The organism is Hymenobacter elongatus, assembly GCF_004745955.1.
GTDB lineage: Bacteria > Bacteroidota > Bacteroidia > Cytophagales > Hymenobacteraceae > Hymenobacter > Hymenobacter elongatus.
In genome coordinates this window covers 57,672-113,013 of record NZ_SRLD01000011.1, presented here as the reverse complement: position 1 = coordinate 113,013, position 55,342 = coordinate 57,672, and the positions used below count along the sequence as shown (strand labels likewise).

The 55,342-nt window shown below is 61.5% G+C and carries 54 protein-coding genes, 1 tRNA gene and 1 pseudogene (1 of these 56 running past the window's edge); 35 read left to right on the top strand and 21 right to left on the bottom strand.

The window, feature by feature from the left end; all coding sequences use genetic code 11:
* Positions 1-134 precede the first annotated feature (134 nt).
* The 4 genes from E5J99_RS07600 to E5J99_RS07585 form a co-directional block, all read right to left on the bottom strand.
* Entirely contained in the window at positions 135-641 is a 507-nt protein-coding gene (locus tag E5J99_RS07600; protein ID WP_135497116.1) for a hypothetical protein, read from the bottom strand.
* 181 nt (positions 642-822) lie between these two features.
* Positions 823-1,458 carry a hypothetical protein gene (locus E5J99_RS07595; protein ID WP_135497115.1) on the bottom strand — a complete coding sequence of 212 codons (636 nt, stop codon included), beginning with the start codon at positions 1,456-1,458 and terminating at the stop codon, positions 823-825.
* A 34-nt stretch (positions 1,459-1,492) separates the two neighbouring features.
* Positions 1,493-2,707, bottom strand: coding sequence for a site-2 protease family protein (locus E5J99_RS07590; protein WP_245318778.1), 1,215 nt, complete (start codon positions 2,705-2,707; stop codon positions 1,493-1,495).
* Complete coding sequence (locus E5J99_RS07585; protein WP_135497114.1) at positions 2,685-3,338, bottom strand: HAD family hydrolase; 654 nt, start codon at positions 3,336-3,338, stop codon at positions 2,685-2,687. The genes E5J99_RS07590 and E5J99_RS07585 overlap by 23 nt, the downstream gene beginning before the upstream one ends.
* Before the next feature lie 132 nt (positions 3,339-3,470).
* Between E5J99_RS07585 and E5J99_RS07580 the strand changes: the two genes are divergently transcribed.
* A tRNA-Ile gene (locus tag E5J99_RS07580) sits at positions 3,471-3,547 on the top strand.
* Here the strand turns inward: E5J99_RS07580 and E5J99_RS07575 are convergent.
* The 3 genes from E5J99_RS07575 to E5J99_RS07565 form a co-directional block, all read right to left on the bottom strand.
* Entirely contained in the window at positions 3,510-3,947 is a 438-nt protein-coding gene (locus E5J99_RS07575) for a hypothetical protein (RefSeq protein WP_167852037.1), read from the bottom strand. The two genes, E5J99_RS07580 and E5J99_RS07575, sit on opposite strands and share 38 nt — an antisense overlap.
* 273 nt (positions 3,948-4,220) lie before the next feature.
* On the bottom strand, positions 4,221-5,300 hold the full coding sequence (locus tag E5J99_RS07570; protein ID WP_135497112.1) for a DNA polymerase beta superfamily protein: 1,080 nt from the start codon (positions 5,298-5,300) through the stop codon (positions 4,221-4,223).
* A 502-nt stretch (positions 5,301-5,802) separates the two neighbouring features.
* Positions 5,803-6,573: a nucleotidyltransferase domain-containing protein gene (locus E5J99_RS07565; RefSeq protein ID WP_135497111.1), complete on the bottom strand. Its 771-nt coding sequence runs from the start codon at positions 6,571-6,573 to the stop codon at positions 5,803-5,805.
* A 45-nt stretch (positions 6,574-6,618) separates the two neighbouring features.
* On the opposite strand from E5J99_RS07565, the gene E5J99_RS07560 reads away from it, so the two are divergent.
* The 3 genes from E5J99_RS07560 (at position 6,619) to E5J99_RS07550 (ending at position 9,182) form a co-directional block, all read left to right on the top strand.
* Complete coding sequence (locus E5J99_RS07560; protein WP_135497110.1) at positions 6,619-6,960, top strand: type II toxin-antitoxin system RelE/ParE family toxin; 342 nt, start codon at positions 6,619-6,621, stop codon at positions 6,958-6,960.
* Between the two features lie 2 nt (positions 6,961-6,962).
* Positions 6,963-7,292: a helix-turn-helix transcriptional regulator gene (locus E5J99_RS07555; RefSeq protein ID WP_135497109.1), complete on the top strand. Its 330-nt coding sequence runs from the start codon at positions 6,963-6,965 to the stop codon at positions 7,290-7,292.
* Positions 7,293-7,460: 168 nt separating this feature from the next.
* Positions 7,461-9,182: an ATP-dependent nuclease gene (locus E5J99_RS07550; RefSeq protein ID WP_135497108.1), complete on the top strand. Its 1,722-nt coding sequence runs from the start codon at positions 7,461-7,463 to the stop codon at positions 9,180-9,182.
* A 7-nt stretch (positions 9,183-9,189) separates the two neighbouring features.
* Here E5J99_RS07550 and E5J99_RS07545 read toward each other — a convergent pair whose 3' ends face one another.
* Entirely contained in the window at positions 9,190-11,808 is a 2,619-nt protein-coding gene (locus E5J99_RS07545) for a polynucleotide kinase-phosphatase (RefSeq protein WP_135497107.1), read from the bottom strand.
* Positions 11,809-11,887: 79 nt separating this feature from the next.
* Between E5J99_RS07545 and E5J99_RS07540 the strand changes: the two genes are divergently transcribed.
* Entirely contained in the window at positions 11,888-12,832 is a 945-nt protein-coding gene (locus E5J99_RS07540; protein WP_135497106.1) for a competence protein CoiA family protein, read from the top strand.
* On the opposite strand, the gene E5J99_RS07535 is transcribed toward E5J99_RS07540, so the two are convergent.
* Positions 12,829-14,292 (bottom strand): 3' terminal RNA ribose 2'-O-methyltransferase Hen1, encoded by a 1,464-nt coding sequence (locus E5J99_RS07535; protein WP_135497105.1) that lies wholly within the window; start codon positions 14,290-14,292, stop codon positions 12,829-12,831. The genes E5J99_RS07540 and E5J99_RS07535 overlap by 4 nt on opposite strands.
* A gap of 433 nt (positions 14,293-14,725) precedes the next feature.
* Here E5J99_RS07535 and E5J99_RS07530 point away from each other — a divergent pair, with 433 nt between their 5' ends.
* Both E5J99_RS07530 and E5J99_RS07525 read left to right on the top strand, forming a co-directional pair.
* Entirely contained in the window at positions 14,726-16,036 is a 1,311-nt protein-coding gene (locus E5J99_RS07530) for a DUF3375 family protein (RefSeq protein WP_167852036.1), read from the top strand.
* A gap of 170 nt (positions 16,037-16,206) precedes the next feature.
* On the top strand, positions 16,207-16,818 hold the full coding sequence (locus E5J99_RS07525; RefSeq protein WP_135497103.1) for a transposase: 612 nt from the start codon (positions 16,207-16,209) through the stop codon (positions 16,816-16,818).
* Between the two features lie 99 nt (positions 16,819-16,917).
* Here the strand turns inward: E5J99_RS07525 and E5J99_RS07520 are convergent, their stop codons facing one another.
* Positions 16,918-17,313 (bottom strand): hypothetical protein, encoded by a 396-nt coding sequence (locus E5J99_RS07520; protein WP_135497102.1) that lies wholly within the window; start codon positions 17,311-17,313, stop codon positions 16,918-16,920.
* Between the two features lie 232 nt (positions 17,314-17,545).
* Between E5J99_RS07520 and E5J99_RS07515 the strand changes: the two genes are divergently transcribed.
* From E5J99_RS07515 to E5J99_RS07460, 11 genes are all read left to right on the top strand, one after another.
* Positions 17,546-19,003, top strand: coding sequence for a L,D-transpeptidase scaffold domain-containing protein (locus E5J99_RS07515; protein WP_135497101.1), 1,458 nt, complete (start codon positions 17,546-17,548; stop codon positions 19,001-19,003).
* 92 nt (positions 19,004-19,095) lie between these two features.
* Positions 19,096-20,226, top strand: coding sequence for a PAS domain-containing sensor histidine kinase (locus E5J99_RS07510; protein ID WP_135497100.1), 1,131 nt, complete (start codon positions 19,096-19,098; stop codon positions 20,224-20,226).
* A gap of 354 nt (positions 20,227-20,580) precedes the next feature.
* Positions 20,581-20,775: a four-helix bundle copper-binding protein gene (locus E5J99_RS07505; protein ID WP_317128819.1), complete on the top strand. Its 195-nt coding sequence runs from the start codon at positions 20,581-20,583 to the stop codon at positions 20,773-20,775.
* Between the two features lie 168 nt (positions 20,776-20,943).
* Positions 20,944-22,446, top strand: a complete 1,503-nt coding sequence (locus E5J99_RS21810; protein ID WP_245318783.1) for a BON domain-containing protein — start codon at positions 20,944-20,946, stop codon at positions 22,444-22,446.
* Positions 22,430-22,579 (top strand): hypothetical protein, encoded by a 150-nt coding sequence (locus E5J99_RS21220; protein WP_167852035.1) that lies wholly within the window; start codon positions 22,430-22,432, stop codon positions 22,577-22,579. The genes E5J99_RS21810 and E5J99_RS21220 overlap by 17 nt, the downstream gene beginning before the upstream one ends.
* 107 nt (positions 22,580-22,686) lie before the next feature.
* Positions 22,687-23,514 (top strand): universal stress protein, encoded by an 828-nt coding sequence (locus E5J99_RS07485; RefSeq protein ID WP_135497099.1) that lies wholly within the window; start codon positions 22,687-22,689, stop codon positions 23,512-23,514.
* 58 nt (positions 23,515-23,572) lie between these two features.
* Positions 23,573-24,457: a universal stress protein gene (locus tag E5J99_RS07480; protein WP_135497098.1), complete on the top strand. Its 885-nt coding sequence runs from the start codon at positions 23,573-23,575 to the stop codon at positions 24,455-24,457.
* A gap of 44 nt (positions 24,458-24,501) precedes the next feature.
* Complete coding sequence (locus tag E5J99_RS07475; protein ID WP_135497097.1) at positions 24,502-24,765, top strand: hypothetical protein; 264 nt, start codon at positions 24,502-24,504, stop codon at positions 24,763-24,765.
* Positions 24,766-24,779: 14 nt separating this feature from the next.
* Positions 24,780-25,382 carry a universal stress protein gene (locus E5J99_RS07470; protein ID WP_167852034.1) on the top strand — a complete coding sequence of 201 codons (603 nt, stop codon included), beginning with the start codon at positions 24,780-24,782 and terminating at the stop codon, positions 25,380-25,382.
* Between the two features lie 40 nt (positions 25,383-25,422).
* Positions 25,423-26,190 carry an LOG family protein gene (locus tag E5J99_RS07465; RefSeq protein ID WP_245318776.1) on the top strand — a complete coding sequence of 256 codons (768 nt, stop codon included), beginning with the start codon at positions 25,423-25,425 and terminating at the stop codon, positions 26,188-26,190.
* A 216-nt stretch (positions 26,191-26,406) separates the two neighbouring features.
* Entirely contained in the window at positions 26,407-27,294 is an 888-nt protein-coding gene (locus E5J99_RS07460) for an NmrA family NAD(P)-binding protein (protein ID WP_135497095.1), read from the top strand.
* A gap of 45 nt (positions 27,295-27,339) precedes the next feature.
* On the opposite strand, the gene E5J99_RS21215 is transcribed toward E5J99_RS07460, so the two are convergent.
* Both E5J99_RS21215 and E5J99_RS22220 read right to left on the bottom strand, forming a co-directional pair.
* The gene (locus E5J99_RS21215) at positions 27,340-27,492 is read right to left on the bottom strand and encodes a hypothetical protein (protein ID WP_167852030.1); all 153 of its coding nucleotides are present in this window, start codon (positions 27,490-27,492) and stop codon (positions 27,340-27,342) included.
* A 94-nt stretch (positions 27,493-27,586) separates the two neighbouring features.
* Positions 27,587-27,769 (bottom strand): annotated as a pseudogene (locus E5J99_RS22220) (BLUF domain-containing protein); the annotation flags it as partial.
* Here E5J99_RS22220 and E5J99_RS22145 point away from each other — a divergent pair.
* The 3 genes from E5J99_RS22145 (at position 27,750) to E5J99_RS07435 (ending at position 29,772) form a co-directional block, all read left to right on the top strand.
* Positions 27,750-28,046, top strand: coding sequence for a helix-turn-helix domain-containing protein (locus tag E5J99_RS22145; protein ID WP_135497093.1), 297 nt, complete (start codon positions 27,750-27,752; stop codon positions 28,044-28,046). The pseudogene E5J99_RS22220 and the gene E5J99_RS22145 overlap by 20 nt on opposite strands.
* A gap of 1,027 nt (positions 28,047-29,073) precedes the next feature.
* Positions 29,074-29,412: a hypothetical protein gene (locus E5J99_RS07440; protein ID WP_135497091.1), complete on the top strand. Its 339-nt coding sequence runs from the start codon at positions 29,074-29,076 to the stop codon at positions 29,410-29,412.
* A gap of 42 nt (positions 29,413-29,454) precedes the next feature.
* Positions 29,455-29,772 carry a cupin domain-containing protein gene (locus E5J99_RS07435; protein ID WP_135497090.1) on the top strand — a complete coding sequence of 106 codons (318 nt, stop codon included), beginning with the start codon at positions 29,455-29,457 and terminating at the stop codon, positions 29,770-29,772.
* 189 nt (positions 29,773-29,961) lie between these two features.
* Here E5J99_RS07435 and E5J99_RS07430 read toward each other — a convergent pair whose 3' ends face one another.
* Positions 29,962-30,924: an NAD(P)-dependent alcohol dehydrogenase gene (locus tag E5J99_RS07430; RefSeq protein ID WP_135497089.1), complete on the bottom strand. Its 963-nt coding sequence runs from the start codon at positions 30,922-30,924 to the stop codon at positions 29,962-29,964.
* A gap of 79 nt (positions 30,925-31,003) precedes the next feature.
* Positions 31,004-31,393 carry a group III truncated hemoglobin gene (locus E5J99_RS07425; protein WP_135497088.1) on the bottom strand — a complete coding sequence of 130 codons (390 nt, stop codon included), beginning with the start codon at positions 31,391-31,393 and terminating at the stop codon, positions 31,004-31,006.
* A gap of 160 nt (positions 31,394-31,553) precedes the next feature.
* On the opposite strand from E5J99_RS07425, the gene E5J99_RS07420 reads away from it, so the two are divergent.
* Positions 31,554-33,977 carry a heavy metal translocating P-type ATPase gene (locus tag E5J99_RS07420; protein ID WP_135497087.1) on the top strand — a complete coding sequence of 808 codons (2,424 nt, stop codon included), beginning with the start codon at positions 31,554-31,556 and terminating at the stop codon, positions 33,975-33,977.
* 144 nt (positions 33,978-34,121) lie between these two features.
* Entirely contained in the window at positions 34,122-34,280 is a 159-nt protein-coding gene (gene ccoS / locus E5J99_RS07415) for a cbb3-type cytochrome oxidase assembly protein CcoS (protein ID WP_135497086.1), read from the top strand.
* A 48-nt stretch (positions 34,281-34,328) separates the two neighbouring features.
* Here the strand turns inward: ccoS and omp85 are convergent, their stop codons facing one another.
* Positions 34,329-35,729 carry an Omp85 family outer membrane protein gene (gene omp85 / locus E5J99_RS07410; RefSeq protein ID WP_245318774.1) on the bottom strand — a complete coding sequence of 467 codons (1,401 nt, stop codon included), beginning with the start codon at positions 35,727-35,729 and terminating at the stop codon, positions 34,329-34,331.
* Positions 35,730-36,218: 489 nt separating this feature from the next.
* Between omp85 and ccoN the strand changes: the two genes are divergently transcribed.
* The 8 genes from ccoN to E5J99_RS07370 all read left to right on the top strand — a co-directional run bounded on the left by ccoN (position 36,219) and on the right by E5J99_RS07370 (position 44,403).
* Positions 36,219-38,444, top strand: coding sequence for a cytochrome-c oxidase, cbb3-type subunit I (ccoN, locus tag E5J99_RS07405; protein ID WP_135497085.1), 2,226 nt, complete (start codon positions 36,219-36,221; stop codon positions 38,442-38,444).
* A 155-nt stretch (positions 38,445-38,599) separates the two neighbouring features.
* Positions 38,600-38,842, top strand: a complete 243-nt coding sequence (locus E5J99_RS07400) for a hypothetical protein (RefSeq protein WP_245318772.1) — start codon at positions 38,600-38,602, stop codon at positions 38,840-38,842.
* Entirely contained in the window at positions 38,836-39,738 is a 903-nt protein-coding gene (locus E5J99_RS07395) for a cbb3-type cytochrome c oxidase N-terminal domain-containing protein (protein WP_135497083.1), read from the top strand. Before E5J99_RS07400 ends, E5J99_RS07395 begins: the two co-directional genes overlap by 7 nt.
* 161 nt (positions 39,739-39,899) lie before the next feature.
* Complete coding sequence (gene ccoG / locus E5J99_RS07390) at positions 39,900-41,309, top strand: cytochrome c oxidase accessory protein CcoG (protein WP_135497082.1); 1,410 nt, start codon at positions 39,900-39,902, stop codon at positions 41,307-41,309.
* A 156-nt stretch (positions 41,310-41,465) separates the two neighbouring features.
* Positions 41,466-41,942, top strand: a complete 477-nt coding sequence (locus E5J99_RS07385) for a FixH family protein (protein ID WP_135497081.1) — start codon at positions 41,466-41,468, stop codon at positions 41,940-41,942.
* A 3-nt stretch (positions 41,943-41,945) separates the two neighbouring features.
* Positions 41,946-42,677 (top strand): sulfite exporter TauE/SafE family protein, encoded by a 732-nt coding sequence (locus E5J99_RS07380; RefSeq protein ID WP_135497080.1) that lies wholly within the window; start codon positions 41,946-41,948, stop codon positions 42,675-42,677.
* Between the two features lie 50 nt (positions 42,678-42,727).
* Positions 42,728-43,648: a universal stress protein gene (locus E5J99_RS07375; protein ID WP_135497079.1), complete on the top strand. Its 921-nt coding sequence runs from the start codon at positions 42,728-42,730 to the stop codon at positions 43,646-43,648.
* A gap of 47 nt (positions 43,649-43,695) precedes the next feature.
* Positions 43,696-44,403, top strand: a complete 708-nt coding sequence (locus E5J99_RS07370) for a hypothetical protein (RefSeq protein ID WP_135497078.1) — start codon at positions 43,696-43,698, stop codon at positions 44,401-44,403.
* An 82-nt stretch (positions 44,404-44,485) separates the two neighbouring features.
* On the opposite strand, the gene E5J99_RS07365 is transcribed toward E5J99_RS07370, so the two are convergent.
* On the bottom strand, positions 44,486-45,346 hold the full coding sequence (locus tag E5J99_RS07365) for a universal stress protein (RefSeq protein WP_135497077.1): 861 nt from the start codon (positions 45,344-45,346) through the stop codon (positions 44,486-44,488).
* Between the two features lie 177 nt (positions 45,347-45,523).
* Positions 45,524-46,921 (bottom strand): glutamyl-tRNA reductase, encoded by a 1,398-nt coding sequence (gene hemA / locus E5J99_RS07360; RefSeq protein ID WP_317128818.1) that lies wholly within the window; start codon positions 46,919-46,921, stop codon positions 45,524-45,526.
* A gap of 134 nt (positions 46,922-47,055) precedes the next feature.
* Here hemA and E5J99_RS07355 point away from each other — a divergent pair, with 134 nt between their 5' ends.
* A complete protein-coding gene (locus tag E5J99_RS07355; RefSeq protein WP_135497076.1) occupies positions 47,056-47,451 on the top strand; it encodes a hypothetical protein in 396 nt (131 codons plus the stop codon).
* Positions 47,452-47,502: 51 nt separating this feature from the next.
* Positions 47,503-48,414 carry a bestrophin family protein gene (locus tag E5J99_RS07350; protein ID WP_135497075.1) on the top strand — a complete coding sequence of 304 codons (912 nt, stop codon included), beginning with the start codon at positions 47,503-47,505 and terminating at the stop codon, positions 48,412-48,414.
* Positions 48,415-49,000: 586 nt separating this feature from the next.
* On the opposite strand, the gene E5J99_RS07345 is transcribed toward E5J99_RS07350, so the two are convergent.
* Positions 49,001-50,371 (bottom strand): DUF389 domain-containing protein, encoded by a 1,371-nt coding sequence (locus E5J99_RS07345; RefSeq protein WP_135497074.1) that lies wholly within the window; start codon positions 50,369-50,371, stop codon positions 49,001-49,003.
* A 245-nt stretch (positions 50,372-50,616) separates the two neighbouring features.
* Here E5J99_RS07345 and E5J99_RS07340 point away from each other — a divergent pair, with 245 nt between their 5' ends.
* Complete coding sequence (locus tag E5J99_RS07340) at positions 50,617-51,885, top strand: cation:proton antiporter (RefSeq protein WP_135497073.1); 1,269 nt, start codon at positions 50,617-50,619, stop codon at positions 51,883-51,885.
* 60 nt (positions 51,886-51,945) lie between these two features.
* Positions 51,946-53,271 (top strand): DUF2254 domain-containing protein, encoded by a 1,326-nt coding sequence (locus tag E5J99_RS07335; RefSeq protein WP_135497072.1) that lies wholly within the window; start codon positions 51,946-51,948, stop codon positions 53,269-53,271.
* Positions 53,272-53,372: 101 nt separating this feature from the next.
* On the opposite strand, the gene E5J99_RS07330 is transcribed toward E5J99_RS07335, so the two are convergent.
* The 3 genes from E5J99_RS07330 to E5J99_RS07320 all read right to left on the bottom strand — a co-directional run.
* Positions 53,373-53,780, bottom strand: a complete 408-nt coding sequence (locus tag E5J99_RS07330) for a hypothetical protein (RefSeq protein WP_135497071.1) — start codon at positions 53,778-53,780, stop codon at positions 53,373-53,375.
* A gap of 135 nt (positions 53,781-53,915) precedes the next feature.
* Entirely contained in the window at positions 53,916-55,193 is a 1,278-nt protein-coding gene (locus tag E5J99_RS07325) for a cation:proton antiporter (RefSeq protein WP_135497070.1), read from the bottom strand.
* Positions 55,194-55,253: 60 nt separating this feature from the next.
* Positions 55,254-55,342, bottom strand: the end of a protein-coding gene (locus tag E5J99_RS07320) for a hypothetical protein (protein WP_135497069.1). The gene runs 259 nt beyond the window's last position; 89 of the gene's 348 nt are visible here — the last part of the coding sequence; its start codon lies beyond the right edge, outside the window — the gene reads right to left on this strand; the stop codon is at positions 55,254-55,256.

Sequence of the window (55,342 nt, the reverse complement as noted above, 5' to 3'; positions counted from 1 at the left end):
TGTCGAAGCATCTTTACCGGCGCAGGTAATCAGATTTACTGCTGCGGTAGAGATGCTTCGACTTCGCTCAGCATGACGTGCTGATTACGGTTGGCGACTTTCTAAACAGCTTCTTTGGCAGAAGCTGGGGTACTTTAGTTGACGGAAGGAGCCAACCCGAATTCATTGCCCGGCACGTTCTCGGAACCGTAAAATTTGCCCAGGAGTCGGGTTTTTAGTTTCTCCAGCTGCGTCTTATTAAGTACGCCCACCTGGTGCAGCCACTCCAGGCGCGCCAGTTGCGGCGCAGCTGGCTGCGTAGGATCGACTCCAGCGTACTGGGCCCGCAAATAGAGGATGGTATGGTCGCGCAGCACATCGGCAAACTCATACAGCCCCTTGCGGTTCCGGCGACTATCAAACAAGGCGATGTTGCAGCGCCCAGTGGTCAGAATAAAGTCGTGGCGCCAGAGGCGTAAGGCGTAAGCCACGATAGTAAGCAACAGGCCGCTGAGAATAAGCAGTAGCCAGAGTGCCGAGTCGCGCTGGCCCGCCAGGGTGACGACCATATAGCTGGCTTTAAGGCACCCAAAGCCCACAAATAGGCCCGCCAATGTCAGCCGAAACGGAAAGTTGTGCTGCCGGGCGACGCCGATGGGCATCAGATCCTCATAGGGTACCACGCATTCGGTTCGGTTGATAAAACGCTTTTCCTCCAGCTGAAGGCCTGTTTCCTAGAGCGTGAGGTGGGTGTAGCCGATGGGCGGATAGGGCTGCCGGATGCTGGGCGGCGGGGAAAATAAGGAGGGTGCGGTAGCAGAAAACAAGGCCGACATAGATGTGCTAGTTCACGTAAGGCGTTTCCAGAATCTGGCCCATGCTGACGAGCGGCGCGGTGGGCACCTGGCCCGTGAGGCGGGTAGCCAGGGCCCGGGCCTCCGACTCGGATACGACATTCAGGTGGCGCAGCCAGTGCAGCCGCTGCAACTGGGGCTCGATGATGCCCAGCGGGTTGATGGCCGCGTAATGCTCGCGCAGGTAGGATTTGCAGCGTTGGTCGAGGGCTTCGACGAAGGTATTTAGCTCAGTGCGCTCCTGGGTGCGGTCGGCCAAGTGAATGCTGGCGCGGGCGGTGCCTAGGGTAAAGTGCCGCCACCAGTTGTTTTGCCCATACAGATAGCCTCCGATGAGCACCAGCCCAACGCCAAAAGCAACCAGCCATTCGGTGGTCGATAATCCGTCGGCCAGGCGGGCCGAGCGCTGGAGATAGGACGATACAACCCAGAACAGGGCGAAGGGCAGCCACCGCAGCTGGGGCGTGGAGGTGGTGCGCTCCACGCGTATGGGCAGCACTTCCTCGTAGGGCATCTCAAATTCGACGATAGTTTTGCCCTGGCGGGTACGCTCGCACACATACAAGCCGTGGGGGCGCAGAGCCAGCTGCGTAACGCGCGTAAGCTGACGTTGTTCGAAAAACATAGGGATATACTCCGGCCGGGGCCGGGCTAAAAACTTACCCGAAGGGCGAAGGAGAAAAGCAGAGCACAAAAATAGCGAGCATCACCCAGCCCAGCACTTTGCGGCCCAAACTTAATGGCCGCTCGTCGGGAGCCGGAGGATGAAAAATTCCCATGAAGCGGCCCAGCAGCAGCCCAAATACCAGCCACCCCGGATTGCCCTCGATGCCCGGCACGGCCAGCGTAAGCGCCAGCTGCGCCGCCAGCACACCCAGCAGCAGCAGCACCGTGCGGCGGGGCGTGGGCAGCACCCGCCGAAACACGATAAATAGGTACAGCACGTACGGCACCCCGCCATACAGCCAGGTTTCCCAGGAGCTTTGCACCGAAAACAAGCCCAGCCCGGCGTAGAAAATAAAGCCCACGAAAAACACGACCGACAGCCGGTTGAAGCGCTGAAACCCGAGCAGACCGTAGAGAATGTGGCCGCCATCGAGCTGGCCGATGGGCAGCAGGTTGAGCGCCGTAAAAAACAGGGCCAGCGAACCGGCCAGCAACACGGGGTAATGCGCCAGCTCATTGGGGTGGGGCAGGCGGGTGGGGTCGGCAAACCAGTGCTCCAGCAGCGAGTAGAGCAGCGGATGGTTCAGGGTCATGCCTTCCGCGTTCTGGTAGACATAGCGGGCATACTCAGCTCCGTAAACGCGGTATTCCGGGTGAATCTGGAACACATACTCCAGGGGCGGCAAGTGGGTGAAGCCGTAAATCAGGACCGGCACCGCCACCACAAAGCCCGCCAGCGGCCCGGCCAGCCCGATATCAAAAAACTCTTTGCGGGAGAATATCCGGTCCTTGATGCGGATAACCGCCCCAAACGTGCCGATGGTATGAAAGTAGCCGGTGAAAAACGGAATGTAGTAGGGCAGCGTAGCCCGCACCCGGTAGTAGCGCGCCGTGAAGTAGTGCCCGAACTCGTGCACCGTCAGCACGCCCAGGAAGGGCAGCGAAAACCACAGGCCCTGCACTATTTCTGCCTGGCTGAACCAGCCGGTGAGCCGGAACACCTCCTGGCCAAAGGCATTGGTCCTGACGAAGAAATCCCGCCCGGTTATCCACTCCGCGCCTGCCAGGGTAGTGGTGCTCAGCGTGATAAGGAACAGTAGCAGATGCAGCGCATACACCCGCCAGCGGGGCGGCTCGGGCCGCTCGTAGCGGTCAAACGCAAGGTCGGAAACAGCTTCGGGCGCGTCAGGTAGAGGCAGAGAAGGCACGGATGGCAGCGGGAAGGGCGTCGGTGAGGGTGAGAGGCGGGGCCAGAAACAGCGTATGGATGCCCAGCCGCCGGGCCGTTTCGATATGCTGAAAACTGTCCTCGATGAAAAGAGTTTCGGGTGCTTTCCAGTTCATTTCGTGCAGGGCATGCGCGAATATTTCGGTGCCCGGCTTGCGCCAGCCTACTTCCTGGGAATAAAACACGCGGTCCAGGCAGTCGGCAATACCGTGCGCGAAGCCGTACTGGGTTTTGAGCTGCTCATTGATGGCCGTAATATGAATCTGGTTGGTATTGCTGAGCAGCGCGGTTTGGTGGCCTTGCGCGCGCAGCTCGGCAATGTAGGCCAGCCGCTCAGCCGGCACGTCGAGCAGCATGGCATTCCAGGCTGCGTCCAGGGCTTCATCGGTCGCTTCCAGCTCGTAGTGCCGGCGCAGGCCCGCCCGGAACTCCTGGGGCGTCAGCCGGCCGGTTTCGAGCAGGTCGAACAACTCTGCCTGGCTTTGCTGGCTGAACTCAATCGTGCTGCCGGCCCGGCTCAGGGCCCGCATTGCCTCCATCGTCAGCTGGTAGTTGATATTGATCAGGACGCCCCCGAAATCGAAGAGCAGGTGTGGCTTTTTACCAGGCATAGAACGAAGGGAGTGAGGCGGAACCAAGGCGCAAGTATAGCCGATGAGCCTCTTCTCGCATTTAAGAATTGGAAATCCGGCCGCAAACTTCGAAGTTTGCGCTGCCGAAACCTACGAAAGCAGGTTTTAGCGGGGCCTATAGCTCAATCGGTTAGAGCAGCTGACTCATAATCAGCAGGTCACTGGTTCGATTCCAGTTGGGCCCACCAAACCGGATTTAACACTTTTTGCGGTGTTGGATCCGGTTTTTTTGTTATTATTATCGTTTGATAGTGAGGAGATTGAGTCGAAAATGACGTTGATTCTGCCGGTTCGATAAAGCCCGATTTCGGGAGCGAAGGCAAGGCCGTTGGTATGGATCATGTTCTGGAGTTTTTGACGGGTAGGCAAATTGGCTTTCTCCCACACAGTGTACAAGTTAGCTGCCATCTCAACCGCGTAATCAGTGTAAGTTTCGAGGTTCGATAAGTTTGTTGCCAGACCAGCGTAGCGAGCCTGCAATGGCTGCAGCTCCTCTACTGCGGTTTTGCTGCTGAACTTATCGTAAGTAGCGCGGCCGAGCTCCTCATTAGCGTAGCGCCCCTGCATCCTCTCTGGCTTTTGCTGCATCCGCAGGAACTCAGTCTCTACAGCTTTCCGTTCCTGAACTCCTCTTGGTTCAACTGCTGAAATACGCTGGCAGCTGTAGTTTTCATGGGGGCTATCAGGTGCTGGGGTATCATGTACTGACCCAGCAGGGTTTGATACGCATGATGCAGTTGAAGGGCACCGATATCGAGCTTGCAGCCGCTAGTGTTACACTCTGAGGTGGTTTAGCTAAGGCAAACAGAATCGGGACATGGATTGAAGTTGAGTTTCAGACCACCTCACTGCCGGGGTAGTTCACACCGAACGCTCCTCATAAAAGGCCTGCCGCAGCTGTATCAGCAGCTGCTCGGCCGCTTCTTTATCAGGGGCGGCGGGAAGGGTCGACGTAGCAAAGGCCGCTTCGACCTGCGTTACCAGCTGCTCAGCATTGGCAACCAGGTCATCATACTCAAACTCCCCGCAGCGGATTTGCAACAGAAACTCCCGATTGGGGCGGCGCACGTTCAGCTGCCCGGTCTCGGCAATTTCGCCGGCCATCTGCAGCAGTCGGAACACGTGTAGCATATTTTTGGCGTCGTAGTTTTTGCCGTGTTGCACGGTGTTCTGATACCGCTCGGCGTTGCGCTTCGCCACCCAGTCGTGGTACTCCCGGAAAACGCGGCAGTAGGTGCTGTAGCCGTTGCGGTTGAAGGACAGGTAGGCGAGGGGCGCTTCTCCTTTCGGTACGGCCGACAGCAGGACTTCCTGGGAGGTATCCGGGTCGCGCACCAGGCCGCGGTAGCCGTGGCGGCGTTCGGGCGTAGCGTCCACGAACAAGGCGTACAGGTCCGTAAGGTGGGGCACGTTCGCCAGGCCGCACTGCGCGGCTTCGTACCCTTTGCGGGCCAGCCAGGTAGCTACGGGCTGGGCCCCGGCGCCCACGGTGACGTAGCAGAAGTCCAGCACCGATTTACGGGCCGGCGGCTCGGGGTGGTTAATTTTCTTGTTCAACCCCTTGGCTTTGCGGATTTGCGCCACGGCGTACTCGGCAAAGCTTTGGCGGCAGAGCCTGGAGAGGAAATCCCGCGCCTGAAACTGGGCAAACAGGGGGTGTTGGTACACTACGCAGTCGTCCGGCGTGCCCAGCAGTTCCAGCACCGTGGGGTTGTTTTTGAGCAGCAGTTCCACGAAGCGGCGCAGCTCATAAAACACCTCGTCGTTGGTTTCATTGGCCACTTGCGGTACGTAGTCGAGGCCAAAGAACTGCTGCTCCGGCAGAATGAATACGCCTTTCAGATCGGTGTCAGAATGGGGTAGGTTAGTACCGTAGGCGCGGCTGCCGCTGATGGCTTCGAAGAGGATGAGGTTCTGCTGGCGCAGATCGGCAATGGTCATAGGGTAAAGGTAGCTGTTGGAAGGAGTGCCAATAGCAGGTGGAGGAGCTACCGGCCAGCACCGCAAACCTGTTTAGCTCATTACCGCCGTAGCGCACCGGGTAGCTTTAGAAGCGGTTTGAGTTAGCCCAAAACTGATCAGAATGGTGTAGAGACGCCTGCGTGCGTTTCGTCGTTGAACGCTACCCGTTGTAACGTCAGCAACGATTGAGACGCAAGTATGCGTCTCTACACCGGTTCAGCCGCCTGGGATTTTAATTCAAACCTGATGTTACGCAGGGTGAGGTGGGTTGCTGGCGGTGAGAAGCTAGGAGTCAGGAGTTAGAAGCCAGGAGTTGAGGGAGCAGGGGTGAAAAGAGGAAGGAACGAAACGGGTGCCAGGGCCGACGCGCCTTACCTCGGCAACCGGCTCGTATTCTAGCTCCTAACTCCTGATTCCTAGCTTCCAGCTCCTCAAACAGGGTTTCAGGGTTACCCCGCGTAACAGCAGTTCAACCAACTTATCAGACTGCAAATGACTCTCTCAGCAGGGTCCGAAATGCTACTCCCAACTCGTCGGCTGCGCTACCAACCCGGGTTATGGACAAGTCATTCCGCGCCGCCTGGCCCGCCGCGAATTCCTCGCGAAGGAATGCCAGCAGTGTCGCGGGCTGGGCCATTACGGTTTTCTCGTTGGCACTGGCCTTCTGCCGCAATAGCTCCGTTACATCTGCTTCCAAGGCGGTTGGCAGCAACACCCGCAGCGGCGCAAACTCCATGGGAGGCATGGTCTGCCGCTCCCGAATCCAGCGGGCTGCCAGCGCCGAGCGCAAGGCGTAGAACAGCCGCTTCAGCCGGACTTCCTCGCCCACCAGGTCTTCTTCCACACCCCGCCGCAGCTGGCCCAGGTAATGGTGCAGACCGGCTTTGAGGTTGAACAGGGACGGGAGCAGCGGCGCCAGGCGGGCCCGGAAATCCAGCGCCTCGTGGTAAATCACCGGCGACTGGAGCCACTCAAACAGCGCGGCATTGGAGCCGCGCAACAGCCGTAGGGCCTTACGCAGCTCCCAGCCCGCCAGATCCAGCTCGTCGTCGACCGGGAAGTCCAGCGTGTCGCGCCCCTCGTCCAGCGTGAGGTACCACGCTGCCGGGTGGCAGTAGATGAAGCGCACGTCGTAATCCGAATCCGGGGAGGGAAAGCCCCAGGCCCGGCTGCCCGACTCGCAGGCGTAGAGGATGCGGATGTTGTGGGTGGCTTCGAGGTTGGTGAGGGCGGTCTGGATGCGGGAGAGCATGGAGTTTCTTAAACAGGAAACCTTATCTTCGCTGAAAGGGTACCCATGAAAGAGAAATTCCAGGTTCAGCTCTCCGGCGAAGTACGGGAGTTTATCGGAGGTTTGGATGAAAAGACCCGCGACAAGATTCTCTACAACATCCGCAAGGCCCAAGTGATAAATGACCAGGAGCTGTTCAAAAAGCTAACCGATGGGATATGGGAATTCAGAACCTTATTCAACAAAACCCACTACCGGATTTTTGCCTTTTGGGACAAGTCGGGTCCGGTTGATACGCTGGTGCTGACCACGCACGGCATCATCAAAAAAACCGGTAAAACGCCCCAGGCGGACCTGGACAAAGCCGAAAGAATCCGCAGAATCTACTTCGAACAGAAAACCAAATAGCCATGAAAACCGACGAGCAGCTGCAGTTTTATTCCCTGGACGAAGTCGTGAACGAGCACATTGGCCCCATCGGCACCCCCAAGCGCGAGGCCTTCGAGGAGGAGCTACGCCTCGACCTGCTCGGCAAAGCCATCAAAGAAGCCCGCCTGCAACGCCACCTGACCCAGCAGCAGCTCGGGGAGCTAGTGGGCGTGCAGAAAGCCCAGATTTCCAAGCTGGAAAACAACCTGACCGATGCGCGTTTTGACACGGTGATGAAGGTGTTCAAGGCGCTCAATGCGAAGGTGAATTTCAGTGTGGAGCTGATGAATCAGACGCAGCAAGTTGTGTAACAGCGCCAGATTTTGTAATCATAGATAGCGGCAATAGATTCGCGAGCTAGACGGAAGACATAGAAGAAGTGGTCGACGCTGGATTGGTCTCTTCAATCCATCTTAGCTATTACATTACTTGTCTTACATTTGCTCACAAAGTATAATGCTTGATAAAATAACTTGCACATGAAGATTTCAATCAAAAAGTTTAAAAAGATTGATGATACAACAGTTGACCTAGCTCCGGTCAATGTTTTTATTGGCGCAAACAACTCAGGAAAAAGCAGTTTCATTCAAGGAATTCAATTTGCTGTTTCAGGTTGTCAAACTTTGTTGCTTAAACGAACAAATTGGACTAAAAATAAATCAAAAAATATCTTAGAGAAAAAATTAGCATTAGATTCAACTGATTTTTTGTATGCGCCAACACGGTATATTGAAAACCTTTACCATGGGCAAAAGTTAACTGGCTCACGAACGAGAGGCACTAGAAAAAGCATGTCTTTTTCTTTTGATGATAGAAGTCTCTCCGCTAGCATAGAAATATCAAAAGGTAAGAACGGAGGATTTACAACAATTATGACAGGAAAAACTCTTGGAGATGACCTTAGTAGCATTGAAAATCCATTTTGTGTTTATGTACCTGGTATTGCAGGGATTCCTATTCAAGAGAAGTTTGAGGTACCTATTGCCATCAAAAAATCAGCCACACGCGGGGATAGCAATAACTATTTGAGAAATATAATATCTAATATATCACTGGATGCAGCCAAATGGAGTGGTTTTATTGAATCGGTAAATAAAGTCTATTCTGATGTCGCTGTAAAAGTTATTTTCAATCAAGATGTATCCGAATTCATTGAAATCAATGTTATAAATGACGGCAATACTCTTCCCATTGACTCTGTTGGGACTGGTCTACTACAAACACTACAAGCCTTTGCATATATTGAATACTTTAATCCCAGGATCATATTACTTGATGAACCTGATGCTCATATTCATCCAACAAAGCAAAAGCTTTTAGCAAACGAGTTGCTAAAACGAGCTGAAGCAAATTCTGACTTAAGAGTAGTATTTTCTACTCACTCTAGATACATCTTAGAAGCGTTAGAAGGCAAGGCAAAGGTCTTTCATTTTAATCACGGAAATGCTTTGCCAGATGTAAAGGAAGGCAAGATACTGCTTGACATTGGCGCAGCAGATGCTGATTATTTATTCTCAAAAAAGCATCTCAAGTACGTAATAGTTACTGAGGATGAGGTTGATAATATTGAGGAGAAAAAGAATTTCATTAAAAAGTTTGCCCTTGCCAATGGTTTGACTGAAGATGAATTTGTGTTGCACTCATACGGTGGATGCAAGAATGTGGAATCAGCAAAGATTCTTAAAGGATTTGTAGCAAAACAAATTCCATCAGTTGAAGTAATCATACACTTGGATAGAGACCAAAAGCTTGACAACGACACCGAATTATTGAAACTTACAAAATCATGTGAGGCAAAAGGAATTAAATTATTTATCACTGAATTATCAGAGATAGAAAATTATTTTTGCACAGCTGAGCATATAGCAGGTATTTATGGCATAAACAGTGAGGATGCACAAGATTTATATCAGAGTAAAATCATAGAATTAGAAGAATTCACAAAAAATAAAATGTCTAATTTCCTTCTCAGAGAAAGACCTGAATTAACTCTTAACAAGAAGGGGCAGCAAGATATTAAAACTCTTAAAGAGTGCGTCGACAACATATACAGCCTAAACAAAGCTATACTAACACCTGGAAAAGAACTTATGGGGAAATTAAAACAACATATTCAGCAACACTTCGGCAAATCACCTCAAGACATATTGGGAATTAGTAGCGCTTTATCCAGCGATAAGTTCAAAGAAGTTTTAAAATAGGCGCTTCTTACAGCCGCGGGTCTACGGTCTCGCTCTCCAGCGCCAGCACCCCGAACACGCACTGGTGCACCTTGCGCAGCGGCTGCCCGGCCACGAACCGCTCCAGGCCTTCCACCCCCAGGGCGAACTCGCGCAGGGCCAGGTTGCGCTTGGCTTTCACGTTGCGCTGCTTGAGGCGTTCGAGGTTGCCGGGCAGCAGGTAGTCGGGCCCGTAGATGATGCGCAGGTACTCGCGGCCCCGGCATTTGAGGGCCGGCTGCAACAGTCCCTTGCGGTTGTTGGCTACGAAGTCGTAGGGCTTCACCACCATGCCCTCGCCCCCGGCCGCGGTCAGCTCGGTCCACCACTGGATGGCGGCTTCCACTTCGGCCGGGTCGGCCAGGGGGACTACCCGATAGGGCGTGGCGCGCAGCAGGCCGGGGTCGGCGAGGCTGAGCGTGCGCAGAGTTTCCATGTGCCAGGCATGGTCGCGGTCGAAGTAGGTTTTGCCCTCGGTGGCCAGCAGATGGAACGGGGCCAGGCGCAGGTCTTCCAGCCCATGCACGGGCCAGCAGTAGCGCCGGTAGGCATCGGCGTAGTGGGTGGCCGCCTCGCGGCGGGCCATCGTGCGGGCCAGCAGCGCCTCCACCCCGTCCAGGTCGCGGGTGGCGGCTTCCGTCAGCACGGCTTCTACCTGGGGCAGGGCCGCGTTGGCGGCGGCCGCCACGGCCGCGTACTGGTTTTTGACCAGCTCCTGCGCCTTGGCCGACCAGGGCAGCAGCTCCGCATCGAGGCACACCCAATTGGTGCTGAACTTGTCCCAGAAGCCGGCCGTGGTCAGCGCATCGCGCAGCCGGGCCAGGAACGCCGTTTCCAGCACCGGGTCGGTGAAGAAGTTGCGGCCGGTGCGGGTGTAGCACTTGCCGATGCCTTCGCCCACCAGCCCCAGCCGGCGCCGAATGGCTTCCTCATCCTTGCCGATTACGACCACCACCCGGCTACCCATGTGCTTTTCCTCGCACACCACCCGCTCCACGCCCAGCTGCTTGTAGTAGGCCAGGGCCTCGGCGGGATGCTCCAGCAGGTCGGGCAGGTCGGAGGTTTCGGTGGGCGACATGGTGGGCGGCAGGTAGAGCAGCCACTTGGGGTGCAGGGCGAAGCGGGACATCACCTCCAGGGCGGCCACGGCGTTTTCTTCCCGGATGGTGACCCCACGCATCAGCCGGGTTTCGATGAATTGCTTACCCGTGACGTCGCGGATGTCGAGCAGGTCGTCGTGCTGCTGCTGCGCCGTCAGGTCGGCTTCGCTGAGAAGCGCCTCCGGCAGCAGCGCGGCTGCCCGGTAGTTGAGGGGGCGGGCCGGCTTGCAGTACACCTGGTCGGCGGGCACCGCCACCAGTTCCCGCTCGGGGTAGCGCAGGGCCGTCAGGTGGCCGCCGAACACGCAGCCCGTGTCAATATCAATGGTATTGTTGAGCCATTCCGGATCGGGCACCGGCGTATGGCCATAGACCACCAGGGCCCGGCCCCGGTACTCGCGGGCCCACTCGTAGCGCACGGGCAGCCCGAATTCATCAATTTCGCCGGTGCTTTCGCCGAACAGCGCGAAGGCCCGCACGGCCCCCGAGCCGCGCCCCTGCATGTCTTCCGTCAGGCCGGCGTGGGCTACCACCAGCTTGCCGCCGTCGAGCACGTAGTGGCTCACCAGCCCGTCGAGGAACTGGCGCACCTGCCCGCCAAAGGCCGCGGGCTCGTTTTCGAGCTGGGCCAGCGTTTCGCCCAGCCCGTGGTTCACGGTCACCTTCTTGCCGTTGAGGTGGCGCAGGAGCTTGATGTCGTGGTTGCCGGGCACGCACAGGGCCGTGCCGTCGCGCACCATGCTCATCACCAGGCGCAGCACCTGCGGCGAGGCCGGCCCGCGGTCCACCAAGTCGCCCAGGAATACGGCCCGCCGCCCCGCTGGGGCGGTTACCCGCACGCCCAGGTCGCGCCCGTCTTCCATGGGCTCGGCTTCGACCTGATACTCCAGCTGGCCCAGCAGCAGCAGCAGCTCGTCGTAGCAGCCGTGGACGTCGCCGATGATGTCGAAGGGGCCGGTTTCCTCTTTGCGGTTGTTATAGAGCCGGTCGCGCACGATGCCCTGTACCGCGTCGACTTCTTCCACGCCACGCAGGTGATGGATATGCCGAAAGCCTTCCTGCTTGAGGTTGCGCAGGCTTTTGCGCAGATCCTGGCGGTGCCGGGCCACTACGTGCGGCCCCAGGTGCCGCCGCTCGGGGCGGAGGGCGTTGCGCTCGTGGGCCACGGCATCGGGCACGTCGAGCACGATGGCGACGGGCAGCACGTGGTACTGCCGGGCCAGCGCTATGAGCGGCTTGCGCCCTTCGGCCTGCACGTTGGTGGCATCGACTACGGTGAGCAGCCCGCGCTTGAGGCGCTTGGCCACTAGGTAGTGCAGCAGCTCAAAGGCGTCGGCGCTAGCCGACTGGTCGTTTTCATCATCGGCCACCAGCCCCCGGCAGGCATCCGACGACACGATTTCCGTGGGCTTGAACAAGCGCCGCGCAAACGTGGACTTGCCCGCGCCGGTGCTGCCAATGAGAAGGATGAGGGAGAGTTCGGGGAGTTTGAGGGTATCTTGGGGCATTGAAGAGGTGTTCTGAGCTTGAGGGAACGTATGTTCGTTAATTCCTGAGCAAAAAAGAAACAATATTTTCTCTAAATATATGGACGTCCTAAAACTGATTGAATCCCAAATTGAGGAGATAAACAAGCTAGAAACTTCTCTATTTCTTGGCTTAATATTTAATCATTTAGACAGAGCAGAGATATATTACCAAAGCGGCAAAAAAGACGCCCATTACTATAACGATGTTGTATATAGAACAAATCAGGCTTTCGAAGGGGCTTTAAAAGAAGCTTATAAAGTACTGGGCGGTAAAACCGATGAAGAAACTACAAGGAAGACGCCCAACGATATCGAGAAATATTTTAAAGATAACAACGTATTCAAAGAACGTGTATTAAAATTATTTGAAAACTATCGTCAAGAGTGGAGAAATAAATCTACGCACGATTACAAGCTTGTCTTGGATGAACATGAGGCTTTTTTGGCTTTAATAAACGTTTCTTCTTTCGTGCATATGCTCCTCAAGCAGGTACAGGAAAAAATAGCTTATAATGAAGAGAAAGCAAAAGAACATAATATCGAAACCAAAACTAAATTTGCAAAAATAACGAGCAACAAACAAGAGCCTTTGGTTGAAAAAATTGTAAATATTCTCAAAATATTTTCATCAGAAACTATCTGTAATAATGACATTAAGGAAGAAGAGTTAATGGGTAAGCTATATGCATTTTTAGAGAAATTAGATAATGATTTCAAAGTGCATATTGAGCCAAAAATTTCAATTAACGAAACCATTTATGTAAGGCCTGACTTCATCATTGAATCTAAAGAGGAGAAAGTTGTTATTGAAGTAAAAATAAAATCCCGCCAACGAGACTACAAAGCAGGAATAAGTCAGGTTAGTAGATACTTGCAGATAGCAAAAATTGAGAGCGGCATTTTGTTTCTTGCCGGCGCAGATGCAGACAAGAGGAAAATATCAAGCAGCCAACACATTATCATTGAAAATGATAAAACCTACACAGTGTATATAGTTGGCTAATTAAATCTTATTTCAAACACCGCCATCTGCGAGGGCGCACCCACGCCTTCCACTTCCTCGCCCATCCCCACAATCTGCACCTGATACCCGTGCCGCTCGGCCACGCCGGCGGCCCAGGCGGCAAACTCAGCGCGGGTCCATTCGAAGCGGTGGTCGTCGTGGCGGAACTCGCCGGCGTTGAGCTTCTCGAAGAGCTGGTTATAGTCGGCGTTGGGGGTGGTTACGAAGACGTGCGCCGGCCGGGCCTGCCCGAACACTACTTCCTCCAATGCCGCCAGGCGGTTTTCGTCGAGGTGCTCAATCACTTCCACCAGCGCCGCCGCATCGAAGCCGGCCAGGCGGTCGTCCTTGTACAGCAACGAGCCCTGGATCAGTTCAATGCGGGTGCGCTGGCGCGGGGGCATCTCGTCCAGGTGCAGGCGTTGTGCTGCCCGGCTCAGGGCCTGGTGGGATACGTCCATGCCCAGGATAAACTCAATCTTGGGCTGTTGCAACAGCAGGCGCAGGAGCTTACCCTCCCCGCAGCCCAGGTCCAGGACGCGCTTCGGCCCGAGCTGGTAGATTTCATGGGCAACTTGCTGCAGCCGCTGGTCATGCAGGGAGAGTTTGGGCTCCTGGTTATCCGCCGCCACGGTATCGGCCGCCACGGTATCGGCCGCTACGGGAGCGGCTGGTGGGCTGTTATCGGCCGTCTCCGCTTCAACGGCCGGTTCTTCTACCTCTTCGTCTTCCAGCAGCCGCTTCAGCGTTGGATTCACGTAGGCCGCCAGGTAGCGCAGGTAGCGGCGCGTGATGAAGCCACGCTCGGGGTGCTGGGGCAGCCAGTCGCCGCCCTTGTGCAGCAGCTTTTCGGCCTCGTTTTCGCCGATGTAGTAGTGCTTGTCGTTGTCGAGCACCGGGAGCAGCACGTAGAGGTGAGTCAGCACATCCTGCAGGCGCAGGCCGGCATGGCGCAGGTGCAGGGTATAGTAGCGGCTGTCGCCCCATTCCGGCATGGTGGGGTCGAGCGGGGTAGTTTCGATCTGCACCTCATAGCCCAGGGGCTCAAAAAGGCGGCGGGGCCAGTCGGGGCCGGGGGCCGATACCACGGCTACCTTCACTTCCAGGGGCAGAGCTTGCTCCGGTAAGTTTGGCCGGTCTTTGCAGGTGCCGTTCATGGCCGTGCCGAAGGCTTTGCTCAGGGCCGCGCTCAGGAAGGACGAGGCCACGTAGGGACGGTCGTTGACGTACTGCTCCAGCGCGAATCCTTCGCCGGAAGCGCCGCCCCGGCCGCGGACGAGGCCCACGGGGTCGAGGTCCAGGAGCAGGGCCGCCGTGCAGCGCTCAGCGGTGGCTTCGGGGTAGAAGATGTGGGCCTGACCACCGGCTACTTCCACACTTTGCAGACGGGCCGGGTTCTTATGCAACAGGTAGCCGAGGTCGGTAGCGGGCGAATACGTGGTAGTGAGGGTCAGGAGCATAAATAGGGTAGAGGCTAACGGGGAGCCGAATGTAGCAAATGTGCTTCAGCCCGGTGCCATGAATGGGGCCAGCGGACGAAGTGGGCTGGTTTCGGAGCTGCTGTACGGTAGCTACAAAACCGCGCTAAAGCTGTTCAAAAAGTAGCCATAGCAGGACCCAGACGGTCATGCTGAGCGAAGTCGAAGCATCTCTCCCGCAACAGTAAAATCAAATACTATTGCGGGAGAGATGCTTCGACTTCGCTCAGCATGACGTTCGTTGACGTTCTGAATATCTTCAGCTTCAAAAACTCTTTTGCACCGATATAGGCTCGTTTTTCCGGCAATTCAGTAGCTTTAAATCAAAGAAAAACCGGGACATCCGAGCTAGTCTCTGGCTGCCAGGGCCACCGGATACTTTATCGTATGTATCAATTCAATCTTATTGATCCCCGTGCTATACCCGCAGTACCAAGCCTTCTTTGATCCGGAGCGCGGAGCCGCTTCCTTGCGTGTGCTGCGGGCCCGCAATGCACCGCTGATTCTGTGCTTTCTGCAGCAAAGCTTCAAAGCGGCCATGTACGCGCCCGTCATCAGCCACGACCTGCTGACGGCGCATTTGGCCGATTTTCTGCAAGAGTGGAACGTGGTGGAAGAAGAAGACGACGTGGCCGATTTGGGTAGCGCACCGGAGGAAAAAGCCGTTAAGCTGATTCGGGAGTGGGTGCGCTACGGCTACCTGACGCTGTATACCGACGAGCAGGGCCAGGATCAGCACACGCTGACGCCGCCCCTGGAAAGTGTGCTGGATTGGGTGGCCGCGCAGCTCACCAAACGCTCGTTTGTGGGCACGGAATCCCGGTTTCTGGATATCGTGCAGAAGCTGCGGGAGCTGGTGCGCGAGTCGCAGCACGACTGGGAGACGCGCGTGGCCGAGCTGGAAGCGCAACGTGCCGACCTGGACCGGCAGATCCGGGAGCTGAAGATTACCCGGCAGGTGCAGTCCTTCGAGGATTTTCAGGTGAAGGAGCGGTTCGAGGCCGTCAACCTGCTGGCCCGCACGTTGCTACGCGACTTTCGGGAGGTGGAAACCAACTTCCGCGACATCACCCAGCACCTCTACCAGCAGCAAACCACGCTGCACCACACCAAAGGCAGCCTGCTGACGCTGGCCCTGGATGCCCTGGACGCGCTGCGCCAGACTGACCAGGGCCGCAGCTTCGACGCTTTCTACCAGCACTTGAACGACCCGCGCCAGAAAGCTGAGCTGGACGAGCTGATCGGGCAGGTGTTCGACCTGCTGCAGGCCCGCGCCATTACCCCGGCCGACGCGCTGCTGCTGCGCCGGCTCAAGCCGTTTCTGCTGGGGGAAGGGCAGAAAGTCAACGCGGCTTTTCAGCTGCTGGCCCGCAAGCTGGAGAAGATAGTGGCGGAGAAAAACCTGCAGGACCGACGCAAGTCGCGGGAGCTGACGCGCGACATCCGGGCGCTGGCGTTTGAGGTGCTGGACCGCCCGCCGCCGCCTGCCGCCGTGTTCCTGGAAATTGACGGCCGCGCCGACTACCTTGCCCCGGAGCCGGAAATCACGCTGAAGCAGCGGCAGGAAGGCATCAAGGCCCGAACGCTGCGCGTGGCGGAAGTGGCCGACGAGCCCGACTTCGCGCCGCTGGTAAACCAGCAGGTGGTTGACAAAACGGTGCTCATCGCCCAGATTCAGACCCTGCTGCGCGACCAGAGCCAGGTGACGCTGGCGCAGGTGGTGTAGACGTTTGGGCTGCGCCACGGGCTGGCCGAGCTGCTGGCCTACGGCAGCATTGCGGCGGCCTCGGCCCGGCACCTGATCCGGGACGAGCGCAAGGTGCTGTTTGAGCTGGGCGGGGGCCGCGCCTGCGAATTTCCGGAGCTGATATTTTGTCGCTAACCACTTGTTTTGCTATGCCTAAGCCGTACGCCTCCGCTATTATTCGCCTGTTGCAAACCCACGCCCTCTACGACGACGACCCGCACTGGAATCTGCTGCGGCTGCATAAGGGCGCCATCCGGGCGTATTTTGAGGAAATCGGGGTGGAGCTGGATTTCAACGAAAACCAAGGTTACGCCCGCCTGCTTCAGCCCGAACGGTTGAACAAAGTGCCCTTTGCGGTGCGCTTATTCAAGCTCGTGGCCGCGAACGGCGACAGTGAATGGGTGGTCACCAACAATTTCGCCTTTACGCTGACCCAACAGCTGGTCGGAACCACCACCCGCGTGCGCTGGCAGGTGGAGGAGTTTCACCGCAGCTTCAAACAGCTGACCGGGGCTGAGAAGTGCCAGTGCCGCCGCGCGCAGGCCCAGCGCAACCACTTGGCTTGCTGCTATCTGGCCTGGGTGTCGTTGCGCCAGTTTGCCCGGCACACGGCCCAGACGATCTATCAGGCACACCAACAGCAGTGGGCGCCCTACCTGCGCCAACTATTAGACTTGTTCCTGAATAAAGCGAAACACAAAAAGGCTGTCATGCTGAGCTTGTCGAAGCATCTCTACCGCAGTGGTACAGCATTGCGGTAGAGATGCTTCGACAAGCTCAGCATGACAGCCGAATGTTAGCATCGGTTCCTAATTCAGGAACAAGTCTATTGGCTAAACCCCTCATCCCGGCCTTGCTACCTACAAGTGCGTAAGTCCTATTGCAATACCTGGCAGAGCTGACGCACGGGCCCCTGCGCTTGGCGCTGGGCGATGTACTGGTAGGTGCTCACGGGGGGGCGGCTGGCCAAAAATGATCAAGGCTTTTTTGAAATGTCCAGCTCCTGCGTCCCCCCGCTTGTTGGCGGCGCGCCGGGCGCGGACCTCCGGGTCGCAGACGACTTCCAAACGGCCCACCTCGGTCACCACCAGCACGGACATGTCGCGCCCTGCGCGCGGGCGCAGGGCTGAGTCGCGGGTAGCGTGTAGCACCACCAGTCGGGCACCCGGCGGCCCGGCGCGGCGGGTGGTGTAGTCGAGGGCCCGGTCGGCAGCGCGGAAGAAAAAGGTGAGGACGAGCAGAACAGGTGTTTTCATTACGGGAGAGTAAGGCCGACCGGGCCGATGAATGAGGAATTAGCCAAAAGGAAGCGAACCGGAAAAGAGCCCGCCGTACCCAGCCGACCGCGCCCAATTTCCAAGACAAAAGGTGGCCGTCGGTCCCGCGCGGCAATGAGCACTGTCACGAGATGCAATGATTCTTATCAGGGCAGCGCGTGGGCCGGGTTCGGACCTTTGCCTGAAATCAAATTTCCATTAATCCCTGAGCATGCGGCCCATCCCATTGCTACTGACGGGCCTTATCCTGGTGCTGGCAGCCCTCGGCAAAGAACGCCCGGCGCATGCACTGGCCGCCGCCTCTTTCGCCAATACGTCGCAAGCCAGTGCCGATTTGCTGGCTTCTCACCTCCGGTCGCTGCTCAACGATTCGGCCGCCTCGGCCAGGAACGGCATCCGGCCCAGCCCCGCAGTGCGCGCCTTTTACTTGCAGCGTGCTTATGCCCCCGCTTGGAGCGCCGACTCGCAGCCTAGTGGGCCGGGCCGGGCCACCCTGACCTTGCTGGCGCAGGCCGCCGACTACGGGCTACAACCCGGCCGCTACCAGGCTCACGCCCTGCGGGCCCTGGCCGATTCGCTGGCGCAGCCCGCCACTACCAGCCAGCGGCTGGCCCGGCAGGTGCGCTTCGAGGTGCTGCTCACCGGCAACCTGCTGCGCTTTGCCCAGCACCTGCGCCGGGGGCAGCTGCACGAGCGGACGCCCTCGCCGCTGGAATCGAAGAAGGCCCCGTTTGCCCCGGCCGCGTGGGTGGCCGGGGCGCTGGCCGCGCCGGATTTTGGGGCGGCGCTGCTGCGCTGCCAGCCCCCGCAGCGCGAGTACCGGCAGCTGCAACAGGCCCTGGTAGGCTGGCGGCGCGAACCCGCCGGGCCCGATTCGGTGGCTCGGCGGCGGCGGGCACAGCAGTTGGCCGTGACGCTGGAGCGCTGGCGCTGGGCTGCCATTCCCGAGGCCAACTACGTGCTGGTGAACCTGCCGGCCTATGCGCTGGAGGTGGTGCGCGGCAGCCGGGTGCTCCAGACGCACCGCCTCGTCATCGGCAGCCCCGGCCGGCCCACGCCCACGCTCAGCAGCCGGCTCACCTCGTTCACCATTGCCCCGGAATGGCGCGTACCCCACAGCATCGCCACCAAGGAAATCCTGCCGCATCTGCGGGCCGGCACCCGGGCGACTTCGGAGCATAATTTTTTGGCCGACAACAACTACACCCTCTACGACGCCCACGGCCAGCGCGTGGACCCGGCTACCGTGAACTGGCAGGCCGTGACGGCGCGGCATTTTCCGTACACCATCCGCCAGAGTCCGGGCTGCGAAAACGCGCTGGGTAACATCATTTTCCGCTTTGCCAACCCCTATTCGGTGTATTTGCACTCCACGTCCAATACCTCGGATTTTCAGAAGCCCTACCGGGCGCTGGGCCATGGCTGCCTGCGCATGGAGCGCCCCATGCAGCTGGCAGCCTACCTGCTGGGCGCCGATAGCACCCAAGCGGCGCTGCCCACCGAGGCCGAATGCGAGGCCGCTCCGACGTCGCGCAGCCTGACGCTGCGGCACCCGATGCCCCTGCACGTGGCCTACGCCACCTGCGCGGTAGTGGCGGGCCAGCTGCGGTTTTACCCCGACGTGTACGGGCGCGACGAAACGGTGCGGCGCCAGCTGTTTGGGCGCTAGGAGTACATCCGGGTCACCGTGGTGCCTCTTCCGGGGAGCGGCAGCCAGAAAGACGTAGCTTTAGTGGCTTTCGTTGATTGAACTTAACAGCCATGCCAGCCTTCGCCGATTTCTTTCAGAACCAGGCGGAAGCCAGCGCCCACGTCCAGTTTGTGTACGACCTGGCAGCGGGGCATGTCGTGTTCATCAATGCCGCGTATGAGCAGGTTTTCCAAGGCATCCGGGAACTGGTGAATGCCGAACTGCCCGACCTGCTTCAGCGCCTGCACCCGGACGACCAGGCTTACCTGGCGCACTACTGGGCGCGGTGGGTGCAGGGCCCGCCCGCCAACGAAGTGGAAGTGCGCCTGCTGCACGAAGGCCAGCCGCACCAGTGGTTTTGCCTCACGCCCTCTTATTGGCAGGACGCACAGGGCCGGGTGCTGCTCGGGGGCACCCTGCGCGATATCAGCGTGATGAAGCGCTACCAGGAAAATGCCGACCTGTTCAACAGCCGCAAAAACGCCACGCTCGAAATCCTGTCGCACGACTTGAGCGGGGCCTTCATCATGGTGCAGCAGATTGCCCAGTTTCTGCGCGAGGAAGTGACCTCGCCGCTCAACAGCCGGGTGCCCGAGATGCTGGGCGTGCTCGAAACCACCAGCCGCGACAGCGTGACAATGATTCGCGAGCTCATCAACCTGGAATTCCTGACGTCGGCCAACACCGACCTGAAAGTGAACCGCGTGGACGTGGGTGCCGTGCTGCGCGTGCCGCTCGACCAGCTCCAGACCGGCCAGCGCCTGCTGGGCCACGTGTTCAGCTACACGCTGCCCGCCGAGCCGGTGTACGCCAACATCGACGTCAACAAGTTCACTCAGGTGCTCATCAACTTGGTCAGCAATGCCTTCAAATTTACCCCCGATGCCGGCTTCGTGGCTGTGCGTATCGAATCGGGGCCCGGCGTGGTCCGCATTTACATTGAGGACGACGGCATCGGCATTCCGCTGGCTATGCAGCCGTATTTGTTCGAGCGGTTTACGAAGGCCCGCCGGCCCGGCCTGCGGGGCGAAGCCACCACCGGGCTGGGCCTGGCGCTGTGCAAAACCATTGTGGAATGGCACTACGGCCACATTTTCGTGACCAGTCAGGAGGGCCAGGGTAGCACCTTTACCATCGAAATACCGCGGGCTGAAACCGTGGACACACCGGCCAGAGCGGGCGCAGTTGAGATGCTGGGGTAGGTTTTTCCTTCAAGCAGAGAACTTCTGAGAGGGTGCAGGGAAAGTAGCTGAAACGCTGCAACAACTCGTGTTGAGCTGGTGAGGCATAGCCGTGCCCAGACTTTGCCTGCATCCTGGCGTTGACGCGCGCGCGCCCTGCTACGGCGTTTACCTGTAGCCATAGCTAGGGGCACCATTTCCAAGGTGACGCTCAGGGCTTCGCAGCCGCCCGGCCGACTGGTTTCGCAGCGGTTTCTAGCCAAGTGGTGGGCCAGGACCTGACAGATGTCATCCGTTGCAATAACTATCGTCATGGGCTGGTGCCCCGCCTAAGGGGACTTTTACAGGGTACTTAGTCACTGCTGTCCCACCGCCATGAACGAGCACACCCAAAGTCAACAGGCCGCCCGCAACGCCTGCGTAGCGGCCGGCGAGCATTGTGCCGCCGCCTACCTGCAAGAACAGGACGTTGACATGATGGCCCGCTGCATCAGCCTGACCCGCGACTGCGCCGATATCTGTGCCCTCACGGCGCGCCTTGCTGCCCGTGGCTCGGAATACGCCGCGTAACTCGCGCAGGTGTGCACCGCCGTCTGCCAGGCCTGCGCCGACGAATGTGGCCGGCACGCCCACCGGCACTGCCAGGAGTGCGCCGAAGCCTGCCGCCGCTGCGTCTGGTCGGACCCCCGCCATTCGGGGCTTTTGCGCGCCCTTTCTTCCACCTATTCTTTTACCGCCATGCAAACCGCGCAGCTTGTAGTACCGCCCGCCCCGGCCGAGCACGTAGCCGACGCTGACATCACGGCCGCCGTTGAAATGCTGCTGGCCACCAAAAAGGGCTTGACCGCGCACCTGATTGCGGTGCAAACCCACGGAGGCATCGTGCAGCTGACCGGTTTCACGGATAGCCTGCTGGCCCGGCAGCGGGCCGAGGAAATAGCCCAGGCCGTGCGCGGCGTGCGCGGGCTGCACAGCACGCTGGCCGTGCGCCCCCTTGAAGTGGGCGATGCCGAGGTGCAGCGCGACGTGGAAGGAGCCCTGGCCGACGACCCGGCTACGAACGACTACCGGGTGCACACTACTGTGGCCGGCGGCGTAGTGACCGTTGCCGGAATGGTGCAGTCCTGGGCCGAAAAGCAGCTGGTGCTGCGCGTCATCAAAGGGGTGCGGGGCGTGCGCGCCTTCGTGGCCGACCACCTGACCATCCGCGGGGGCGAGATTCTGAACTCCGACGAGGAAATGACGACCCAGATCCGCGAGCTGCTCGACTGGGACATCCGCGTGAACGGTATGCTGGTGGACGTGCGCACCTACGACCACGTGGTGCATCTGTCGGGCACGGTAGGCACGCCCGCCGAGAAGGACCGCCTCGTGGCCATTGCCTACCAAACCGGCGCTACCCGCGTCGATGCCCGCGACCTGTTCGTGGCCTACTGGGCCCTGGGCCGGGCCATTCGCCGCGAGAAATTTGCGCCCAAAGCCGACGAAGCCATTGCCGCCGCCGTGCGCGACACGCTGCGCATTAACCCCAGGATGCGGGCCGCCGAAACCCTGGTGCAGGTGCACGACGGGGTGGTGACGATGGCCGGCACGGTGAGCAACCTGCGCGTGAAGCAGGATGCCGAGCAGGACGCGCGCCATGTGGTGGGCGTGGTCCACGTGCACAATCTGCTCAAAGTACGGCCCGAACGGCTGATGCCCGACGAAGATATCCGCCGCAACATCGCGGCGGCCTTGGCCCGCGACCCCCATGTGTGCCACTTCGCCTTTGGGGTGCAGGTGCACGGGGGCCAGGTGTTGCTCACGGGCCTCGTGGCCACACTGTTTGAGCAGGAGCAGGCCGGCGACGTAGCGGCTGGCGTAAGCGGCGTGGTGGATGTGAACAACCGACTAGAAGTGTCCGGCATCAACGCAAACTTAGCAGAGGGCTTGTCTGCTTCTTTCCTCGGCGAGGATAAGCTGAGCCCGGCAACGCCGGACCCCGACCAGGCCCTGGCTGCGCGCATCCGCGCCCGCTACTGCTGGTCGGCCAGCCTGCACGACCAGGAGATGGACGTGCGCGTGGAAGACGGTCGGGCCACGCTCACCGGCACCGTGGATACTTGGCTCAACCGCAAGCACGCGGCCGAAGCGGCCCACGAAGCCGGGGCCCGCGAGGTGAACAACCACCTGCTCGTGCTGCCCTCCGCACCCGTCCCCAACAAGCACCTTGCCGCCGCCGCTCATGAAAGCCTCGCGTAGCCTGGGCAGCCGCCGCGACCGGGGGCAGCACGCCGGCACCAGTTCTGCCTGGGGCATCAGTGCCACGACCCGGCAAGGGGCCCAGGAAGCGGATGCCACCATGGCGTGGGAAGATTCGAGGCCCGACTATTAGAAGCCATCAACCTCAGCGCTGCCCGTTTCCACCTACCTGTATTTCCTGCTTTAAACCGCACACCTGATCCTGTGCGGGTACTTTCTCATCATTTTTCGCCGGCTGCCATGGCTCCTTCACTTGTTGTTCTGACCGACTTTTTCGCCGTTACCAACCGGGCCCTCTCGTACGCGGCGGGGCTGGCCGTGCCGCTCAATGCGCAGCTCGTGCTGCTGCACGTACGCTACGGTGGCATGCCCGTGCCGAAAGGCTACGGTGAGCAGGACACGTTACGGGGCGAGCAGAAAACCGACCAGGCCCTGATTAAGCTGGCCGCCAACCAAACCGTGCCCACTGAAGTGGACGTGGCCGAAGGCTTTCTGCCCGAAGCTCTGACTGAAGCTGTGCGCCGCCACCACCCACTGTTTATGGTAATGGGCCGGCCCAGCAACTCGACCGAGTCGACCGAGCTGTTCACCAGCGTGGTGATGGACCTGCTGCGCCACGCGCCCCACCCTCTGCTGGTGGTGCCCACGGTGGGCTGGGACGCCTTCTTGCCCCGGCGTTTCCTGCTGGCCGTCGACGGTGAGCCGTTCGTCTTCGCCGACCAGGACCACCAGGACGTGCTGACCCGCCTGCTCCACGCCACCGACGCCACGCTCGACGTGGTGCACGTGACCGACGACGCGCAGGCCCGGCCCGACGACGGAGCCGTGCTGGAAACTGTGCGGGCAAATGACTTGGTGAATGTATTTGCTGAAAATCGCTTGCACGAAGCCTATAGCCCCACTATTGTGGCCGGCGTACTGGAAGAAGCCGCCCGTCAGGAAGCCGACATGCTGGTGGTAGTGGCCCGGCGCCACAGCCTGCTGGGCAGCCTTCTTCATAGCAGCGTCACGGCGCAGCTCATTCAGGAAAGTCTCATCCCGGTGCTGATACTACCGGCCGAAGAATAAGCCGCTTGCCGGCCCCTGCATTTGCCAGGAGCCTTCCCTTCACCCTTACTTTTTTGCCATGAACCCATCCATTGTCGTGCTGGCCAACCTGTCGGAAGCAGCCGAAAAGACCGCCCGGTACGCCGCCGTGCTGGGCGCGCCTCTGCACGCGCACGTGGCCCTGCTGCACTGCTACCACGACCCCGTGCTGCTGGCCCCGGAAATGGCCGTGGTAACGGCTGCCCAAGCCGAGCGCAATTACACCGAAACAGCCGCTGAAATGCAGAACCTGGCCCAGCAGTTGTCGGGCAGCACCGAAGTCATGGTGTCGGTGCTGCCCATGCCCGATGCGGTGGCGGAAGCCGTGCAGCAGTACCAGCCTCTGCTTCTGGCCATGGGGCTGAGCCCGAAGCACGATTTGCTGGATGCCTTGCTGCACAACCAAGTGCTGCCCGTGCTGCGGGCCACGCACCAGCCCCTGCTGCTGGTGCCCGAAGCGGCCCCGGCGGCGGTGTTGCCGCGCCGCGTGCTGCTGGCCCTCGATGCCGAGCCGTTCAGCCTCAATGCGGCGGGCAACAAACTGGTGCCGCTGCTGGCGGCCTGGCAGGCGGCGTACACGGTAACCCACGTCGTGCTCCACCACGAAGCAGCCGCTCCCCGGGGTCGTCTGCCGTTGGCCGACGTGCGCGCCAGCGGCCTGCTAGCGCCCGACGCGCCGCTGTGGCTGTACCAGGAAGCCGACGTGGCGCCCGCTGATGGCATTCTGCAAGCGCTAGCCGACACCCAGGCCGACCTGCTGGTGCTGATAGCGCGGCACCGCAGCTTCCTGGGCCGGCTATTCCACCACAGCGTGACGGCCGAGGTGCTGCGCCGCAGCCCCGTGCCGGTGCTACTGGTGCCGGCCGAAGCGCCCGAAGCGCCCGAAGCGCCCGAAGTGCCCGGCTGGATGCCGACCATGAGCTAAGCCGCTGGCCACCAAACACCCACCGCATTAAACGCCCAATAGCCATGTCCCTTACCCTCGTCGTCTTCGCCGGTTTTTACCAGGCCGCTCGCCACACGGTGCAGTACGCCAACACTCTGACGCAGGCCCTGCGCGGCCAGCTGGTGCTGCTGCATGTGAACCGCGCTTCCATGTTCGACCCCTACGCTGCGGTGCCCGAGCACTACCACCAGCAGGAACTGGCCCGTCAAACCGAAACCGCTGCGGCCCTCTACCGCATGGCGGAGGAGCTACCCAGTCAGTCGTCCCACCGTGGAAGTAGCTATTGACCTGCTGCCGGAAATTGCGCAGGACCAGGCCCGGCCGGCACCGTCCGGCCCTGTTCGTGCTCAGCCCGCCCTACCAGCCCCACGAAAACGCGGCCAGCGTGGCCACCGGCTGCGCCGATTTGCTGCGAGGTGGGCGCCCCCCGCTGCTGATAGTGCCCGTGGCTACGCCCACGGAGCAGCCGCCCCGCCGAGTTCTGATTGCGGCCGACCGCGAGGCTTTCGCCCTCACGCCGGCGTCGCGGGCCCTGCACCCGCTCTTCGTCCTGCCCGGGGTCGACATTATCGTCGCCCACGTCTCGGACGGCGAGGACGATGCTGGCTGCGGCACCGCGCTACGGGCCGTGCAGCTGAGCGGCCTGGTGCACGGCTTGGCCACGCCCGAGCTGCGGGGCTATGAGCACGACAGCTACGCTGAAGGTGTGCTGGCGGCCGTGGCCGATACCAAGGCCGACTTGGTGGTAGTGCTGGCCCGCCAGCGCAGCTACTTCGGCGAGCTGTTCCACCGCAGCGTGACGGCGCAGCTGCTGGAGCGCTGCCCCGTGCCGGTGCTGGTGCTGCCCGTGTGGTGCCGGAAGCGGGGGCCGCCCTGTCGGCTCAGCACACCACCGATGCGGTGAACTGGACGGCTGGCGTACTGGCGGGCCTGAGTCCGGCAAATTGAGGACGGCAGCTCCCGGACTCGGGGAGGAGGCCGCCCGGGTGGCACCGGCCACCGCGCGCGACGAGCGCCGGTTCCTCACCGGGCCCACTAGCCGCCGGCGCGAGCTGCGCTTTCTGTGGACGGTGCTGCGCGAGTTCCTGCACGGGTTTCGGGTGCTGCACTTCGTGGGGCCGTGCGTGACGGTATTCGGCTCGGCGCGGGTGGCCGAGGACTCGCCCTATTACAAGCTGGCCCGGCAGCTGGGGGCGGGTCTGAGCCGGCAGGGCTTCACGGTGCTCACCGGCGGCGGACCCGGCATTATGGAAGCGGCCAACCGCGGCGCCCGCGAGGCCGGCGGGCCTTCCATCGGCTGCAACATCGTGCTGCCCACCGAGCAGCACCCCAACCCCTACCTGGACCGCTGGCTGGCCTGTCGATATTTCTTTGTGCGTAAAGTGCTGCTGGTCAAATGCTCCTACACCTTCGTGATAATGACCGGCGGCCTGGGCACGCTCGACGAGCTGTTTGAAGCCTTCACCCTCATCCAGAACAAAAAGATTCTGGACTCCCCCGTCGTGGTGGTGAGCCGCGCCTACTGGGCGTCGCTCGGGGTGTTGCTGGCCGACATGCAGCGCCACGGCATGGTGGCCGCCGCCGACTTGCACCTGCTCACCTACACCGACTCAGTGGAAGAGGCGCTGGCGCACATCGAGCGGCACGCCGTGGTCAAGTACCAGCTAGCTGCCAAGCGCCAGCCGCGGCGCTGGTGGTGGCTGGGGGAGTGAGGCCGCCGCTGAGTAGTAGAGAAGTGCCGAAGCTGACCCTGAGCCAGCGCTGGGCCGACCACGTTGCCCGCTTCGGCGGCAGCTGTACCTTCATCCTGCTGTTTTTTTGTGTCCTCCTGGGCTGGATTCTGCTGAACGTAGCGGTGTTGCGCCGTCGATTGGTTCGCAAGGATTTCGTAAGGCACTTATTATTTTCTCCTGTTTTCTCCTTTAGCCATGTCCGCTTCGCCTCGTCTGCTGATTATTGGGGCCACGGGCAACGTAGGCGGCGCGGCTTTGCGGGAGCTGCTGCGGCAGCGGCCAGCTAGCACCCAACTCGTGGTAGCCAGCCGCGAGCCGACGCGCGACCGGGCGCACCTGGCCCTTGGCGCGGCAGACCAGGTGGATGTCGTACCGTTCGATTTCACGAAGCCTGAAACGGTGGCCCCGGCCCTGAGGGGAGTTACAGGGCTGTTGTTGGTGCGCCCGCCGGTAATAAGTGATGTGGCGCGCTACCTGAAACCGGTGGTACAGGCCGCCGCCGCGGCAGGTGTGCAACACGTGGTGTTTCTGTCGCTGCAAGGGGCGCAATACAACCCCTTCGTGCCGCATTATAAGGTGGAGGGCTACCTGAAGAAGTCCGGCCTGCGCCACTCGCTGCTGCGACCCAGCTTTTTCATGCAAAACCTGAGCACCACCCACCGCGACGACATCCGGCGGCGCGACCAGCTGCTGCTGCCGGCCGGCCACGCCCGCACCAGCTTCGTGGATGCCGTGGACGTAGGCGCTGTGGCCTCCCGGCTGCTACTCTCGCCGCCCGCCACCTCGGCCGGCTACGAGCTGACCGGCCGCACCGCCTTCACCTACGACGAAGTAGCCGCGCAGCTCAGCGCGGTGCTGGGGCGGCCCATTCGCTACCACGCCGCCAGCATCCGGACGTTTAGGGCCTACGAGCGGACGAAGGGCACGCCGCCGACCCTTATTAACGTGATGACGGGCATCTATCTGGCCGCCCGCTTCGGGCTAGCCGCGCACGTATCGCCGGAACTGGCCGGGCTGTTGGGCCGTGAGCCGGGCACCCTCCAGGCGTTTCTGACGCGGGAAAAGGCTTGCTGGCTGCCATAATCTGCCTTTGGGGCCGTTGATAGTTGCCCGTACAATGGCCGGATATTAATAGGCGGCTTTGGTTTCCACAAACTCTAGCAGCCGCTCCATCAGCTCGCGGCGGATGGTGGGCTTGGGGCCGTGGCGGGTTGGGGCGTTCAACGAGCCCCTTTGCAGCAGGTCGTGCAGGTCCGCCGCCGATGCGAGCTGGAAGCCCATGCTCCAGTCGGCGAAACAGCGTTCCGCGCAGCTGCCTTCCCCGAGCACCTGGCACTGGGAATACCGCGGATAGGATGTGTTCGTAGTAGAGCTGGCGCACGTCGGCATCTTCGCCTTCCAGGATTTGCAGGAAGCGGACGTCGGGCGCGTGCAGCAATAGGCCCGTGACGTGCACTTGCCGGTTGTGAGTGCGGGACCAAAGCAGCAGCGCCGCCAGTTCGGTATCGGTGAACGGCATAACGGCCCGGCTTTGGTCGATGAGGTGGTACAGGCCCATAGCAACGACAAGGAAATTGAACGACAACCTCCCGTACGAATGCTGTGGGCAACCGCCTGACCTGAAGGAAATTGGCAGGGGAAGCCTTGGGCGCTGGTTACCCTTCCGAGGAAGTTGTTCTGGCCGACCACTCGCTCCGCTCCCCGCCCTGGTCGGCACGGCCCCCAAGTCGCTGATTCGGACTCTGGGCGAATTCAAAGCCGACGGGCTGCTTGAGCTGACGCCGAAAAACGTGCGGGTGCTGGAGCCCGAGAAGCTGCGCCGGGCCCGGTGGTAGGCGGGTTGGGGTGCTCTCGGAAAACGGAAAGCGAAGTTTAAGGCGCAGACTTTACAGCTTGCGAATGACGGTTTGGTAGGATGTAAAAGGGCTTACGCTTCATCTGAACCACCTTTCGCTGAACCACGAGCAGGCGTTCTGGTGCCTACTAAACGGTGGAATCCCTGCTGGGCTCACCTTCTCGTAGGCACAAGTACCGCTCCCCGAGCGAGTGCCCCTCCAGATATGCCACTTGACCTGGCACAAAGAAGATGAGGGAGGTATGACCCACGCTGACAATTTCATCCAGCGCCAACTCAACGCTCATATACTGCTGGTCGTAGCGCTCGTGTTCGGACAATATATAACAGCTGGATAGCTTGTATTTCGCAATGGCCCTCCGAACGAAGTCCTGGTCTTGCCTCGCGCTTCCTTTAGGCAGCAGCTGGCAGTAATGCTCGTCCAAGAGACGGTCCAGGCTATCCAAGCCGGAACGCGTAGGAGACTGGGCGGAAGGCTTTTTACTCGCTTTTTTCTTTTCGCGTTCTAAACCCTCTAAGGCGCTTTTTCTGTATCGTTTGGCCAAGAACGACCTGTAGAAGGCTTCTAGTTGTTCATCCCGGGTTAACATAGCAGAAGCCATTTCTGGTGCGTGTTGAGGTCAAGTCCAATATACCGCCCGAAAAACAAGGCGCTGGTAAGGAATACCCTCCTTTCCCCGAACGGCCGAAGCTAACTCTACCCCTGGTTGCCAGCCTGCCCCCACAACGCGGGGCGAGTTGAAGAAACCCGTCTACGATTAATCGTTCACGAAATGCTCCGCAGAGATGAGTTTCGTAAACGCGCAAACCGGAAGCCCTGTCCCCGGCAAAGTACCACGGCGGACGCGGCGGCGCGTTTCGCCGGCTGCTGAAGGAAACTGCCGGGGCTGATGAAGCTCATGCCGGTGGGTGAGGTTTGTCATGTTGAAAGCGAGAAGGGGGCGGTATTTTTGGACCATTCAATGGCGGATGCCAAAGCGGCTTGCTGACTAAGTAAGCAAGCCGCTTTGGCATCCGCCGCTACGCACTCGCTCATGACGCAGGAATTACAATTCGACTTGGAGAACAACGCGAAGGAATGGCTGGCCCTGTCGCTGTCCATCTCCTCGGCCGAGCGGGTGTCGTTCGGCAACATCCACGACCGGTTTTTTGCGCGCTACGGCCCCAATTTTATGGCCCACGTGTACCGCACGGCCCTGGAGGAGGTGCTGCCGGTCCTGCCGGAGGCCGCCCGCAGTCAGTTCCTGGATGCTTTTCAGCGAGCTATGGATGAGGCCATTCAGCGGCAGGCCTACGCCCTGCCCACGCTGTCGGACTGCGCCGCCTGCCACTCCCGCAAGTTCTGACCGCTCCGGCTTGCTTTCGCAACAACCCCAATCCTGTTCCCAATGACGTTGACCTATCCACCCCTGAAAAGCGGCAGCCTGCTGGCGGGCCGCCACCCCGCCGCTGGCGAACAAAAAGCCATGGTGCTGCTGGAGAAAAACGGCCAGAAGGTCATCTACAAAACCTTCGCGGCCGGCGAAATCATGCCCACCCACCATGCTTCCGTAGATGTGTTAGTGGCTGTGCTGGCGGGCCGGCTCATTATCACCCAGGAAGACGTGCCGACCGAGGTAACGGCCGGCGACTACGTCATTATTCCCAATGGCGCGCCACATTCGCTGCACTGCCTGGAAGCGGCCCGTATCCTGATTTACCGGTAGTCTGGGACTTACGCAGTTGTAAGCTGGCGCGCGTCTTTGACTTGCCGCGTGAACGCCCCCCCAATGCTCCCACGCGGCGCGAACGGGGCGTTTGGAAACGCCAGGCCAGTCGGCACCGCGTCACAGACGCGCGCCAGCCTCAACGCGTAAGTCCTATAGTTCTCTTTCCTGACTGCTGCCTGATCACACTTAGCCAAGCGTAATTACCACGTTGCCAGTTTTTTGCCCGGTTTCTACATAGTGGTAGGCCTCAACAATTTTCTCCAATGGGTATTGCCGGTCGAATACCGGTTTAAATCGGCCGGTTTCGGCCAGCTCTTTCAGGAAAAGAACGTCGGCCTTGGTGATGGTTGGAATGGGGAACAACACCTTTTTTCCACCCAATGCGGGGGTGATGAGCGCCAGAAAGATATTGGCACCCCGGTACCCAAGCTCGGTCGAAATGTAGATGCCGTTCTTGGTTAGCAGTGGTTTGCACGCGGTAAAGGAGCTTTTCCCGCAAGCATCAAACGCAAAGTCGAATATCTGGTCGGTTTTGGTGAAGTCCTGGGTGGTGTAGTCGATGACCACATCAGCCCCTAACGATTTCACGAGGGCCACATTCGGCGTGCTGCACACGGCGGTAACCGTTGCCCCAAAGAATTTCGCCAGCTGAACCGCGGCCGACCCAATAGCGCCGGTAGCACCATAAATCAGCAGGTTGTGGCCGCTTTTCACCTTGGCGGCCCGGATAGCGCCTAACGCGTAGTGGGCACCCTCGCACAAGGGAGCGGCCTGCTCGTAGGTAAAGTTGCCGGGCATGGTGGCAATGGCTGCCTGCTCGGCCAGCGTCAGGTACTCGGCGTGCGCGCCGAAGCTGGCGTCGTTGTAGCCAAATACCTTGTCGCCGGCTCTGAACAGGCCGACGCCGGAGCCGATGGCTTCAATTTCTCCGGCAAACTCGTTGCCCAGGGTTGGAAATTTTGGCCGCAGCAGCCCACTGAAGAACCGGCTGACAAAGTATTCGGCGCTCCGGAATCCGCAGTCGGTGCGGTTTACCGTGGTGGCGTGCACCTTTATCAGTACCTCGTTTTCCTTGGGCGCGGGCTTCTCAACTTCCAGTAGCTGCACTACCTCGGGTGGTCCGTATTCGGTGTTGATGGCGGCTCTCATGTGGTGCTTAAGCTGGTCCTGACGGCCTAATCTACGCGGTTATTTCTGCCCTTTAACCCAGTGGCGTCATCGGTCCGCATCATAGCAGGGTGAGCGGATTTCGTTCGCGCAGGCGGTGCTCAAACAGGGTGGCAATGCCTCGGGCGCGCACCTTGGCTTCCTCCGCCCTGGGGCCGGCGAATAGCGCATCTACCGTCGCCTCAAACAGGGCCAGCCAGCGCTGAAAGTGGGCGGCCGCAATGGGCAGCGGCAGGTGCTTGGGAAAGGGCCGGCCGTGGTAGCGCGTGGTGCCCAGCAGCAGGCTGCTCCAGAAATCGTACATCACGGGCAGGTGGCGGGGCCAGTCGACGTGGGCGAAGTCATTGAACACCGGGCCCAGCAGCGCATCCTGCCCAACTTTGGCGTAAAATCCATCGACGAGCAGCCGGATGTCGGCTTCAGAGGTAATATCGGGCCGGGAGTTGGTCATGGCGGGTAAAGCGGCTGGTTGCGTTGCTGCAACGGCGGCTCAAAGGTGCGACGCCGGAAGCCGGGTGGGACTGAGATGAATCAGCCTTCGGCCTGACGTTCATCAGGTTTTCCCGGTAAGGCAAACCGGAGCTTTGAGGCTGCCATCAGCCTGCCCGCCCGTGCCCCTCACCGCCGCCCCCGAAACCCTGAACCGCGTTGCCTGCACCCACTGCGGCGACGACTGCCCCGACGAGCCTGTTCAGCTGGCCGAGCACCCTGAGCTGCATTTCTGCTGCCCGGGCTGCCAGGCCGTGTACGAGCTGCTGGCGGCCAGCAACCTGTGCGGCTACTACCGCCTCGACGAGCAGCCCGGCCAGCGCGTGAAAACCGTGGAGCTGCCCGGCCGCTTCGACTACCTCGCCCTGGAATCGGTGCAGAGCCAGCTGCTGGCCTTCCGCTCGCCCGCGCTGGCCCGGCTCACGCTCACCATCCCCCAGATGCATTGCGCCTCCTGCATCTGGCTGCTCGAAAACCTGTTCAAGCTGAACGCGGGCATCCGGGAGTCGCGGGTCAATTTCCTGCGCAAAGAGCTGACGGTAAGCTACCAGCCGGCCACCACCAGCCTCAAGGACGTCGTAACGTTGCTGGCTGCCATCAACTACGAGCCGCAGATTACGCTGGCCGAGCTGGGTGCCCAGCCCCACGCCGCCAGCCGCACGCTCTACTACCAGCTGGGCGTGGCGGCCTTTGGCTTTGGCAACGTGATGCTGCTGGCCTTTCCCGACTACTTTTCCTTCACCGAAGGGCTGCACGCCGCGTTCGGGCGGTTTTTTGGCGGCTTGAGCTTGCTGCTGGCCCTGCCGGTGCTGCTGGTGAGTGCGCGCAGCTTCTATCAGTCGGCCTGGCAGGGGCTGCGGCAGCGCTACATCAACCTCGATTTCCCCATCAGCCTCGGCCTCACGGCCCTGTTTACCACCAGCGTGTTCGACGTGCTCACCCAGCGTGGACCGGGCTACTTCGACTCGTTCACGGGCCTGGTGTTTTTCATGCTCATCGGCAAGTGGGTGCAGCAGCACAGCTACGACGCCCTGCGTTTCGACCGCGACTTCACCTCCTACTTTCCCGTGGCCGTAACGCGGCTCACCAAAGCCGGCGAACAGTCGGTGTCGGTAAAGGAGCTGCAGGCCGGGCAGCGCATCCGGGTGCGTCACCAGGAAATCATTCCGGCCGATGCCGTGCTGCGGCGCGGCGTGGGCCTGATTGACTACAGCTTCGTATCGGGCGAGAGCGTGCCGGTGGCCAGGGCCGTGGGCGAAGTAGTCTATGCCGGCGGGCGGCAGGTGGGCGAGGCCATCGAATTGGAAGTGGTGCGCGAGGTGTCGCAGGGCTACCTCACGCAGCTCTGGAACAACCCCGCGTTCGAGAAAGAAGCCCGGCCCACACTGGAAACCTACGCCAACCACGTTGGCCGCTACTTCGTGGCCCTCACGCTCACGCTGGCCGTGGGCTCGGTGCTGTACTGGTACCCGAAAGACCCGCAGATGGCCCTACGCGCCTTCACCTCGGTGCTGATAATTGCCTGCCCCTGCGCGTTGTCGCTGGCCACGCCCTTCGCCATGGGCGCCGCGCTGCGGGTGCTGGGCCGCCGCCAGCTCTACCTGAAAAACGCCGCCGTTATCGAAACCCTGAGCCGCGCCGATACGCTGGTATTCGACAAAACCGGCACGCTCACCGACACCCAACGTTCCCCCGTCTGCTTCTACGGCCCGGCCCTGGCCAGCGAGGATGCGCAGCGCGTCGCGGCGCTCGTGAGTCAATCCACGCACCCGCTGAGCCAGCGCCTGGCCACGCATTTGGGCCCTGCAGCCCTCGCGGTGGAGGAGTACGCCGAAATCCCTGGTCAGGGCATCAGCGGCGTGGTGGCCGGCACGCAGGTTCGCGTGGGCTCGGCCGCTTTTATCGGGGCTAACACGCCGGCAATGGCCCAGACGGAACAGCAAACCCGCGTGTACGTGGCCCTGAATGGGCAGCCGGCCGGGTGCTACGACATCCGAAGCCAGTACCGCGAGAACCTGCCGGAGCTGCTGCGGGAGTTGGGCCAGCGCTACCAGCTGGCCCTGCTCACCGGCGACAACAACGCGGACGTTATCCCGCTCCGCCAGCTGTTCGGGGCCGGAGCGGAGCTGCGGTTCCGGCAGTCGCCGCTGGACAAGTTGGCGTTTGTGGAAGCCTTGCAGCAGCAGGGCCGGCGCGTGGTGATGGTCGGCGACGGCCTGAACGACGCCGGCGCCCTGCAGCGGGCTGATGTCGGCATTGCCCTCACCGAGACGCTCACCAACTTCTCGCCCGCCTGCGACGCTATTCTGGAAGCGGGCAGCTTTGGCCGGCTGGCCACCATCCTGCGCTTCGCCCGCGACTGCCGCTACATCGTGCTGGCCACGTTTCTGCTGTCGTTTTGCTACAACGGCATCGGCCTGAGTCTGGCGGTGCAGGGCCGGCTCACGCCCATTGCCTCGGCTATCCTCATGCCCATCAGCTCGCTCAGCGTGATGGTATTTGCCACCCTGCTGGTGCGCTACGCCGCTCACCGCCGCCGGCTGTAAGCTTTAGTTTTTACAAGAACGTCATGCTGAGCGAAGTCGAAGCATCTCTACCGCTTCGTCAGCACCGTTCAACGAAGCGGTAGAGATGCTTCGACTTCGCTCAGCATGACGTTCTATTAAATTCTCCACTGTATCAACCATAACATGACCATCATCTTCCTGCTCATCGGCATCAGCCTGCTGGTGGCCCTCACGTTTTTAGGCGCGTTCCTGTGGGCCGTGCGCTCGGGCCAGTACGAGGACACCTACACGCCCGCCGTGCGGATGCTGTTTGAAGACGCGGATAGCGACAAAAACCCCTAACTGCACACAAGTTTGTGAGCTGCATGAGGTTACTTTCGCTTAGGGCCATTAGAAATTCTGCCCGATGCCGAAATAGAACAGCCGGTCTTCTTTGGACAAGCCGTAATCGGCATAGATGATGGTGGACAGGTTCCAGGCGATGCGGGCCCCGGCCCCGTACGAAAACCGGACGTCGCGGAAGCCCAGGTCCTGCCACCGGTCGCGCACCGTGCCGGCATCGGCAAACGGGGCCACGCCCAGCCCGAAGTTCTGCTTGCCCAGCTTCACATCGGCCAGCCGGATGCGCAGCTCGGCGTTGGCAAACGCCAGCGAGCGGGCCAGGAAGCGGTTGGCCCGGTAGCCGCGCAACGACTGCCGGCCCCCCAGGGCGTTGATGCTGCCATCGGGGCTCCACTGGTCCTGGAACTCAAAAAATGGCGCTTCCTTCCCGAAAATATTACCCACGCCGACGCGTCCGGCCAGCACCGTGCGCTTGCCGACGGGCAGCTTGCGGTAGGCCCGGCCCTGGAAAAACAGCTTATTGAAGCTGAACTGCGACCCAATGACCGGGCTGGAAAACTCGTTGGCCGCTTCGAAGTAAACCCCGCGGGTGGGGTCGGGCTCAAAGTCCCGCGTATCGTGAATCAGCGCCGCCTGAATAATGGATACCCAGCCCCCGTCGAGGCCGAATATCAACCCTTGCTGCGCATCGCGCCGAAGCAACGCCGTGCCGTTGGGGGCCGTGGTTTGCTGGCCGGTAACGGGGAGGGTCGCTTCGGCTTTCGTGCCTTGGAAAGTGGCATACGACAGATGCTGAATCTCGTAGCCGCCCATGACGCGCCATTTGCCTTTGCCCAGGGCGTAGTCGGCCTTGAGGTTCAGCATGACCTCGGTTTCCCGGAACCGGTTGGACAGGGCATCGGTGACCTCCGCTGCTTCACCGGGCTGCCCGGGCCGCAGGGCCTTGCGGGCCGCATCGTATTCGGCGTAGGTGGCAAACGTAACGCCCGGGTTCGAGGGCAGGCGCAGGCGACCAAGCGTGGCCTCGGAGGAGCCGAAGTACAGGTTGGCCGGGTTCTGCTGCGCCTTGAAGTCGAGGCGGTAGCGCCAGCGCGTACCCTTGTAATAAGGCACGTCCAGGGAAAGCGTCAGCTCGCGGGCGTTGCTGGTGTAGTACGCCGCATTGGCGCGTAGGCGCATGAGGTAGGGCGTGTAGGCAAACAGCGGATTGTCGCGGTTGCCGTTCCAGATAATGTTGGTTTTTACCCCGAAACCCACCCCCGTAACCGGGTCGGAAGACAGGTCCGGCAAGCCGGTCACGAACCGGCCTTCCCGTTTTTTGGCCAGGTCGTCGTCCGACATGCGCTTGGAGCGGATAAAGGAGAGGCTATCCACTTGTTGGGCAAAGGCCCCGGATGCCAACAGGCCGAATGAGGCCGTTAGCCAGGTACGCAACATCTTTTTGGACATGTGTTTTTTGAGAGGTGATTTTAGGGGCAGCAGGAGGCACGGCGCCGCCAGCGGGACATGCAGGAATTGCAGCAGGCGCGCCGTAAACATAGTGCCCTATTCTGTACAAATTCTGTAATTGTTAGGCAGGTATAGGGCTTCCACACCAAAATTCACAACTGCGTTTCCAGTCTCTGAAGGCACTTGGGCACCAGCAGCTTTTCGGAGTTTTCAACGCCTCACTTGCGTTTCCAAGTGCTGGGGGCAGCTGTGTAAAATTTGGTGCGGAAGCCAGATGAAGCATGACGTTCATCAAGAACCTATTCGGACAGGTTCTCAGTAACTGCCGACCACCCTGGCGCGATAGTCGTCGCTTAACATCAAAAAATGACTTTTTTGATGCTAGCCCCCGCACCTGACATCAATCAGGCGCTGGGCTGAAGTTCGTCACCTTTTCAGCAATACCCCCGCAAGACCTTTGAAGCAGTAAAAAACACTCTTCCGAGGCCCATGCAAGCTGAAATAGAATTACCCACCGCGGCCCCGCTGCCACTGCTGGTGGCCCCGCCGCCCGTGCGCGGCATCGAAACCTTCTTCTACGATAATAAGATTGTCCGCGACTTTGGCATTGCCACGGTCATCTGGGGCATTATCGGGATGCTGGTGGGGGTGCTGGCCGCCTTTCAGCTGGCCCGGCCCGAGGTGAATTTGGGCAACGCCTACACCACCTTCGGCCGCATCCGGCCGCTGCACACCAACGCCGTGATTTTCGCCTTCGTCGGCAACGGCATTTTCACGGGCGTGTACTACTCGCTGCAGCGCCTGTGCAGGACGCGCATGTTCTCCGATGTGCTCAGCAAGATTCACTTCTGGGGCTGGCAGCTCATCATCGTCTCGGCCGTGATTTCGCTGCCGCTGGGCCTCACCACTTCCAAAGAATACGCCGAGCTGGAATGGCCCATCGACATTGCCATTACGCTGGTATGGGTGGTGTTTGGCTGGAACATGTTCGGCACCATTGCCCGACGCCGCGAGCGGCACCTGTACGTGGGCATCTGGTTCTACATCGCCACGTTCCTGACGGTGGCCGTGCTGCACATCGTCAACTCGGCGGCGCTGCCGGTGAGCTTCATGAAAAGCTACTCGGCCTACGCCGGCGTGCAGGATGCGCTGGTGCAGTGGTGGTACGGCCACAACGCGGTGGCCTTCTTCCTCACCACGCCCTACCTGGGTTTGATGTACTACTTCCTGCCCAAGGCGGCCGAGCGGCCGGTGTATTCCTACCGCCTGAGCATCATTCACTTCTGGTCCTTGATTTTCATTTACATCTGGGCCGGGCCGCACCACCTGCTCTACACCGCCCTGCCCGACTGGGCCCAAAGCCTGGGCGTGGCCTTCAGCATCATGCTGATTGCGCCGAGCTGGGGCGGCATGATTAACGGCCTGCTGACGTTGCGCGGCGCCTGGGACAAAGTCCGCACCGAGCCCGTGCTCAAGTTCTTCGTGGTAGCCATCACGGCCTACGGCATGGCCACCTTCGAAGGCCCCATGCTGGCCCTGAAAAACGTGAATGCCCTGGCCCACTTCACCGACTGGATTGTGGCCCACGTGCACGTCGGGGCCCTGGGCTGGAACGGCTTCCTGACCTTCGGCATGCTCTACTGGCTGTGGCCGCGGCTCTACAAAACGCCGCTGCACTCCACCAGGCTGGCCAACACGCATTTCTGGCTGGGCACGCTGGGCATCCTGTTCTACGCCATCCCGATGTACTGGGCCGGCTTCACGCAGGGGCTGATGTGGAAGCAGTTCAACGCCGAGGGCATGCTGCAATACCCCAACTTCCTGGAAACCGTCCTGCAGCTGGTGCCCATGTACTACCTGCGCGGCATCGGCGGGGTGCTCTACCTGAGCGGCGTGTTTCTGATGATGTTCAACCTGTACAAAACGGCCAAGGCCGGCACGCTGCTGGTCAATGAAAAAGCCGAAGCGCCCGCGCTGCTGCCGGCCGCCGAGGACCCGCACGCCACCGGCGGCCACTGGCACCGCTGGATTGAGCGCCGCCCGTTTCAGCTGGCCGTGGGCGCTACGGTCGCCATCCTCATCGGCGGCGTTATCGAAATGGTGCCGATGTTTCTGGTGAAGAGTAACGTGCCCACCATTGCCTCGGTGAAGCCCTATACCTCGCTGGAATTGCAGGGCCGCGACCTCTACATCAAGGAAGGCTGTTCGAACTGCCACACCCAGATGGTGCGCCCCTTCCGCTCCGAAACCGAGCGCTACGGCGAGTACAGCAAGGCGGGCGAGTTCGTATACGACCGGCCCTTCCTGTGGGGCAGCAAGCGCACCGGCCCCGATTTGCACCGCGTGGGCGGCAAGTACCCGCACTCCTGGCACTACAACCACATGATGGACCCCACCAGCATGTCGCCCGGCTCCATCATGCCGCCCTACCCGTGGCTGCTCGACAACGAAATCGACTACCTCGACCTGCCCGCTAAAATCCGGGTGCTGCAGCAGCTGGGCACGCCTTACCCCGCCGGCTACGACCAGCAAGCCGTGGCCGATGCACAGCAACAGGCGAAAGGCATCGTGGCCGACCTGAAAAAGGAGGACATCGACGTGAAATCCGACAAGGAAATCGTGGCCCTGATTGCCTACCTGCAACGCCTGGGTACCGACATCAAGGTGAAGCCCGAGCAGGCCGCGGCCACGGCCGAAGCAGCGGCGGCGCAGTAGCCGCGCAGCCGGTCGCCTCACCCCCGGCCCCTCTCCAAAAGAGAGGGGAGCCTGACGCCAGCGCCGAGCCGGTGCCCCCTCTCTTTTGGAGAGGGGGTCAGGGGGTGAGGCGAACGGCCGCAACGAAGCGGTAGAGATGCTTCGACAAGCTCAGCATGACGAACCGACTGGTAATCCAAAGCCCCAAGACCCCACGCATCATGTACAAAGAAGTTCTGCAATCCATCACGGGCATTGCTATTTATCCGCTCATATCCTTCGTCATCTTCTTCCTGTTTTTCGTGGCCCTGCTGGGGTACGTGCTGGTTGTCAACCGCCAGCATGTCCACGCCATGAGCATGTTGCCGCTGCTGGAAGATGAGCCTCTCACGCCTGCTAAACCCGAACCCTCATGCTAGCGCCCGTGAAAACCGCCCGGTTGGGGTTGCTGACCGCGGCCTCCCTGCTGGTAAGTGTTGTGGCCAGCGCCCAAACCCCGGAGGCCGCCACGCCGGTCAAAGCAGCCGGTATGAACAGCCAGGAGCTGCTGTTCTGGGTGCTGCTGGGCGCGCTGGGTTTGCTGCTGCTGGTACTGCTGCTCACGGGCATCGGCATCGTAGTGCAAATGAAGCCCCAGCTGCGCCAGCTCTACGACCTGCCCACGGTGCACGATACCTGGAGCGGCAAAGTGCTGGGCCTGCTGGTGGGCGATGCCACCCTGGTGCGGGGCGAACACCGGGATGAGCTTCTCGACCACGACTACGACGGCATTCACGAGTTCGACAACGACCTGCCGCCGTGGTGGAAATACGGGTTTGGCTTCACCATCGTGTTTGCCTTCGTCTACGTGGGCTACTACCACCTCACGCAAAAAGGCCAGCTGCAGGTAGCCGAGTACGAAACCGAGATGCAACAGGCGGCCCTGCTCGTTTCAGCCGGCTCCGACGACCCAACCAGGCTCACCACCTACCTGGCCCTGACCACCGCGGCCGACCTGAGCAGCGGCAAAAGCATCTACGCCACCAACTGCGCCCCCTGCCACGGGGCCAACGCCGAAGGCAAAGTCGGCCCCAACCTGACCGACGAATTCTGGCTGCACGGCGGCGAGGTGAACCACGTGTACAAAACCATCAAGTTCGGCATTCCGAGCAAGGGCATGGTGGCCTGGAAAGGCAAGCTCTCGGGCAAGCAGATTCTGCAAGTGACCTCCTACGCCCTGAGTCTGCAGGGCTCGCAGCCCGCCAATGCCAAGGAGCCGCAGGGCGAGAAAGAAGCGGCGGGGAAGCCGGGCGGCAAGCCGGTGGCTAGCCGGTAGCCGGTCGCCTCACCCCCCGGCCCCCTCTCCGAAAAAGGAGAGGGGGAGCCAGTCAACAACAGAATAGGACTAACATCAAATCAATACTATCCGCGCCGCCGTGGCTCCCCCTCTCCCTTTCGGAGAGGGGGCCGGGGGGTGAGGCGAACGTCAGAACAATCATGCCCACTACCCAATTCAAGCCCGACGACGCGTACCGCGACACCATTGCTACGGTGGACGCGGCGGGCAAGCGGGTGTGGCTTTACCCCAAGAAGCCCGCCGGCCGGCTCTACCGCGCCCGCAAGTGGCTCAGCTACGGGTTCCTGGCCGTGCTGTTTGCCGGGCCCTGGCTGCGGCTCAATGGTCTGCCGCTGCTGATGTGGAACCTGCCGGCCCGGAAGTTCATCATCCTGGGTCAGATTTTCTGGCCCCAGGACTTCTTCATTCTGCTGCTGGCCACGCTCACGTTTCTGGTGTTCATCATCCTGTTCACGGTGGTGTACGGGCGGGTGTTCTGCGGCTGGGTGTGCCCCCAAACCATCTTCCTGGAGATGGTCTTCCGCCGCATCGAGTACTGGCTGGAAGGCAACGCACCCCAGCAAAAGGCCCTGGACCGCGCCGAGTGGGACTGGAACAAAACCTGGCGCAAAACCACCAAGCACGTCCTGTTCCTGGCCTTGTCGTTTCTGATTGCCAACACCTTTCTGGCCTACATCATCGGCTCGGATGCGCTGGTGGCCATCGTGACGGACCCGCTGACGGCCCACCTGGGCGGGCTGGCGGCCATGGTCGGGTTCACGGGCGTGTTCTACGCCGTGTTTGCGCGGTTCCGGGAGCAGGTCTGCACCATTGTGTGCCCCTACGGCCGCCTGCAGGGCGTATTGCTCGACCAGGACAGCCTCGTGGTGGCTTATGATTACAAACGGGGCGAGCCGCGTGAGAAGCTGCACAAAAACCAGGCGCGCGCCGCCGGCGACTGCATCGACTGCCACCAGTGCGTGCAGGTCTGCCCCACCGGCATCGACATCCGCAACGGCGCCACCCAAATGGAATGCACCAACTGCACGGCCTGCATCGACGCCTGCAATTCCATCATGGACCTGGTGCAGCTGCCGCAGGGCCTCATCCGCCACGCCTCGGAAAACGGCATTGCCAACGGCACGAAATTCCGGTTCACGGGCCGCGTGAAGGCGCTGTCGGGTGGCTTGGTCCTGCTGCTGGCCGTGCTCACGGGCCTGCTGGTGTCGCGCTCCAACGTGGAAGCCACCGTGCTGCGCACGCCCGGCCAGCTCTACCAGAAAACCGACCGCGGCACCATCACCAACCTCTACAACATCTCCGTCATCAACAAAACCAACGGCAGCTACCCCATCACCCTGCGCATCCTGGAGCCCGCGCAGGGCCGGATTTCGCTCATCGGTACCACCGGCCTGAAGCTACCCGCCCAGGGCATCACCGAAGGCGTCTTCTTCGCCGAGCTGCCCCGCACGGCCCTGCACCGCACCAATCAGAAAATCCGCATCGGCCTGTTCAGCGGCGGCGAGCTGATAAGTGAAACCAGTACCAAGTTTCTCGGGCCTTCGCAGTGATGTTTTGACTGACTAAACAATCAGAAAGAACGTCATGCTGAGCGCAGCAGAGCGGAGCCGAAGCATCTCTACCTCATACTAATCAATGCGGTTGCAACGAAGCGGTAGAGATGCTTCGACAAGCTCAGCATGACCGTTCTAAAATCACAATAAACCATGACCAACCCGGCTATTGCCCCTCCCAAACGCAGTGTCTGGCCTTATGCCATCGTCACCGTCTTCGTGCTCTTCGCCGCCTACATCGGCTCCATGGTGTACCAGGCCATGCAGACCGATGTAAACCTGGTCAGCGCCGACTATTACCAGCAAGAGCTGGCCCACCAGCAGCGCATGGACGCGGTGGCCCGCACCGCTGCTTTGCCCACCCCCGTGCAGGTGCACCATGAGGCCGCCAGCCGCCGCCTGATGCTACAGCTGCCGGCTGCTCTGGCCGGGCAGGCCGTGCAGGGGCAGGTTCACTTCTTCCGTCCCTCCAACCAGGCCCTGGACTTTGCGCTGCCGCTGCAAACGGCGGCCGACCTGCGCCAGTTCATCAACACCAGCAAAATGGCGCCCGGCTTCTGGCGGGTGCAGCTTGATTTTACGACGGGCGGGCAGGCCTATTTCCTCGAACAAGACCTCACGCTTAACTAAACGATGCTCTGGGCCGGATTCCTGTTTGGGTTGCTGGGCAGCTTCCACTGCGTGGGCATGTGCGGGGCCATTGCCCTGGCGCTGCCCGGTGGCGTTGATAAAACGACGTCGCCGCTACGCTACGCGGGCGGCCGCCTGCTCTACAACCTGGGCCGGGTCACGACCTACGCCACGCTGGGGGGCGGGGCGGGCCTGGTGGGCCAGGGCCTGCGTCTGGCCGGGGTGCAGCAGGGCCTGTCGATTGCCTCGGGCGTGCTGATTCTGCTGCTGGTAGCCGTGCCGGAGCGCTACCCCAACCGCCTGGCGGGTCTGCTGGGTTTGGACCGGCCGCTGGCCTGGGTGAAAAACACCCTGGGCCGACTGTTTCAGCAGCCGACACTGCCGGCCCTATATGCTACCGGTGTACTTAACGGCCTGCTGCCCTGCGGCCTGGTGTACCTGGCCCTGGCCGGGGCGCTGAGTGCGCCGGGGGTGGCGGGTGCGGCGGCTTACATGGCCTGCTTCGGACTGGGCACGCTGCCACTCATGTTTGGCCTGTCGCTGAGCGGGCGACTGGTGCCGCTCGTGTGGCGCACCCGCATGCGCCAGGCCGTGCCCTACGCGGCCTCGGTGCTGGCGGTGGTCTTCATCGTGCGCGGCCTGGGATTGGGCATTCCCTACCTCAGCCCGCAGCTAAGCCCGCCAACCACCAAAACCACCGCGACCCAACCGGCCACGGTACACTACTGTCACTAGCTGCTTAATTCTTCATTCCCCATTCTTCGGCCTTCTGCCTGCTTTCGCCCATGAAAACCATCCTCGTTCCCATCGACCACACCCCCGCCGCCGAGCACACCCTGGCCTACGCCAACAAGCTGGCCGTGCGCTGGCCGGCGGAAGTGGTGCTGCTGTACTGCCACCAGCCCGATGCTGCGACCGACGAGCCGGCCACCGTGCTGCTGGCCCAGGAACAGCGCCTGCGCGGGCTGGTGGAGCGCCTGCGCTACCAGCAGCTCACCCGCCAGAACGGCCGCCGGATTCAGTACCGCTACCGGGTGCTGGCCGGCTGCCTGCACGACCACGTGCAGGCCGAAGCCGCCGCCTGCGCCGCTGACCTCGTGGTGATGGGCCTGGAACACATCGACTGCGGCCAGCAAGTGGCCCCCGGCAACCACGCGGCTACCATCACCGCCTTAGTCAGCTGCCCGGTGCTGATAGTGCCGGCCGGCCGGCGGTCTTTACCCAATCGCCTGGTTTTCTCCGCCGATTTCGACGCCCTGAACCTGCACCTGCTGCCCCGGCTCTCAGGCCTGGCCAGTGCCTTTCCGGGGCCGCTGGATTTGGTGCAGTTCTACCCGCACACGGCCCGGCCCCGGCGGCGGCACCTGAAGCAGGCCCTGGGCCGGGCCGCGGCCCAGCTCACCTGGCCCACCATCACCGAGCACCTGGTGGAAGACGACGCCCCGCTGGAAGGCATCAGTGAGTACTGCGCCCGCACCCAGGCGCAGCTGCTCATCATTGTCCCGGCCGATACCGCGCAGCTGCTGCGCTACTTCGACCTGTGCTATACCCAAACGCAGGCCTACCACACCCAAATCCCGGTGCTGGTGCTGCGGGCGGCCGAGCAACCAGTCACGGACACCTGCTGCGAGCACTGCCACGAACGGCTGGCGCAGGAAGCAGCCGCCACCCGGCTTGCCGCTTACCGCGCCGTGCCCTGGGTGTGATGGCGCAGTGCGGCCCACCTTCCTTTTGTTACTTTCCCCCTGAGCCCATGCGCATTCCCCCCATCCTCGCCGCTGCCGCACTTTCCTTATTGCTGGTAGCCTGCGACACCAAAAACCCCAACGGCATGCCCGACGAAACGGCTGGCCAGGGCACCATGCAGGTCGCCACCGACAACCTGCCCAAGCCCGACTCTGCCGCCGCGCGCACTGAAAACCCGGTGATGCCCGCCGATACGTCGGTGGCCGGTGCCTGGCTGCTGCTGGAAGGCGCTTTGCGCGGCCACGATGCCGAGGTGCTCAACCAGCTGATCGACCCGGAGTTTGGCCTCTGGATTCTGGAGCAGCCCGGCGCGATGCCGCTGGTGACGCGGGTGGCCGAGGTGGGCGCTTTTCGCCGTGCCTACCAGAACCTGCCCCTCTTTTCGCTGGACAAGCAGCTGATGACCTGCCCGCAGCTGCGCGTCATGCAGCAGCTGCCCGCAGCGGATTGCGGCCTGCAAACCAGGCAGAACGCGGGATTTGCCCAGCAGGGCTGCTTCGCCGGCCCCGCCACCGCTTTTCGGAGCCTGGAATTTTGGGCGAGTGCTACCGTGAAAGGCGGCACGGCGGCCCAGGGCAAGGCCGCGCAGGGCCGTACCGTACGCACGGTGCTGCAAACCCGCACGGGCTTCCGGTTTCACTTTGCTAAATCGGCGGGGGCCGGGGGGCGCTGGCGGCTCATCTTCATCGACCTGCGCGAGCCCTGTACGGCCTGAAGTCCTGGGTATATAAACGAAAACACCCGGCTGAATTATCGGCCGGGTGTTTTCAGTTGGAGCTATGAGCCCAATAGTTGGCCTACGCCAGCTTGAAAGTGAGCACCGGCGGAAAGGCATGAGTAGCCACGGATTCGGCGATGCTGGTGTGCAGGAAGCGGTGCCGGCCGGTGCGGCCGTGGGTGGGAACAACCAGCAGATTCGCCTGCACCTGCCGGGCATACCTGGGGATACCCTCGCTGGGGCTGGAGTCGATAAAAACGGCCGGCCGCGGGTGCTGCAGGCCGTGGCGCTGCGCAAAAGCCGTGATTTGTGCCTGCACAGCGGCGCGCTGCGCTTCGTCTTCTATTACTTGCAGCAGGTGCAGCTCGGCGTCGGGGAACAGGGCCTGCACCTGACGCAGGCCGCGCACGGCCTGGTCGGCTTCAGCCGTGAAGTCGGACGCGAACAGGATGCGGCGCGGCGCAAAATCCGCCACGGCATATTTCACGGTGAGCACCGGGCAGGGAGCCAGCCGCACCAGCTGCTCGGTGTGTGAGCCTTCGAAAAGAACTTCCGTTTCCGTATGAATCTGGGCACCGACAACCACCAAATCGATGTGCTGCTCTTCGATGGTCTGCAGGATGGCTGAGTCGGTGCGGGCCGTCAGCACCAGGTCGCGCACGGACACCGTGGGGCTGGTCCGGCTGGCTTCGCTCACCAGCTCGTGCATGCGCCGCCTGGTTTCTTTCAGCAGCTGAGGCATCCATGCATCATCCATTCCTTCGTCGCGGTCCGGCAGCTCAATGCCCCCGACTGCCCCGCTGACAGTAGCCGTTTCGGGCACTTCCACCACGTGCAGCAGCGTCACGCGGCTGCCCAGGCGGCGGGCCAGCTGCAGGGCAACGTCAAAGGCGTGGTGCGATTCGGCGGAGAAGTCGGTGGGAACCAGCAGGTTTTTCATGAGGACAAGATGCGAAAAGGTGGGTTAGAGCGGACCTGGAGCGGGACCCGGCCTAACGCAAATATCCGGTTCCGTTCCGCCGCCCCGCATGAGCGGAACGAGCCGAAAAGGTGACGTTTGTCAGGCCGTCGGCGCCAGGCAGGTGATGAGTGAGGCTGGCTGGCGGGCCGTTCTGACCTAGGCCGGAACCGGCTGCCGCTCCAGATCAAACAACGCCGTGAGGGACTCCACCAGCTGGCCGGGCTCCCCGCGCTTGCAGGCGGCTTTGAGCTGTAGCACGGGCTGCCTGAGCACCTTTTGCATCAGCGACCGGGTGATTTTATCGAGCAGGCTGGCTTCGGCGGGGCTCATTTTCTTGCTGAAGCGCTTCATTTCGTCCTGCCGCAGCTGCTCCAGCGCGTTTTTCAGCTTCTGGATGGTGGGCGAAACCTCCATTTCCTCGCTCCAGTCCTGTAAGCCCGCCATGCTTTCGGCGATGATGGCCCGCACCTGCGGCACGGCCGCCAGCCGGCGCTCCAGGGCCGCGGAGGCTTTGCTCCGGATGGCATCCAATGGGTAGAGTAGCACGCCGGGCACCGTTTCCACGTCGGGGGCAATGCTGCGGGGCACCGACAGATCGACGAAGTATTTGTGGCTGAGTACCGCCGCGGGAGCCAGCAGCTGGGCCGTAATGACCGGTGCCGCGGCCGCCACTGAGGAAACAACTACATCCGCCTCCTGAATGCCTTGGGCAAGGTCAGCAAAGTCCAGCACCCGCAGGCCGCACTCGGTGGCCAGAGCATCGGCCTTGGCCCGCGTCCGGTTGCAGATGGTAACGTGCGCAAACCGGCGGCTGGCCCCGAAGTGCCGGGCTACATCCATTCCGAAGGGGCCCGCGCCCATGAGCAGCACCCGCGGACTGGCCAGATGGGCCGTCAGGTCTTCCACCAGCTGCAGCGTGGCGTAGGCGACCGAGGCCGCCCCGTCGCAAAAACCCGTTTCCTGGCGCACCCGCTTGTGGGTAAAAAACACGGTGTGCAGCAGCCGGTGCAGAAACGGTCCGGCCGCGTCTGCCTCGGCCGACCATTGGTACGCCTGCTTCACCTGGTGGCTGATTTGCTGGTCGCCGACTACCTGCGCGTCCAGGCCCATAGCCACTTCAAACAGATGACCTACGGCGGCATTGGCACCGGTAGTGCTGGTAAAATAGGGCGCTATCTGGGCGGTATCGGGAAGACTCTTCAGGTGGGCCAGCTCGCTGAGAATAGCGTCGCACTGGTCCTGTGGGGCGCTGTAGTAGACCTCCGTGCGGTTGCAGGTGCTCAGCACCAGCACATCCGTCAGGCCCAGCTCCTGGCTCAGGATGAGCAACAGCTGGCGGCAGGCCGGCTCGTCCAGGGCCAGCTGCTCGCGGATGGCGAGCGGCGCTTTCCGGTGGGTGAGGCTGATAACTTTAAAGCGCTGGTTCATGCGGCGAAACGAAGAGGAGGGACCCGCCACCCGCGCTCTTGCGGGCGGGGCGGCCACCAACAAAGGTCCCTTATACTTCAGGCGGAAAGCATGACGCACGTCACTCACCCGCCTGATTGGTGTCATGGCCGGCCGGGAAAGGTTACCTTTATGGGGTAAACCCAGGTGCTCAACCGGACTGCATCAGTGCCGAAGCCCAACCCCGGCGTCGGTGCAGGCCTTAGCATCATCTTCCCGGCCTGGAGTCCTTGCTCTACTAAATGAAACACCGTATTCTTCACGAATCCGCTACCCTGGTGCTGGAATACGACGTCGTGTCGGACTACATCCACGCCATTTGGGCGCGGGAACAAACGCCGGCCACCATCGAAGCCGGCTACGAACTGATTCTGGCGTGTTTGGGCCGCCAGCACTGCCACCGGCTGCTGGATAACCACGCCGCCATCCACGGCTATTGGGCCGACATGGCGGCGTGGTTCAGTCTGGACTGGTACCCGCGGGCCCGCCGTGCCGGGCTGGAATATCACGCGGTGGTTTATTCGACGGACTATTTAGGGCGGCGCTCCACTGAAGAAGCGCTACACGGCATTGTGAGCGGGGCCGTTGCCGGCTTCGAGGACCTGGCCGTGGCCCGGCGGGCGCTGCTGAACCAGTAGTACCGCCGGCCCCGTTCCCGATTCCTAACGGCGTAACCACCCCTGTTTGCCATGCTGCTCAACGCCCGGTTTCCCCTGCGCTACATTTTCAAGCACATCCGGGCCGATGTCGTGCGGGTGCTGCTCATTTCCAGCTTTTTTCACCTGCTAAAGCTCGGGCTCGGCGAGTACCTGCCGCTGATTCCTCTGCAGCTACCCACCATTCTGGGCAGTTCGATTGCCCTGCTGCTGGCCTTCAAAACCAGCCAGTCGTACGACCGGTGGTGGGAGGCGCGCAAGATTTGGGGCGCCATCGCCAACGACTCCCGCACGCTGGTGCTGCAGATTCGCACGTTTGTGACCAATGAAGGTTTGCGCCCGGCGGCCCTGGATTCGCCCTTGCGAACCACTGCCTACCGCCAAATTGCGTGGTGCTACTGCCTGGGTCAAACCTTGCGCGGGCTGGACCCCCTGGCCGGGCTGGCCGCCCATCTGGGCGAGCCGGACCTGGCGTATTTGCGGCCGCAGGCCAACAAACCTTTTGCCCTGCTGGCCCTGCACTCCGACCAATTGCAAGGCTTGTTGCAGAGCCAGGCCATCAACGCCTACCAGCAAGTGCAGCTCGATGCGACGCTGGTGCGCCTCTGCGATGCCATGGGCCAGGCTGAACGCATTAAAACTACGGTGTTTCCGGTGAGCTACCGGCTGCTGGTGTACCTGTTTATCTACCTGTTTCTGATGACGTTGTCTCTGGGCTTGGTCAAGACCATCGGGCTGTGGGAAATTCCGGTGCTGCTGACCACGGCTTCCTCGTTTTTTCTGCTGGAACGCACCGCGCGCTACCTGCAGGACCCCTTCAACAACAAGCCCACCGATACGCCGGTCACGGCCATTGCCCGCACCGTCGAAATCAACCTCAAGCAGCTGCTGCAGGAGCCAGAGGTGCCCGCGCCTCTGGCCCCCGAAGCTTTTTTCCTGATGTGAGGTCCGCGCCCGCCTAGCCGGACTTCCGCAGGCGCGGGATGCCTCAGCAGGTGATGAGGCCAATGCCAATGCCTAGGCCAGTGGGGCGGCTTTGCGCGACATGGACCAGGGCGACACCACCCGTAGCAACCAGCTCCTGCAGCAGATGAGCCACGTCTTAAACGGCTAAGCTAAAGCAACAGAACAAGGATGCGGCATTCAATAGGCGGCTCTGGAAGTATGCAGGCATCGGATGCTGCGGCAGCAAGTGGTACTCATGCCGCACGCGGTTTCTTTGGCTCACCGTGTGCAGCAGCTGGTGAAGCTGGAACAGCCTGATTTCACGCAGACCCAGAGGCACCAAGCTCTGACGGCATGTAAGGTGCCACGGCTCTGGCAAGAAGCCCCCGTGCCGCAGCGGTGCAGGCCCAAGCTGTAGAATTGACCCTGGTGAAAAGGTTGGTCTGAAAGGCGTATCCCGTTCAATAAGGACACGTTGTCGGTGATTATTAACCAAGTCAGGCAGCCTTGAAGTAGGCCCGCGCTGGAGTCGGCGGTTTCCCCTGTTCGTTTAACAACATCCACAAGTAGCGAAGCTACAGCTCATTTACTTGTCAAGCGCCGGGTTGAGCAACAGCTCCACGGCGCGCTTGCCTCCGGCCCGCAGGGTTAGCCACTGCCGCAGGCGCTGTTGCTCGGCCACCGGCAGCGGCCGCGCGGTGCGCACCGCCACCACCACGGTGGTATCGGCCCGGAGCGAATCGGCCGCCGGTTGCACAAGTCGGCTCAGGCCGAGCTGGCGCACCGTGGGGTGCTCTACCTGCACTTCGCGCAGCAGGGCCGACGCGGCGGGCAGGCCGGTCAGGGCCGGTTGTCCGGCCTGGGTGAGCACCTGCTGCAGCTGAGCCAGCCGGGCATCGTAGCCGGCCAGGGTTTGCTCGTTGCGGCTGCGCACGTCTTCCAGCACGCTGTTGCGCATGGTCTGGGCATCGACGGAGTCCAGCTGCGCCAGGCCCTGGCGCACCGTCAGTTGGGCGTTGGGCAGACGGTAACGGGCCAGCTCGTTCCGGGCTTTGCTCAGCTGGGCCCGCGTGAGCGTTTCGCCGGTCAGCAGCACATTGATGGTGCGCGTATCGGCTTCGATGCGGCGCGTGACTACAAACGTACCGGGTAGGTTCAGCTGCTCGTCCACGAACTGCTGGGCATTGTGGGCAAACACCGTGCGTTGCACGATGCGGGCCGCCAAGTAGACGCTGGGCCCACCCGTGAGCAGGGCCACGGCCCAGACGGCGAGCTGCACCCGCTGGGCCCGCTGGCGGCTGACGAAGGTATGGTGCGGCAGCGGCAGGATGCGTGCTACCAGAAAGGTGGCCAGGCTGATGAACACGCTGTTGATAAAAAACAGGTACAGCGCCCCAAACAGGTAGCTCCAATGGGCCGTGGCCAGCCCGTAGCCGGCCGTGCACAGGGGCGGCATTAGGGCCGTGGCAATGGCCACGCCGGGAATGGTGTTGCCCCGCGAGCGGCGGGTGAGGCCCACGGCGCCGGCCGCCCCGCCAAACAGGGCAATGAGCACGTCCCAGGCGGTTGGCTGGGTGCGGGCCAGCAGCTCGGAGCCCGCGTCGGTGAGTGGGGTGAGCCGGAAGTATAGGGTCGAAACCAGCAGGCTGATGCCGGCCGCGATGAACAGGTTTTTCAGGCCCCGCCGCACCAGGTCTACCTCCACCGTGGCTGCCCCGAAGCCGATGCCCACGATGGGCCCCATGAGTGGGGAGATGAGCATGGCCCCGATGATAACGGCTGTGGAGTTGACGTTGAGCCCCACCGAAGCCACCAGAATGGCGAACATAAGCACCCACAGGTTGGTGCCCCGAAAGCTCATGCCGTCTTCTACGTTGGCCACGATGTCGGCCGGGTCGGCCATATCGTGCACCAAGTCAAAACGGGTACGCAGCCAGCGAAAAAAGGAAATATTCATAGGCAGAAAGAGAAGTAAGCAGCCTCCGTTGGCACCGGGTAGTCACCAGTCTTTTTGCGGAAGCCCGCACCCCGGCCGGGGGCTGAGGAAACGCAGCTTGGGGTGCTTGAGCCAGCCAAAGTACCGCCTTACCGGCTAAATACCCAATGAGTATCCGTAGCTGCGCTGGTGACGGCCTGCTCTGGCGTGTCAACAAAGTCTGCCAAATTCGCGTCTACTAGATTTTAACCCGTACCCCTCAATTGATGGAATTATACAACACCCTGGCCCTGCTCATCGTGGTAGCCGCCATATTTGGCTACGTCAACCACCGCTTCCTGAAGCTGCCGGGAACCATCGGGCTGATGGTGTTGGCCCTGGTTTCGTCGCTGCTGGCCATTGGCTTGGGCAAGCTCGGCGTGGATTGGGTGCTCACGGCGGGTCAGCTGGTGCGCAGCATCGACTTCCACACCGTGCTCATGCAGGTAATGCTGAGTTTTCTGCTGTTTGCCGGCGCCCTCCACGTCGACTTGCGGGCTTTGGGCAAAGAAGGGGTGGCGGTGGGGGCCATGGCCACGGCCGGCACGCTGCTGTCCACGGGCCTGGTCGGCACGGCGTTCTACTACCTGCTGCCGCTGTTTGGCCTGCCCACCGACTTTATCTACTGCCTGCTGTTCGGGGCGCTTATTTCTCCCACCGACCCCATTGCCGTGCTGGGTATTCTCAAGGAAGCACGCATCGACAAGCGCCTGGAAATCCGCATTGTGGGCGAATCCCTCTTCAACGACGGCATTGCCGTGGTCGTGTTCGTGAGCCTGTTTCAGATAGCCAAGTTCGGGGCCGCGCAGGCCACGCCCGCCGTGATTGGCCAGCTGTTTCTGCAGGAAGCCGTGGGTGGCATTGCCCTGGGGGCGGCGCTGGGGTATGCCGGGTTCTGGGCCCTGCGCAGCATCGACCACTACCAGGTGGAGGTGATGATTACCCTGGCCCTGGTGATGGGGGGCACGGCCCTGGCCACGCGGCTGCACACCTCGGGGCCACTGGCCATCGTGGTGGCGGGGCTGATTGTGGGCGACAAGGGCCGGCAGCTGGGTATGTCGGACGTGACGCGGGAGTACCTGGACAAGTTCTGGGAGCTGCTCGATGAGATTCTCAACGCAGTGCTCTTCGTGCTAATCGGTCTGGAAATGCTTATCCTCGACATCAGCCGCACGACGCTGCTGGTGGGCGTCGTGGCCATCGTGGTGGTGCTGCTGGCCCGCTGGGTATCGGTGGGCCTGCCGCTGGTGCTACTCAAGCGCTTTTACCCCTTCGACCGGCAAACCCTGCGCGTGCTGACCTGGGGAGGGCTGCGGGGCGGTATCTCCGTGGCGCTGGCCTTGTCACTACCCGAGTCCATGCCCCGCGACCTGATTGTGGGCATCACCTACGTGGTGGTCATCTTCAGCATCATCGTGCAGGGGCTCAGCATCGGACCGTTGGTCAAGAAGCTGGGCCTGAGTACCGGCGAGGCTCCGGCCGATGCGGGGCACTAAACCGAGGACGTCGGAAGCGGAGTACAACTTTACGCCGGCCCTGGCACTATCTACCGAAACATGAACCGACTCCGCGCCCTGTGGCAGAATGTCAACGCCAGCCTGTGGTTTGTGCCCACGCTGATGGTGGCCGGGGCCATTGCGCTGGCCTTTGCGCTGGTGTTTCTCGACGCCGGAATCAGCCACGACTGGCTGCCGGACTACCCGCTACTGTTCGGCGCGGGCGCGGACGGGGCCCGGGGCATGCTCACGGCCATTGCCGGCTCCATGGTCACGGTAGCCGCCCTGATATTCTCTCTGACGCTGAGTACCTTGGCTCAGGTATCGAGCCAGTACACTTCCAGGGTGTTGCGCAACTTCATGCGCGACCGGGCCAACCAAACGGTACTGGGCTTCTTTGTCAGCATTTTCGCCTACTGCCTCATTGTGTTGCGCACCATCCGCGGGGGCGACGAAGGCGGTTTCATTCCTTCTTTGGCCGTGCTCATGGGGCTGGTGCTGGCCCTGGTCAGCATCGGGGTGCTGATATTCTTTATTCACCACATGGCCACCGCCATTCAGGCGTCCACCATCATCCGCCACGCCACCGAGGAGACCCACGCGGCCATCACCCGGCTGTTTCCCGACCAGTTGGGGGAGGAAGCCGACCCGCAGCAGGCGCGGGACCTGCTTCAGCAGGCCGGGAAACTGCGCTGGCAGCCGGTGCCGGCCCAAGGAACCGGCTACGTGCAGAGTCTGGATGAGGAAGGGCTGCTGGTCGTGGCCCGGCAGCTGGCCGGCGTGGTACGTATGGAACACGGTATCGGCGGTTTCGTGGCCCGCAGCACGGCGCTGGTGAGCGTGGCCCGCTACGAGGGAACCGCCGGAGCGCTGACCGAGGAGCTCACGGCTCAGGTCAACGCTTGTTTTAGCCTAGGCCGCCAGCGCACCATCGAGCAGGACGCGGGCTTTGGTTTGCGCCAGATTGTCGATATTGCCCTGAAGGCCCTTTCCCCGGGCATCAACGACACCACCACGGCCATCATCTGCGTCGATCATCTGGGCGCTTTGCTCGCGCAGCTGGCGGACCGTCGTTTCGAAGGGCCCTTACGCGCTGACCAGCAGCGGGTGCGCATCATTGCCGTGCGTCCGACGTTTGAGAAATACGTGGCCACGGCCTTCGACCAGATACGGCTGAGCGCCGACGGCAACGCGGCCGTGTACCTGCGCCTGCTTACGACGCTGGCTACCATTGGCCAGCGTAATGGGACGGCGGAGCGCCGCCGCGCCTTGCGCCAGCAAGCCGATCTGATTGCCGAAGCCGCCCGGCGCACTCTCCCCACGGACTACGAGCGGGAACAGGTGCGCCAGCGGCTGGAGGAAGTGCTGCCGGGGCTGAATACCTAATGGCGATACGTCTGAGAAGCCGAGGGCTGGCAGGGGCTGCTGGCTTGGGGGCGTGATTGAAGAAAATACAGACACAATAGCCAAGTGGTGCCGGCAGGCAGCTAGGCTGCGGTTAGCCAGGCCGAGGCTTGGTCCAAATCCTCGAAGACGGCTACCTCCAGGTGGCGGCACAGGCCGTTCAGCACGATTTCTGTGTGCAGGCGACGAGCCGGGTCGGGCGTAGGCAGCGCTGCGTACCGGGCCAGGGCCGTCACGGCTATTGTTTCGGGCAGCCACTGTTCGAGTAGCCACTCCCGGTCCGCTTCGTCGGGGGCAGTGGGCATGGCCTGGTGGTCGGCTAAAATGGCTTTCAGCTTATACCGCTCTAGGAGGTTGCGAACGTGGCTATAGAGGGCCCGAAACTCCCCGCTGGTCAGCGGTTCCCCCGACCAATGCAGATAGACGTAGCTATGGGGTACGAAATCAACCGACCCTACGGCATTGGAAAAATAAAAACGAGTAGGAACCACGCGACTGAGTTAAGACAAAAACAAATGTAGTACGGGTTGATGGGGATAGCACGAGAGTAGGCACAGAAAGTATCGGTAGAGAAAATCTGCGCAGGCGGGCGTTTCACAATACGGCTCATATGGAAAGAGGAATCCCTATTCGGGAACGGTCTTGGCGTCCGCGTTGATTTCGGCGGTGCTGGGGCGGCCATGGCGCCGGTCCAGCCAGTTCATAACAGGCGTGGCCAGTACCCCGTGCAGCACAACCGAGACCAGAATGGTGAAGCCCAGCATGGCCCAGAGCAGGCGGGCCTGCGGAAAGGGGGCCTTTTCCAGCGCAAAAGCAATGTAAAAGATGGAGCCAATGCCCCGAATGCCAAAGAAGGAAATTACCCCGCGCTCGGCCACGGTCACATGCTTAGACCTCATAAGGGTGAGCATGCCGCCCAACGGCCGCAGCACCAGCAGCAGCAGCAGGCACACCGCGGCGGCGGGCCAGGTGAGCGGGGCCAGCAGCCCGCCCGCGAGGGCTCCGCCGAATAGAATGAGGATGATGACAATCAGCAGGCGCTCCATCTGGTCGGTGAAGGCGTGCATCTGCTTGTGGTACTCGTGCTTGCGCTCGCGGCTGCGCAGTGTCACGGCGGCCACGAACACGGCCAGGAAGCCGTAGCCGTGCAGCAGCTCGGTCACGCCGTAGCTGGTGAGCGTCACGGCCAGCGCCACGAAGCCGTAGGCGCTCGGTTTGAGGCTAAGCCGCTTGGGCAGGTTGAAAATCAGGTAGGACAGCAGCCGGCCCGAAAGCCATCCGAGTCCCACGCCCGCCGCCACGCGGTACAGCCCGTCCAGCCATGCCCACTCCAGCAGCCGGGCCGACAGGGGCAGTGCCGCCGGCAGCAGGGCCAGGGCCAGGTACACAAAGGGGAAGGCTAGGCCGTCGTTCAGGCCCGCTTCGCCGGTGAGGGCAAAGCGTACGTTGTCCTCGCGGCCCTCGCCGGGGTCGCCCACCTGCACGTCGCCGGCCAGCACGGGGTCGGTGGGGGCCAGCGCGGCGGCCAGCAGCAGGGCCGAGGGTAGGGCCAGCCCGGCCAGGGCCCAGCCCGCCAGCGTCAGCCCCGCGATAGTGAACCCCATCAGCACCAGCACCAGCAGCAGCGGCGTGCGCCAGGTGCGCAGCGAAAACGGCCGGTCAATTTTCAGGCCCGTACCGGTCAGGGCCACGATGACGCACAGCTCCGACAGGTGGGTCACCAGCTTGGGGTGCTGAAAGGGATCAGCCGCTGGCAGTCCCAGCGGCAGGGTGTACACGCCCAGCCCCAGCCCGATGTAGAGAATGGGGTACGAAAGCGGGAATTTCTCCAGCAGCGAGGGCAGCCATGCCACGCCCAGAATGGCGACGCCCAGCAAGACCAGGGCAACGTTGTAAATCGACATAGAAAAGCAAAAGCAGGCCCGAGCGGCCCTGTGGGCAGGTAAATAGTACCGTACGAAATATTACCGCCCGAGTGGCTGCAACGGGTCAGTACCCTCGCACTGCAGCGGACCACGGTAACGTCCCCGTGCACCTCGTATTCCCGCGAACA

Excerpts from the sequence above, each read along its gene's own strand:
- E5J99_RS07600 (WP_135497116.1), bottom strand. The coding sequence starts at position 641 with ATGCCCATCGGCGTCGCCCGGCAGCACAACTTTCCGTTTCGGCTGACA.
- E5J99_RS07595 (WP_135497115.1), bottom strand. The coding sequence starts at position 1,458 with ATGTTTTTCGAACAACGTCAGCTTACGCGCGTTACGCAGCTGGCTCTG.
- E5J99_RS07585 (WP_135497114.1), bottom strand. The coding sequence starts at position 3,338 with ATGCCTGGTAAAAAGCCACACCTGCTCTTCGATTTCGGGGGCGTCCTG.
- E5J99_RS07575 (WP_167852037.1), bottom strand. The coding sequence starts at position 3,947 with ATGCAGCAAAAGCCAGAGAGGATGCAGGGGCGCTACGCTAATGAGGAG.
- E5J99_RS07570 (WP_135497112.1), bottom strand. The coding sequence starts at position 5,300 with ATGACCATTGCCGATCTGCGCCAGCAGAACCTCATCCTCTTCGAAGCC.
- E5J99_RS07565 (WP_135497111.1), bottom strand. The coding sequence starts at position 6,573 with ATGCTCTCCCGCATCCAGACCGCCCTCACCAACCTCGAAGCCACCCAC.
- E5J99_RS07560 (WP_135497110.1), top strand. The coding sequence starts at position 6,619 with ATGAAAGAGAAATTCCAGGTTCAGCTCTCCGGCGAAGTACGGGAGTTT.
- E5J99_RS07555 (WP_135497109.1), top strand. The coding sequence starts at position 6,963 with ATGAAAACCGACGAGCAGCTGCAGTTTTATTCCCTGGACGAAGTCGTG.
- E5J99_RS07550 (WP_135497108.1), top strand. The coding sequence starts at position 7,461 with ATGAAGATTTCAATCAAAAAGTTTAAAAAGATTGATGATACAACAGTT.
- E5J99_RS07545 (WP_135497107.1), bottom strand. The coding sequence starts at position 11,808 with ATGCCCCAAGATACCCTCAAACTCCCCGAACTCTCCCTCATCCTTCTC.
- E5J99_RS07540 (WP_135497106.1), top strand. The coding sequence starts at position 11,888 with ATGGACGTCCTAAAACTGATTGAATCCCAAATTGAGGAGATAAACAAG.
- E5J99_RS07535 (WP_135497105.1), bottom strand. The coding sequence starts at position 14,292 with ATGCTCCTGACCCTCACTACCACGTATTCGCCCGCTACCGACCTCGGC.
- E5J99_RS07525 (WP_135497103.1), top strand. The coding sequence starts at position 16,207 with ATGCCTAAGCCGTACGCCTCCGCTATTATTCGCCTGTTGCAAACCCAC.
- E5J99_RS07520 (WP_135497102.1), bottom strand. The coding sequence starts at position 17,313 with ATGAAAACACCTGTTCTGCTCGTCCTCACCTTTTTCTTCCGCGCTGCC.
- E5J99_RS07515 (WP_135497101.1), top strand. The coding sequence starts at position 17,546 with ATGCGGCCCATCCCATTGCTACTGACGGGCCTTATCCTGGTGCTGGCA.
- E5J99_RS07510 (WP_135497100.1), top strand. The coding sequence starts at position 19,096 with ATGCCAGCCTTCGCCGATTTCTTTCAGAACCAGGCGGAAGCCAGCGCC.
- E5J99_RS07505 (WP_317128819.1), top strand. The coding sequence starts at position 20,581 with ATGAACGAGCACACCCAAAGTCAACAGGCCGCCCGCAACGCCTGCGTA.
- E5J99_RS21810 (WP_245318783.1), top strand. The coding sequence starts at position 20,944 with ATGCAAACCGCGCAGCTTGTAGTACCGCCCGCCCCGGCCGAGCACGTA.
- E5J99_RS21220 (WP_167852035.1), top strand. The coding sequence starts at position 22,430 with ATGAAAGCCTCGCGTAGCCTGGGCAGCCGCCGCGACCGGGGGCAGCAC.
- E5J99_RS07485 (WP_135497099.1), top strand. The coding sequence starts at position 22,687 with ATGGCTCCTTCACTTGTTGTTCTGACCGACTTTTTCGCCGTTACCAAC.
- E5J99_RS07480 (WP_135497098.1), top strand. The coding sequence starts at position 23,573 with ATGAACCCATCCATTGTCGTGCTGGCCAACCTGTCGGAAGCAGCCGAA.
- E5J99_RS07475 (WP_135497097.1), top strand. The coding sequence starts at position 24,502 with ATGTCCCTTACCCTCGTCGTCTTCGCCGGTTTTTACCAGGCCGCTCGC.
- E5J99_RS07460 (WP_135497095.1), top strand. The coding sequence starts at position 26,407 with ATGTCCGCTTCGCCTCGTCTGCTGATTATTGGGGCCACGGGCAACGTA.
- E5J99_RS21215 (WP_167852030.1), bottom strand. The coding sequence starts at position 27,492 with ATGGGCTTCCAGCTCGCATCGGCGGCGGACCTGCACGACCTGCTGCAA.
- E5J99_RS22145 (WP_135497093.1), top strand. The coding sequence starts at position 27,750 with ATGAGGTGGTACAGGCCCATAGCAACGACAAGGAAATTGAACGACAAC.
- E5J99_RS07435 (WP_135497090.1), top strand. The coding sequence starts at position 29,455 with ATGACGTTGACCTATCCACCCCTGAAAAGCGGCAGCCTGCTGGCGGGC.
- E5J99_RS07430 (WP_135497089.1), bottom strand. The coding sequence starts at position 30,924 with ATGAGAGCCGCCATCAACACCGAATACGGACCACCCGAGGTAGTGCAG.
- E5J99_RS07425 (WP_135497088.1), bottom strand. The coding sequence starts at position 31,393 with ATGACCAACTCCCGGCCCGATATTACCTCTGAAGCCGACATCCGGCTG.
- ccoS (WP_135497086.1), top strand. The coding sequence starts at position 34,122 with ATGACCATCATCTTCCTGCTCATCGGCATCAGCCTGCTGGTGGCCCTC.
- omp85 (WP_245318774.1), bottom strand. The coding sequence starts at position 35,729 with ATGTCCAAAAAGATGTTGCGTACCTGGCTAACGGCCTCATTCGGCCTG.
- ccoN (WP_135497085.1), top strand. The coding sequence starts at position 36,219 with ATGCAAGCTGAAATAGAATTACCCACCGCGGCCCCGCTGCCACTGCTG.
- E5J99_RS07400 (WP_245318772.1), top strand. The coding sequence starts at position 38,600 with ATGACGAACCGACTGGTAATCCAAAGCCCCAAGACCCCACGCATCATG.
- E5J99_RS07395 (WP_135497083.1), top strand. The coding sequence starts at position 38,836 with ATGCTAGCGCCCGTGAAAACCGCCCGGTTGGGGTTGCTGACCGCGGCC.
- ccoG (WP_135497082.1), top strand. The coding sequence starts at position 39,900 with ATGCCCACTACCCAATTCAAGCCCGACGACGCGTACCGCGACACCATT.
- E5J99_RS07385 (WP_135497081.1), top strand. The coding sequence starts at position 41,466 with ATGACCAACCCGGCTATTGCCCCTCCCAAACGCAGTGTCTGGCCTTAT.
- E5J99_RS07380 (WP_135497080.1), top strand. The coding sequence starts at position 41,946 with ATGCTCTGGGCCGGATTCCTGTTTGGGTTGCTGGGCAGCTTCCACTGC.
- E5J99_RS07375 (WP_135497079.1), top strand. The coding sequence starts at position 42,728 with ATGAAAACCATCCTCGTTCCCATCGACCACACCCCCGCCGCCGAGCAC.
- E5J99_RS07370 (WP_135497078.1), top strand. The coding sequence starts at position 43,696 with ATGCGCATTCCCCCCATCCTCGCCGCTGCCGCACTTTCCTTATTGCTG.
- E5J99_RS07365 (WP_135497077.1), bottom strand. The coding sequence starts at position 45,346 with ATGAAAAACCTGCTGGTTCCCACCGACTTCTCCGCCGAATCGCACCAC.
- hemA (WP_317128818.1), bottom strand. The coding sequence starts at position 46,921 with ATGACACCAATCAGGCGGGTGAGTGACGTGCGTCATGCTTTCCGCCTG.
- E5J99_RS07355 (WP_135497076.1), top strand. The coding sequence starts at position 47,056 with ATGAAACACCGTATTCTTCACGAATCCGCTACCCTGGTGCTGGAATAC.
- E5J99_RS07350 (WP_135497075.1), top strand. The coding sequence starts at position 47,503 with ATGCTGCTCAACGCCCGGTTTCCCCTGCGCTACATTTTCAAGCACATC.
- E5J99_RS07345 (WP_135497074.1), bottom strand. The coding sequence starts at position 50,371 with ATGAATATTTCCTTTTTTCGCTGGCTGCGTACCCGTTTTGACTTGGTG.
- E5J99_RS07340 (WP_135497073.1), top strand. The coding sequence starts at position 50,617 with ATGGAATTATACAACACCCTGGCCCTGCTCATCGTGGTAGCCGCCATA.
- E5J99_RS07335 (WP_135497072.1), top strand. The coding sequence starts at position 51,946 with ATGAACCGACTCCGCGCCCTGTGGCAGAATGTCAACGCCAGCCTGTGG.
- E5J99_RS07325 (WP_135497070.1), bottom strand. The coding sequence starts at position 55,193 with ATGTCGATTTACAACGTTGCCCTGGTCTTGCTGGGCGTCGCCATTCTG.